This window comes from Microcoleus sp. Pol12B5, assembly GCF_036701335.1.
In the GTDB taxonomy this organism is placed as follows: domain Bacteria; phylum Cyanobacteriota; class Cyanobacteriia; order Cyanobacteriales; family Microcoleaceae; genus Microcoleus.
In genome coordinates this window covers 1-52,890 of record NZ_JAUBQQ010000035.1, presented here as the reverse complement: position 1 = coordinate 52,890, position 52,890 = coordinate 1, and the positions used below count along the sequence as shown (strand labels likewise).

At 47.0% G+C, this 52,890-nt stretch carries 41 protein-coding genes and 2 pseudogenes; 24 read left to right on the top strand and 19 right to left on the bottom strand.

What is annotated here, in order from left to right; all coding sequences use genetic code 11:
* The first annotated feature begins 241 nt into the window (after positions 1-241).
* The 3 genes from ccsB to tilS all read left to right on the top strand — a co-directional run bounded on the left by ccsB (position 242) and on the right by tilS (position 3,243).
* The gene (ccsB, locus tag QUA24_RS16320; RefSeq protein WP_333230760.1) at positions 242-1,312 is read left to right on the top strand and encodes a c-type cytochrome biogenesis protein CcsB; all 1,071 of its coding nucleotides are present in this window, start codon (positions 242-244) and stop codon (positions 1,310-1,312) included.
* 304 nt (positions 1,313-1,616) lie between these two features.
* On the top strand, positions 1,617-2,042 hold the full coding sequence (locus tag QUA24_RS16315) for a KGK domain-containing protein (protein WP_333230759.1): 426 nt from the start codon (positions 1,617-1,619) through the stop codon (positions 2,040-2,042).
* A 127-nt stretch (positions 2,043-2,169) separates the two neighbouring features.
* Positions 2,170-3,243: a tRNA lysidine(34) synthetase TilS gene (tilS, locus tag QUA24_RS16310; RefSeq protein WP_333230758.1), complete on the top strand. Its 1,074-nt coding sequence runs from the start codon at positions 2,170-2,172 to the stop codon at positions 3,241-3,243.
* On the opposite strand, the gene hmpF is transcribed toward tilS, so the two are convergent.
* The gene (gene hmpF, locus QUA24_RS16305; protein WP_333230757.1) at positions 3,240-4,985 is read right to left on the bottom strand and encodes a pilus motility taxis protein HmpF; all 1,746 of its coding nucleotides are present in this window, start codon (positions 4,983-4,985) and stop codon (positions 3,240-3,242) included. The genes tilS and hmpF overlap by 4 nt on opposite strands.
* 1,634 nt (positions 4,986-6,619) lie before the next feature.
* On the opposite strand from hmpF, the gene QUA24_RS16300 reads away from it, so the two are divergent.
* The 8 genes from QUA24_RS16300 (at position 6,620) to QUA24_RS16270 (ending at position 20,127) form a co-directional block, all read left to right on the top strand.
* Entirely contained in the window at positions 6,620-7,858 is a 1,239-nt protein-coding gene (locus QUA24_RS16300) for a response regulator (RefSeq protein ID WP_333210283.1), read from the top strand.
* A gap of 446 nt (positions 7,859-8,304) precedes the next feature.
* Positions 8,305-8,556 (top strand): hypothetical protein, encoded by a 252-nt coding sequence (locus tag QUA24_RS16295; RefSeq protein ID WP_333230756.1) that lies wholly within the window; start codon positions 8,305-8,307, stop codon positions 8,554-8,556.
* On the top strand, positions 8,556-9,089 hold the full coding sequence (locus tag QUA24_RS16290; RefSeq protein WP_039887356.1) for a chemotaxis protein CheW: 534 nt from the start codon (positions 8,556-8,558) through the stop codon (positions 9,087-9,089). Before QUA24_RS16295 ends, QUA24_RS16290 begins: the two co-directional genes overlap by 1 nt.
* A 147-nt stretch (positions 9,090-9,236) precedes the next feature.
* Positions 9,237-12,329: a methyl-accepting chemotaxis protein gene (locus QUA24_RS16285; RefSeq protein ID WP_333230755.1), complete on the top strand. Its 3,093-nt coding sequence runs from the start codon at positions 9,237-9,239 to the stop codon at positions 12,327-12,329.
* A 57-nt stretch (positions 12,330-12,386) separates the two neighbouring features.
* Positions 12,387-13,142 carry an HNH endonuclease signature motif containing protein gene (locus QUA24_RS16280; protein WP_333230754.1) on the top strand — a complete coding sequence of 252 codons (756 nt, stop codon included), beginning with the start codon at positions 12,387-12,389 and terminating at the stop codon, positions 13,140-13,142.
* Positions 13,090-13,290 (top strand): helix-turn-helix domain-containing protein, encoded by a 201-nt coding sequence (locus tag QUA24_RS27345; protein WP_445242622.1) that lies wholly within the window; start codon positions 13,090-13,092, stop codon positions 13,288-13,290. Before QUA24_RS16280 ends, QUA24_RS27345 begins: the two co-directional genes overlap by 53 nt.
* Before the next feature lie 51 nt (positions 13,291-13,341).
* Positions 13,342-18,651 (top strand): response regulator, encoded by a 5,310-nt coding sequence (locus QUA24_RS16275; RefSeq protein ID WP_333230753.1) that lies wholly within the window; start codon positions 13,342-13,344, stop codon positions 18,649-18,651.
* Between the two features lie 255 nt (positions 18,652-18,906).
* On the top strand, positions 18,907-20,127 hold the full coding sequence (locus QUA24_RS16270) for a Rid family detoxifying hydrolase (protein ID WP_333230752.1): 1,221 nt from the start codon (positions 18,907-18,909) through the stop codon (positions 20,125-20,127).
* Positions 20,128-20,486: 359 nt separating this feature from the next.
* On the opposite strand, the gene QUA24_RS16265 is transcribed toward QUA24_RS16270, so the two are convergent.
* Positions 20,487-22,640: a polyribonucleotide nucleotidyltransferase gene (locus QUA24_RS16265; RefSeq protein ID WP_333163904.1), complete on the bottom strand. Its 2,154-nt coding sequence runs from the start codon at positions 22,638-22,640 to the stop codon at positions 20,487-20,489.
* 456 nt (positions 22,641-23,096) lie between these two features.
* Here QUA24_RS16265 and QUA24_RS16260 point away from each other — a divergent pair, with 456 nt between their 5' ends.
* Together QUA24_RS16260 and QUA24_RS16255 are read left to right on the top strand one after the other, a co-directional pair.
* The gene (locus tag QUA24_RS16260; protein ID WP_333230751.1) at positions 23,097-26,498 is read left to right on the top strand and encodes a DEAD/DEAH box helicase; all 3,402 of its coding nucleotides are present in this window, start codon (positions 23,097-23,099) and stop codon (positions 26,496-26,498) included.
* 220 nt (positions 26,499-26,718) lie between these two features.
* Complete coding sequence (locus QUA24_RS16255; RefSeq protein ID WP_333230750.1) at positions 26,719-27,546, top strand: SWIM zinc finger family protein; 828 nt, start codon at positions 26,719-26,721, stop codon at positions 27,544-27,546.
* A gap of 151 nt (positions 27,547-27,697) precedes the next feature.
* On the opposite strand, the gene QUA24_RS16250 is transcribed toward QUA24_RS16255, so the two are convergent.
* Together QUA24_RS16250 and queG are read right to left on the bottom strand one after the other, a co-directional pair.
* A complete protein-coding gene (locus QUA24_RS16250) occupies positions 27,698-28,336 on the bottom strand; it encodes an HAD-IA family hydrolase (RefSeq protein ID WP_333230749.1) in 639 nt (212 codons plus the stop codon).
* Between the two features lie 172 nt (positions 28,337-28,508).
* Positions 28,509-29,474, bottom strand: coding sequence for a tRNA epoxyqueuosine(34) reductase QueG (queG, locus tag QUA24_RS16245; protein ID WP_333230748.1), 966 nt, complete (start codon positions 29,472-29,474; stop codon positions 28,509-28,511).
* 278 nt (positions 29,475-29,752) lie between these two features.
* Between queG and QUA24_RS16240 the strand changes: the two genes are divergently transcribed.
* On the top strand, positions 29,753-30,715 hold the full coding sequence (locus QUA24_RS16240; RefSeq protein ID WP_333230747.1) for an orange carotenoid protein N-terminal domain-containing protein: 963 nt from the start codon (positions 29,753-29,755) through the stop codon (positions 30,713-30,715).
* Between the two features lie 347 nt (positions 30,716-31,062).
* Positions 31,063-31,488 carry a nuclear transport factor 2 family protein gene (locus tag QUA24_RS16235; protein WP_333230746.1) on the top strand — a complete coding sequence of 142 codons (426 nt, stop codon included), beginning with the start codon at positions 31,063-31,065 and terminating at the stop codon, positions 31,486-31,488.
* A gap of 355 nt (positions 31,489-31,843) precedes the next feature.
* Here the strand turns inward: QUA24_RS16235 and QUA24_RS16230 are convergent, their stop codons facing one another.
* The 3 genes from QUA24_RS16230 to rsmH form a co-directional block, all read right to left on the bottom strand.
* A complete protein-coding gene (locus QUA24_RS16230) occupies positions 31,844-32,266 on the bottom strand; it encodes an ATP-binding protein (protein ID WP_006633914.1) in 423 nt (140 codons plus the stop codon).
* Between the two features lie 509 nt (positions 32,267-32,775).
* Positions 32,776-34,449: a SpoIIE family protein phosphatase gene (locus QUA24_RS16225; protein ID WP_333230745.1), complete on the bottom strand. Its 1,674-nt coding sequence runs from the start codon at positions 34,447-34,449 to the stop codon at positions 32,776-32,778.
* A 562-nt stretch (positions 34,450-35,011) separates the two neighbouring features.
* Positions 35,012-35,914 carry a 16S rRNA (cytosine(1402)-N(4))-methyltransferase RsmH gene (rsmH, locus tag QUA24_RS16220; protein ID WP_333230744.1) on the bottom strand — a complete coding sequence of 301 codons (903 nt, stop codon included), beginning with the start codon at positions 35,912-35,914 and terminating at the stop codon, positions 35,012-35,014.
* A gap of 58 nt (positions 35,915-35,972) precedes the next feature.
* Here rsmH and QUA24_RS16215 point away from each other — a divergent pair, with 58 nt between their 5' ends.
* From QUA24_RS16215 to QUA24_RS16200, 4 genes and pseudogenes are all read left to right on the top strand, one after another.
* Positions 35,973-37,157: an NAD(P)H-quinone oxidoreductase subunit H gene (locus QUA24_RS16215; RefSeq protein WP_333210250.1), complete on the top strand. Its 1,185-nt coding sequence runs from the start codon at positions 35,973-35,975 to the stop codon at positions 37,155-37,157.
* A 241-nt stretch (positions 37,158-37,398) separates the two neighbouring features.
* The gene (locus QUA24_RS16210; RefSeq protein ID WP_333230743.1) at positions 37,399-38,613 is read left to right on the top strand and encodes a class I SAM-dependent methyltransferase; all 1,215 of its coding nucleotides are present in this window, start codon (positions 37,399-37,401) and stop codon (positions 38,611-38,613) included.
* A gap of 132 nt (positions 38,614-38,745) precedes the next feature.
* Positions 38,746-39,327 (top strand): annotated as a pseudogene (locus QUA24_RS16205) (DUF6766 family protein).
* Between the two features lie 237 nt (positions 39,328-39,564).
* On the top strand, positions 39,565-39,795 hold the full coding sequence (locus tag QUA24_RS16200) for a KGG domain-containing protein (protein ID WP_333230742.1): 231 nt from the start codon (positions 39,565-39,567) through the stop codon (positions 39,793-39,795).
* A 237-nt stretch (positions 39,796-40,032) separates the two neighbouring features.
* On the opposite strand, the gene QUA24_RS16195 is transcribed toward QUA24_RS16200, so the two are convergent.
* The 6 genes from QUA24_RS16195 to QUA24_RS16170 form a co-directional block, all read right to left on the bottom strand.
* Positions 40,033-40,680 (bottom strand): hypothetical protein, encoded by a 648-nt coding sequence (locus tag QUA24_RS16195; protein WP_333230741.1) that lies wholly within the window; start codon positions 40,678-40,680, stop codon positions 40,033-40,035.
* Between the two features lie 113 nt (positions 40,681-40,793).
* On the bottom strand, positions 40,794-41,894 hold the full coding sequence (locus QUA24_RS16190; protein ID WP_333230740.1) for a DNA cytosine methyltransferase: 1,101 nt from the start codon (positions 41,892-41,894) through the stop codon (positions 40,794-40,796).
* 96 nt (positions 41,895-41,990) lie between these two features.
* A complete protein-coding gene (locus tag QUA24_RS16185; RefSeq protein ID WP_333230739.1) occupies positions 41,991-42,761 on the bottom strand; it encodes a Uma2 family endonuclease in 771 nt (256 codons plus the stop codon).
* Positions 42,762-42,958: 197 nt separating this feature from the next.
* Complete coding sequence (gene hisS, locus QUA24_RS16180; protein WP_333230738.1) at positions 42,959-44,233, bottom strand: histidine--tRNA ligase; 1,275 nt, start codon at positions 44,231-44,233, stop codon at positions 42,959-42,961.
* A gap of 123 nt (positions 44,234-44,356) precedes the next feature.
* Positions 44,357-44,638: a hypothetical protein gene (locus QUA24_RS16175; protein ID WP_333083165.1), complete on the bottom strand. Its 282-nt coding sequence runs from the start codon at positions 44,636-44,638 to the stop codon at positions 44,357-44,359.
* A gap of 34 nt (positions 44,639-44,672) precedes the next feature.
* Entirely contained in the window at positions 44,673-44,948 is a 276-nt protein-coding gene (locus tag QUA24_RS16170) for a photosynthetic electron transport-dependent transcriptional regulator PedR (RefSeq protein WP_006633901.1), read from the bottom strand.
* Between the two features lie 60 nt (positions 44,949-45,008).
* On the opposite strand from QUA24_RS16170, the gene QUA24_RS16165 reads away from it, so the two are divergent.
* Together QUA24_RS16165 and QUA24_RS16160 are read left to right on the top strand one after the other, a co-directional pair.
* Positions 45,009-45,206 carry a hypothetical protein gene (locus tag QUA24_RS16165; RefSeq protein WP_333230737.1) on the top strand — a complete coding sequence of 66 codons (198 nt, stop codon included), beginning with the start codon at positions 45,009-45,011 and terminating at the stop codon, positions 45,204-45,206.
* 185 nt (positions 45,207-45,391) lie between these two features.
* On the top strand, positions 45,392-46,369 hold the full coding sequence (locus QUA24_RS16160) for a carbohydrate kinase (RefSeq protein ID WP_333230736.1): 978 nt from the start codon (positions 45,392-45,394) through the stop codon (positions 46,367-46,369).
* Positions 46,370-46,550: 181 nt separating this feature from the next.
* On the opposite strand, the gene QUA24_RS16155 is transcribed toward QUA24_RS16160, so the two are convergent.
* The 5 genes from QUA24_RS16155 to QUA24_RS16135 all read right to left on the bottom strand — a co-directional run bounded on the left by QUA24_RS16155 (position 46,551) and on the right by QUA24_RS16135 (position 51,276).
* The gene (locus QUA24_RS16155) at positions 46,551-47,039 is read right to left on the bottom strand and encodes a gluconokinase (RefSeq protein WP_333230735.1); all 489 of its coding nucleotides are present in this window, start codon (positions 47,037-47,039) and stop codon (positions 46,551-46,553) included.
* Between the two features lie 128 nt (positions 47,040-47,167).
* On the bottom strand, positions 47,168-47,866 hold the full coding sequence (gene aqpZ / locus QUA24_RS16150; RefSeq protein WP_333210231.1) for an aquaporin Z: 699 nt from the start codon (positions 47,864-47,866) through the stop codon (positions 47,168-47,170).
* A 348-nt stretch (positions 47,867-48,214) separates the two neighbouring features.
* Entirely contained in the window at positions 48,215-48,976 is a 762-nt protein-coding gene (locus QUA24_RS16145; RefSeq protein ID WP_333210229.1) for a DNA-binding protein, read from the bottom strand.
* A gap of 48 nt (positions 48,977-49,024) precedes the next feature.
* Positions 49,025-49,789 (bottom strand): hypothetical protein, encoded by a 765-nt coding sequence (locus QUA24_RS16140; protein WP_333210227.1) that lies wholly within the window; start codon positions 49,787-49,789, stop codon positions 49,025-49,027.
* 167 nt (positions 49,790-49,956) lie between these two features.
* Complete coding sequence (locus QUA24_RS16135; protein WP_333210226.1) at positions 49,957-51,276, bottom strand: 3-isopropylmalate dehydratase large subunit; 1,320 nt, start codon at positions 51,274-51,276, stop codon at positions 49,957-49,959.
* A 101-nt stretch (positions 51,277-51,377) separates the two neighbouring features.
* Here QUA24_RS16135 and QUA24_RS16130 point away from each other — a divergent pair, with 101 nt between their 5' ends.
* The gene (locus tag QUA24_RS16130; RefSeq protein WP_333230734.1) at positions 51,378-51,989 is read left to right on the top strand and encodes a Uma2 family endonuclease; all 612 of its coding nucleotides are present in this window, start codon (positions 51,378-51,380) and stop codon (positions 51,987-51,989) included.
* A 75-nt stretch (positions 51,990-52,064) separates the two neighbouring features.
* Positions 52,065-52,190, top strand: coding sequence for a PEP-CTERM sorting domain-containing protein (locus tag QUA24_RS16125; protein WP_333230733.1), 126 nt, complete (start codon positions 52,065-52,067; stop codon positions 52,188-52,190).
* A 76-nt stretch (positions 52,191-52,266) separates the two neighbouring features.
* On the opposite strand, the pseudogene QUA24_RS16120 reads toward QUA24_RS16125, so the two are convergent.
* A pseudogene (locus QUA24_RS16120) lies at positions 52,267-52,647 on the bottom strand (ATP-binding cassette domain-containing protein); the annotation flags it as partial.
* A 67-nt stretch (positions 52,648-52,714) separates the two neighbouring features.
* Between QUA24_RS16120 and QUA24_RS16115 the strand changes: the two are divergent.
* On the top strand, positions 52,715-52,890 hold a 176-nt coding region (locus QUA24_RS16115; RefSeq protein ID WP_333230761.1), incomplete at its 3' end, for an IS1/IS1595 family N-terminal zinc-binding domain-containing protein.

The following is a 52,890-nucleotide window of genomic DNA, read 5'->3' as shown; positions in this document are numbered from 1 at the left end:
TTCTAATTAACTCATAATTTTGCCTGGAATATCATTCTACTATGTATTTGTGTAATTAATTCTGTCTAACTACTTAGTAGCTTGTTTGATGCGTCCGCGCGATCGCCCACTCGCGCCTCAACAACCGCCAATCACTCATAATTGCCACAAAAATTCAAAATCCCAAACCCAAAACTGCCCAACGCCAGTACGATCGATCTAGTTAGCAAAAATAAGTAAAAACACTACCGGAGTAATTTTTATGGATCTGGTCGTACTCCAGAACTGGCTGGACAACATCTCCTTTGCCGTTTTGTTCTCCACAATGCTCATTTACTGGGTTGGCGCAGCATTCCCCGGCATTCCCTACCTATCCGCCCTAGGAACCGCAGGAATGGCCGTCGCCAACCTATCCATCGCCGCTTTACTCGGTTCTCGATGGATAGAAGCCGGCTACTTCCCCTTAAGCAATCTCTACGAATCCCTATTTTTCCTAGTTTGGGGAATCACCGCCATCCACCTAGTCGCGGAAAACATGAGCCGTTCCCGCTTAGTAGGAGTAGCCACATCCCCCGTAGCAATGGCAATATCCGCCTTTGCAGCCCTGACTCTGCCGGCAACCATGCAATCTGCAGAGCCCCTAGTACCCGCCCTCAAATCAAACTGGTTGATGATGCACGTTAGTGTCATGATGCTCAGTTACTCAACTTTAATGGTAGGAGCGTTACTGGCGATCGCCTTTTTAATCGTCACCCGCGGCCAAAAAATCGAACTCACCGGTAGTTCCTTCGGCACCAATAGCAACCGCAACGGCAACTACCGCCTCCAACGCCGTCAAAACCCCGAACCTCAAATTGCAGAAACCAGCGCCGACAGCGCATTAGTTTTCAGCGAACCCTCTTTCAACTCCAACAATAACGGTTTGGGAACCACAGCACTCCTCGAATTAGCAACCGTTCAAACCTCATCAACCGCCCCAACTCAAACCGCAGAACTTCTCTCGCCCCAGCGCTTGAATCTAGCAGAAACTCTTGATAACATTAGCTATCGCATCATCGGTTTAGGATTCCCTTTACTGACAGTTGGCATTATTGCCGGTGCGGTTTGGGCTAACGAAGCTTGGGGATCATACTGGAGTTGGGACCCGAAAGAAACTTGGGCGCTAATTACTTGGTTGGTATTTGCTGCCTACCTGCACGCCCGCATTACTCGTGGCTGGCAGGGAAGACGCCCAGCAATTTTAGCAGCCACAGGTTTTGTGGTAGTTTGGATTTGCTATCTAGGCGTAAATCTGTTAGGCAAAGGTTTACATTCCTACGGTTGGTTTTTCTAATTCCTGATCCACCAATGGGTCACAGGAGAACAGGATAAGTCAAAGCATCGGGATTAATATCATCTCCGGTTGTAGGGTGGGCAATTCCCACCTTACTCAACCAGCGATATTCTAATAATTAACTCCCTCTTCCTTCTTCCCTTTTTTTACCCGATCGCGAAGTCGAAGCGCCTTCTTTCCTCTTCTAATTTCTGCCTTACCTCTTCTAAATTCGGTCTTCCTAACCTCCGTCTTTACATCCGTTGCATCCCGTACATTGCTCGTTGCCGAACTTCCTTCATTCATTAAAATAAGGACAATTAATATGGACGAATTGCCAATATTTCCCAAACAAGATGATGTTGTGTCTGCCCCTACCAGCGCTTTGATGTATCAATGTACATTCAAAGTCAGCGAATTTATGGCAATTATGCAGGCGAAATTGGTAGACGAAAAATTATTTTCAGACGGTCTGGATTGCGAGCTATTAAGTGCTGGCAAAGACTGGACTAAAGGAAAACTTAGAATGCGTCTGGAGTTCATTCCGCTTGAACCGGAAATTAAAGAACAAAAAGCCCTTCCTGCCGCTGCAGAAAGATCAGACACCGTGCAAAACTACGCCGTAGATAGCTCAAATCAAACCGATATAGATGAGCCATTAAAGCAATGTGACTCAACAGAAATAAGTAATCATTTTCCTATTTCTAGGTATCCCGACCGCGACCCCCAAAGTATAGGAATGTGGAGCTAGGAAGGCAAAGACTGAGAGATTGGGAGAGGGGGATGTTTCCCCTTCTTTGCTCAAAATCCATCGGTTAAATCCCGGACACTGCTCGTTTTATAACTTCCTTATTTTTGCTTAATAAAAAACTGCTCTCATGGCTGAATCTTCCAATTGGACGCACCTGCACGCTCAAGTTCACAGGACGCTGCTGTACCGACAAATATTGCCATCGAATCAGCGGTTGCTAGTAGCAGTATCGGGCGGACAAGATTCTCTGTGTTTAATTAAATTACTGCTAGATTTGCAGCAAAAATGGGGGTGGAATCTAGGAATTGTTCACTGCGATCATCGTTGGCGTTCTGACTCGCAAGCGTCGGCGAATCATGTAGAACAATTAGCTAAAAACTGGGGAATATCCTACTATTTGGAAACAGCCTCGGAGATTTCCAAAACAGAAGCAGCGGCCAGACAGTGGCGATATCAAGCTTTAACCGAAATTGCGATCGCCCACAACTACCCCTACATTGTTACAGGCCACACAGCCAGCGATCGCGCCGAAACACTCCTCTACAACCTGATTCGCGGCAGTGGCGCCGATGGACTTTCCGCCCTCACTTGGAGGCGGCCCCTGCTCGATTTTCGATTGGAAGATCAGGATGAAAATTCCCAATCGAAAATCCAAAATCTAAAATCTAAAATCTATTTAGTTCGTCCCTTGCTGGAAATAACTCGATCGCAAACAGGTCAATTTTGTCAAGATCAAAAACTACCCATTTGGGAAGATTCCACAAATCAAGACTTGCAATATAGTCGCAACCGGATTCGATCGGAATTATTGCCTTATTTGGAAACTCATTTCAACCCAAAAGCCCAACAAGCCCTAGCTCAAACAGCCGAACTCCTCCGCGCCGATGTAGAATATCTCGAACTTGCAGCCAGCGACTTGCTACAGCGAGCAATGTCTCCAATTGCAGACAGTCCGCAGGTGAATTTTCAACTTCCCGTCAAGTTAAATCGCCCAATTTTGCGTGAAGCACCCCTGGCACTGCAGCGACGGGCAATGCGGCAACTACTGCAACAAATATTGCCATCGGCATCGAGTTTTGAAAGCGTAGAAAAACTAACCAGCTTAATCGTAGCGCCCAACCGATCGCAAACCGATCCATTTCCTGGAGGAGCGATCGGTCGAGTCGAACACCCTTCGATAATTTTAGATATTAAATTTTAAGCTGTGATCAAACCCGAAAGGACTTCTCGCAAATCGGAAACTACCCGATCTTGCTCCTCTCCTGTCTGCTGCACGCGATCAAGTTCCCCCGCCGCCGCTTCGAGCTTTTGGCGTAGCGCAGTCAAATTGTCCTGCACCGGCTGCAACATTTCTTGATAAACATTCACTCTGCCCCATAGTTGCGCCACTGCACCTTTCTGGTTGAACAAATTCTGCTCTAACTGCTTGAGTTCGTAGCGTTTCGCCTCACTTTCCCCATTTTGGCGGTTGACATTTGCCTCAATTTGAGATAAGGCTTCCCGCACCTGCTGAATTTCGTTTTCCAGTCTTTGCAATTCTTGGCTTTGCTGCTCCCGCTGAGTATTGAGCTGTGCGACAATAGGCCCCAAATCAATATCTCCTCGCTCTTGTTTTGGAGCATTAGCAGTACCCAGCCGCCGCCACAGCACCGCCTGATGCTGCTTTAAAACATCTTCCCGTTCCTGCAACCGGAGGCGCTGTCCCACCAGAGTTTCGTTTAACATCTGATAACTTTCGAGTTCATCTGCCATTTCATTTTCCAAAGCCATGCGATCGTACTCGCTAGCAGCTTGAATTTTCTCTTGCAGCTCCTCGATTGTCTCCCGCTGCAGAGTCAACTCCTCCTCTTGATCGTTAACAAACCGGAACACCTTTTCCAAATCCTGTTGCAGGTGTTGCACCAGCCCCTGTAACTCATCAACAGGCATCTTCTCCAAAGCTGACACATCTACTTTCTGCTCCGTACCCGCAGCACCCGAAGCAGATGCGAGCCTGGAAACTTGCTGGTAAAGATCCTCAACAGCCCGCACCTGCACAGACACCGACTGAGCCTGGTCCTGCTTAGCGCTGAGGGTACTTTGCTGCCCTTTAAGCTCCGCCCGAGCCCCGGCCAAAGCATCTTGAGATTGGTACCACTCTTGCCAGCGGTTTTGGAGGCTCTGATTTTGTCGATCGACCTCTTCTTGTTGCTGTTGAGCTATGCTTTGTTTTTGCTCCAACTGCTGCCAGTGCTGATCCAGAATTGCCTGCTGAGCGCCCACGGCACTAAAAGACTGATTCAGTTGTTCCCGCACCCCGTGGGCCGAAGCAATTGCCCCTCCCAGCTTCTGCATCAACTCCTGAATCCTCTGCGTCTGCTGCTCATCAACTACTGCCCCCTGCGGAACCTCAGACTGCTGCTGGGCCACCCGTTGCTGCTCGCCCCGTAACTGTTCCCAAGCCGTCTCAATTTCCACGCGACTGCGATCGACTTCTTCTCGCAGTCGGTTAGCTTCATCTCTAGTATTTTCAATTTCCGAGCGCTGAGCCTCCAGCCGCTCCAACTCCTCTTCCATTTGAGCCAACTGCTCTTCGCGGGCTTGCATTTCCATTTCCCGGCGATTGAGTTCCTGACTCGAAAACGTCAGAGAAGCCTTCCACTGTTCAATTTCCTCTTCCTTATCCTTAAACTTGTCCTGCAATCGCGAGAAATTTTGCAGAATGCTCACCAACTGGCGGGCCGCCTCCTGAATCCGCTGCACTTGCTTGCTAGCGCTCAACTCAACCAGCACCAGCGTGCCGTCGTTAAACTTATTAGCTTCCTCAACTGGGATCCCGTCATCGCCTGGTACGGCGCTCCAGTTATGTTCGCCCCGCTGACAAGCTAGCAGTTTCAGTTCAGCCTTACCGCCACCGAGACCAAAGCCGCTTTTCTGTTTTTGTACTTCCGCTAGATACAGCACACTAATAGTCCTCTGCTTCGTAAAACCTATCCCAACTTACTTTAAGTTACTTAAAGGCCTAAAAGATAAGTGGTGTTTACTTCCTACGCTGTTGGGTAGACGGCTAATTCCAACATAAGTAGGCTATCCCCCTTAAGCCAAAGGTTGTTGACTAAACATAACACTGCGTGTGATCATTAGTCAACTTACCTAAAGTAAACAAGTATAGGCAAGTAATGATAACTTTTTGCCACTTAAGTCTTACTTTTTGGTATCGTTTGCCCAATCGGGGGATAGCATTTTTTTCTAATTTTTCTTCAGCACTCACGCATAGCACGCCCTCACGGGAGAACTTCCAGAAAGTACGGCCGCCGCCAGTTGTCTGGAGGAATGAGAGAGCAGTACCAATGCCGCTTGATTAAAGACTAGCTCTCACTGCGGAGACTGCCATAGCCCAAACCTGAAAAAGGTCAGTCTTTGAACCTCCCCACCTCTAAAGCCGGGGGATTCTTGGCCACCTTCAAGACGACAACGGGACATTCAAATATCCCTCTACTCACTCAAAGAACTTTACTTCTCCAGGAGCGCAGACTTGCTGAGTTATTCATATTTTTAAGGTTGAACGTGACCTATGCTGCAATTATTTCCCCGTTAACTATTCCGAATTAATAGGATTAGTGCGTTGCCGGGGTTACTCGCCCTCTTGGATATTTCAATGGGTTGAAAGTTATTCTTACTCTGGCGAATGGCTCTGGGCCAATTATACCACTCTGGTTTTAGCAACACAATCGTTTCACGAGACTTAAAAGTCCCTACCGACTGATCCCCAAGTCTAAATCCCCATGTCGTTAGCCCAGGGCTTGCCTCTGGCGTTTCGATCCAAAACTTTCTATTGATTTGACAAAGCTTTAGTTAGGGGTCGATCGTGAGAAAAGCCGTTGCGGCCCCCAAGCCGGCGTCGGGGTTCGGCGGACTAGGGATTTGAACCGCGCTGCCTTAGAATAGGGTAATGACGCAAGCCTATGACGCTCGCCGCGGGCGAGCAAAAAGGTTGATCGGCACTGAGGGTTTTCCTGACAATTGCCAACAAAGGTTCATTTTGACTGCACCTGATTTTAGGGCTGTGGCAAACCCAAAAAAAACCTCGATCGCAACTCATCCAACCCAACAGACTAGCCTCAAGTTCCCATAGGGGATCGATCGGCACTTGCTGCTGGTAGCAGCGGTAGAACCAGAGAATCCTCGGTATTTTGAAGTTGACCTACGCCAAGATGTGCTGGAGAAACTGACGGCATACTCAGGCAAAAACTTCAAAACTTTGGCGATCGAAGACTTGAACCAGTCGGGAATGCCAGTGTTGCACACTCGAAGAACCCGTGCAATCGTGCAATGTGGATTCCACGAGTTTAGGCAATGCCGTGGGAATACAATGTGAAACTCTACACTTAGAGAATGCCGCGAGTTTCGCGGTTTCAGCTTGTGGACTGGTAGCGCGGCCGAGGAACGGCAGCAAGTATCGCCCTTTCGTCAATTCCCAATTGTGAGATCGGCATCAGCGCGTAAATTATTGACGGCAACTAAAGTCAATCTTTTCGCCAGCACACAGTCTTTCCGAGCTCAGACGCCAACGGTTTTAAGGAGGATACTTTAGCTGCATGCAGGGAAATTTGAGTGAAATAGACATCCGCAGCATCCTGCAATTGATTGAGTTAGGTCAGCGAACCGGAGAACTGTTCGTAGAGGCCTACACCTCCACCGGCAGCAGCACGGGTACTCAACCTACCCCGCGCTCCCTTGCAGGACAATCCTGGTATGTCTTCTGCTTCAACGGTCAGATTATTTACGCTACCCAGAGTGCGGGCAGTTTGTTTCGGTTGCGCGACTACCTGCGCCGCTACAAAGCAGATACCGCCCTCGACAAAATCCAAGTTCCCTATATGGCATCTACCAATGCCCCAGAATACGGCTACCTATGGGCCCTGCTAGAAAACCACATCCTCACCCCAGCTCAAGGGCGCAACATCATCCAGAGCATGATCCACGAAACCCTATTTGACTTGCTCAGTCTCCACCAGGGTTCCTTCACTTTTGAAATGGGCCCAGCTTTGGCTCCTCAACTGACCAGCTTAGAAATTAGCTCCCTGCTGGCCAAGATTGTCAAACAGGTGCAGCAGTGGAAGCAGTTTCACCCTCACATTCAGTCGCCCAACCAATGTCCGGTGATTTCAGACCCATCCGAGCTGCGAGTCGCGCTGCCTGTCAATACCTTTAATACTCTCCGACGCTGGGCCGATGGGCACACTTCGATCCGCCAAATGGCCCGCTACCTCAACCGAGACGTGCTCACTGTCGCTAAGGCGATTTACCCCTTTGTGCAGCAGGGATTGGTGCAAGTATTTTACGAACCCTCTGTTGCCCCGGCCAACAATAAAAAAGAATGGTCGTCCCCAGAAACCAAGGTTCCGAGAGTTGTCTGTATTGACGACGACAATACTATTCGCAAAACAGTCGAGTCAATTTTAAATGAACACGGTTACGAAGCTACTACGATCGGCAATCCCCTCCAAGCCCTGAGTTTGGTGTTTCCACTCAAACCCGATTTAATTCTGTGTGATATCGCCATGCCGGAACTCGACGGCTACGAAATTTGCGCTATGCTGCGTAGTTCGAGCGCTTTCCGGCAGACGCCGATCGTGATGCTGACGGGCATCGACGGATTTATCGACCGCGTTAAAGCCCGCATGGCCGGAGCTACAGACTTTTACACCAAACCTTTTGGTGAAAGCGAGTTATTGATGCTGGTAGAAAAATATGTGGGTCCGGGCTACCCTCGGGTCAATCTCTCAGAAAGATTATTAGACCGATCGCTAGAAGACCAATTAGAAGAAAAATAACTTTCGCACCGATGGCAGGATGGGAGCTTTTTTGTACCTGCGGTTAGCTCAAGTCTCGGTCACCACAAAGAGAAAGCTGGGGGTACTATTGGCGATCGCACCATAAACTAGAATGTATTAATCCGCGCGCTGGCATAAGGGCGTCGGTAAAACTCTGTTCAATTTCTAGACCCAAGTGGTCTAACACGCTCAAAGTGCAAATATAATATACTTGTTCTCCACTTGTAGCCGCTCCGAAAAACTGATGTACAGAGCTACTTATTGCTAGGTATTTCTGTACAAAGTCAGAGAGTGCAATTGTCAGTCTTAAGTGACTCCGTTCATGATTGTCGCGACACCAGCCATGTCAACAACTCCTCGCTAATCCGAGTATCGGTTTAGCATTCATCGCAGAAATTACCCAGAGTTTTACCAATGGAGACGGCGGTGGGATTACAAAGTGAAGCTTGAGGGGTTTCAAATTAATTGTTCGTACTCTATTTGAGCTAATTTGTAAACATTGGTCGCGCGAATTTATTGATGGCAGTCAATTATTGACGGAGCAAATTTATTGCCAAGTACCTCCGGCAGTAGCGCCATTCACCCCTTGGCTGTGTCAAGCTTGGCTGTGTCAAGTTTCGACTATCGAAGTTTCGATCAAGTTCTTCTTGGCGGGAAACCTCAACAATTTGCTAGAAATGCAGGTGTCAGAATTATGATTAGCGGTAGCCCAGACTTTATATTACCAGGACTAGGCGTAGATCCGGCTCCGGAATTCCAAGAACTAGAAACTCCCGAAGGCGAGCTGCACCTGCGGTTCTACGTTCCTTCGGGGAACGAGTTCGCTCTGCCGGCGACAGGGATTAGAGAGGTACTATCCCCTTCCCCAGACCGCATGACACCGATCCCCAACGTTTCCTCTTTGCTTTTAGGTACGCTAAATATGAGAGGACGAGTGATTTGGGTGGCGGACCTGGGTCAATTTCTGGGAGACCAAACACCTCTGAACACAGATAGACCGGAAATCCCGATCGTGGCTGTGGAAGACCAAGACACGATTTTGGGGCTGGCAGTCGATCGAATTGTGGGGATGGACTGGCTCGACGTAGAGCAACTGCACTCTCAGAACAATGCACCAGACGGCATGATTCCATTTCTGAGGGGAGAATGGATGTTAGGTGCACCAGCTCAGAAAGTGCTCCGACTGCTAGATCAAGTGAAAATTCTGCGCTCGGCGCGGTGGGCAGCGTGAAATCGATTTTAGATTTGCGATTTGCGATTTTCGATTGAGGTCTAAACATCAACAGTCACACGACTTGAGGCGCGCATCTAAACATTCAATTCAAGATAAAAATCAAAAATCTCAAATCTAAAATCTAAAATCCAAAGAGGGCGGCAAATGGCAACAAGTACCAACTTTCAGCAGGACTACCAACGGGCAGAAGCGGCCTACATGGATGGCAATTATTCAGAAGCCGCAGCCCTAGTTTATCAATTAGTAGAAGATTTTCCCGAAGACCCCAGCGCTCGCCTGCTGTGCGGACACATTTACTGCTACGGACTGCAACAGTATGAGGTGGCGCGGGAACAGTACACGGTTGTGCTAGGCCTGAGTGATGACCAGAGTTTGGTGGAACACGCTCACAGCGGAATTACCTACACTGACCAATTTTTATCTGGAGAGCTGCAAACGGAAAATTTCGAGGCTTTGTCTGCTGAAACGGAATTAGAATTTTATCCAGACTTATCTCTTGATGAAGGTTTAGAAGACCCGGATTTAGGACTTTTCCAAGGAAATTCACCATCCCTTTCCTATAGAAGTCAATCCCCAGACGACATGGAAAACGAGGACTTGGCAGACTTGGGGATGAGTGGCTTGGGGTGGGAACCAGAAGACGACGATGGCGCAGGCTCAGTCCCAGATTTAGCCTCACATTCTAACCCCTTTGGTGGCGACAGCGGCGGAATGGCAGCTTATGCTGAGAACTCCGGCTCTCTAGAGATAGACGAATTTGCCGACTCGGACTTTGGAGACCCTTTTGCCTTAGATGATGGAGGGTTTGATGCTGCTGACTTGTCTAGCAGCAAAGTGTCTGGTTCAAGCGCACCTTACTCAGGAGATTCGTTTTCCGAAGCTCCGACTCAGATGCTCAACGGTCAAAGTTTTGCCTCTTCAGAAGTCGGGAATTCCTTCGACTCGAACCCACTAGACTCCCCCATCGCGCCCTCGGACAATTTGGGCGAACCTTTTGCTGCGCTCGATTTGCCAGACGAATTCGACGATAACTCCGACTACGACTACCAATCCCCGCCCCAGAGTGGTCAAAATTACGGTCATAACGCACCTGGGGCCGAAGAGGAAGACCCTTTTGCCGAGGCGATGCCCTCGTCGGGTTTGGGGTCTTCTCGATCTCAAAACAAACAGCCGAATAACGGGTCGGACTACTCGTCAAACTATTCGCTGGCGGAAGACGAAACGCTGTTGATGGGAGGTGCTGTCCCCAACTCTCAAAGTCAAAGGTCGAGCCGGGGACAATTTAATTCAGTCGATCGAGCTTCCGCCAACAGCAACGGTTACAGCGACTCGGAACCCCCGGCCTTTAGCTCTAGAGACAACTTCGAGTTAGATGCTTTTGAAGACGACGCTTTTAGCGATTCTTTCTCTTTCGACGAAAACGAACAAGCGACAGCTTTCGGGGCGTCCGACAAGAACAACAGCGCCTGGTCGTCAAAAACTGGGAACGCTCAAGAACACAGCGACTTTTTAGACGAATTTGACGAATTTGACGATTTGGGCAATTTGCCTGACTTTGATATCTCAGAAGATGCCAGCAGTTCGATATTGACTAGAGGTAACACCAATTTCGGCAACTCGACCAGCGGCATGATGGGAACGACAGGCAGCAGCCTGGACTTTGACAACAGCGATGGCTCAGCAATTCGGGATGACGAAATATTTAGCATAAGCGGCCCGGCTGATGCGTCTGTGTCGAGTTTTTCTCCCACCGAAACAGAAGCAGTCGATACTTCGGTAACAGTAGAACAGGGGGGACTGGCTTTCTTGGAAAATGCCCCTTTGTTTACAAAACAGTTGTACACGGCAATCGGGGCGGGACTGGTTTCTCTGGTAGCTGTGGCTTTCGTCACCAACATTGCCTCCTATCAAGCTCTGCGGCAAGACAAACCGGAGGCGATCGTTTACCTGCGCCAAACAGGCTGGGTAATGACCGCAGCCGCAGGCTTTACCAGCTTTTTAACTTCTTGGGGCATCGGCCAGTTGATCGCCAAGCAGGTACGCAAGTCGTCGGATAATTTGCAAGCTCAGTTCGATGCCGTATCTCAAGGAACTTTGGACGCTCGCGCTACGGTTTACTCGGAAGATGAATTTGGCAAAATGGCTGCTAAATTCAACCACATGGCGAAGGTAATCCAAACCACGATTAGCGATACCAGGCGCAAGTCTGACGAGCAGGAACAGGCAAAAGAAGACTTGCAGCGCCAAGTGATTCGCTTGCTAGACGACGTGGAAGGAGCGGCCCGGGGTGACTTGACGGTGACGGCAGAAGTGACTGCAGACGTTTTGGGTGCTGTTGCTGACTCGTTTAACTTGACAATTCAAAATCTGCGCGAAATTGTCCATCAGGTGAAGCAGGCGGCTCGGGAGGTCAGCAAAGGCGCTACGGATAGTGCCAAGTTTGCGGGCGATTTGTCTTCCGACGCGCTGCGACAAGCTGAGGAACTGGCGGCAACGCTGAATTCCGTGCAAGTCCTCACCGATGCGATTCAGCGGGTCGCAGAGAGCGCTAGAGAGGCGGAAGAAGTGGCCCGGGGCGCGGCGGCAACGGCTCTGAAAGGGGGCGAGGCTGTGGAGCGGACGGTGGCGGGGATTTTGGAAATTCGAGAAACAGTAGCAGAAACAACCAGAAAAGTCAAGAGGTTGGCGGAAGCTTCTCAAGAAATTTCTAAGATTGTGGCTTTAATTGCGACGATCGCCTCCAGGACGAATTTGTTGGCCCTCAACGCCAGTATTGAGGCGGCGAGAGCTGGGGAAGCGGGCAGGGGTTTCGCGATCGTGGCAGACGAGGTGCGACAATTGGCAGATCGATCGGCTAAGTCTTTGAAAGAAATCGAACAGATCGTGATGCAAATTCAAAGCGAAACCGGCGCGGTAATGACGGCGATGGAAGAAGGGACCCAGCAGGTTATTGAGGGGACAAGATTGGCAGAACAGGCGAAGCGATCGCTTGAAGATATCATTCAAGTAACTAACCGAATTGACGTGTTAGTGCGATCGATTACTGCCGACACTGTAGAGCAAAACGAAACAGCTCGCGCCGTGGCCAGTGTGATGCAAGCTGTCGAATTAACTGCTCAGGAAACGTCCCAAGAAGCGCAGCGAGTTTCGGGTGCTTTGCAAAATTTGGTGGGCGTTGCTCGCGACCTTTTGACATCGGTGGAAAGATTCCGAGTAGAAACAGCAGAAAGGCAGTAATCAATTGTCTAATGCTAGTTTTGCTGGCTGATTTACAAGCACGTTAGTGTGGAAACAATGGCAGAAAAAAAGCAACCTCGCAGTCTTGAAACCGCTGCGAGGATGCCAATCCAACACCTAAAGGAAGTAGGAGTTGCACAGATGGACGACAACATAGTAGAGGTGATTCCTGGTATATTTAGTGAAATACAGCCGACGGGCTGTATTATCTGTACCCTATCAAAAAACAGCAGGGGCTATGCCAACAAAAGAATTCGCATTAATGGTGAATGGAAAACGCTGAATGTTCACAGTTTAGTATTAGAAAATATCTTAGATCGTCCGATTAGATCGGAATACTTTGCTTGCCACACTTGCGATGTCCGCAACTGCATTAATTCCAACCATTTATGGGAAGGTTATCGGCTGGAAAATTCTCAAGATAGGTTTAAGAAAGGACGTATTAAAGATGTCGGAAGTACATCCGCTCCTCAACCTCAAAAAAAACTGCGAGGGATAGAAATAATTCCCGGTATTCGAGCCCAAATACAGCCGAACGGCTGCATGATTTGTACGTTGGCTAAAAGAAGTGATGGTTACTCGGTGCAAACTATTAAGATTAACGGGAAAAATCAAAGTTTCTATCCCCACAGACTTGTACTAGAACACAAACTGGGAAGACCTGTTAAACCCGGTTATTTTGCGTGTCACAGTTGCGACGATCGCGGTTGTATCAATCCCGACCATTTGTGGGAAGGAACCCCCGCCGATAACTCCCGCGATGCCAAGCGAAAAAAACCGCTTTCCTTTCGTTCCAGGCAAGATATGTCCTAACCGCAAACTCAAACCCGAACAAGTGCAGCAGATTCGCTATCTTTTAAGTGAGGGCATATCGAAAGCAAAAATAGCCAGTACATTTGCCATATCTCGCAGTCAGATTATTCTCTTGGCAAAGGGCGAGATCTACAAAGACCTTCTCTAGAACTACTAACATAGACCCAATACAATAACGCTTAAAATCAGGAATAAAACTATGCTACCGGAGCAACAACAGAGGATAATGGGCTACTTTATTGAGGAGGCAAAAGACCACCTCAATACGATCGAGCAAGGCTTGCTGAATCTGCAAACCACGATCGAAGACCCAGAACTGGTCAACGAAGTATTTAGGGCTGCTCACTCTGTCAAAGGAGGAGCAGCAATGCTGGGGCTGACCAGCATTCAGCAAACAGCTCACCGACTAGAAGATAGTTTTAAAGTATTAAAAGAGTGCAGCGTTAAAGTAGACCAACAGCTAGAGTCCCTGTTTCTGCGAATTTTTGACACATTGCAAGGGCTGTTAGAGCAACTGTCGGGGCCTTTTGGACTGACAGAAGAATTGGGAGAACAGATGGTTCGAGAATTAGAACCAGTATTTGAAGAACTTAATGGGCACTTGGGGGGACTCGTTGGACACGGAGAATACCATTCATACCAGAGCAGCGCTCTGGCCGTACCCGAACCAGTTATGGCGGGGATGGGAGTCGGGGCGTTGGCCTCATCAAGGAGTATTCAGGATTCGCGGTCAGTTTATGCACCTGATGCCAGAGCAACAGAAGACAGCGCGCTGCAGCTAGTATTTGACTCGGACGTGCCGGCGAGGATGCGGGAACTCCTGCAAGAGTTTAAACAGCCGGAGGGGCCAGAAAGCAGGCGGCAACTCAAGAACATTTGTCGGAACTTGCTCAGGGCCGGGGAAGAATTTGAACTGCCCTGCTGGATAGAATTGATCCAAGCTGTATCCAAGGCGATCGCCAACCCAGAAAATACCTACCGCACCTTAGCGCCAACGGTGATCAAAGACATCAAACAAGCGCAAGAACTGGTAATTTCTGGTCTAGAATCGTCGATCGCACCAAGTGCAAAACTTCTGGCGCTGCAGCCGGCTGTTCTGGTTCCAGAAACAGATTTTGAAGATTTGCTGGCCTTCGCTCAACCGAGTAAATCCGGGAAAAATGTGGTTTCTGTTGAGGATGAGGCCTGGGATCTGGTGGGATCGGGCGATGCCCCGGATGGATTGAACAAGTTGCTGCCGACTATTTCGGGGCTGAGTATAGACGAGCTGTTCGACCAACTCGACAGTGGCAACAGCAACGATGACAGTGGCATTCGATCGTCCCAGTTCGACGCGGATTCCGCCTTCGCAGAATCGGATATAGAGACGGGTGCTTTTAGAGGCTCGACCCGCACCGGCCCGGAAGTGGGCGCGGCAGAACTCAACACTTTAGCTGACTTGTTTGACGGCGAGTCCCCGGATCTCGATGGCGCTTGGGAAGAAGAAGAAGACCTCGACTATGCACAGTCTTCTGGGATATCGGCAGGAATGCTGGGGTCAGACGATGACAATTCCGGCGATTTTACTGATTTGTTGTTTGACGAATACGATGCGGAAAGTTCCGAAACGAACACGAAGCCTCCGATTGATGACCTGACGAGTTTGTTTGGGGAGGATTTGCTGTTTGGAGAGGAGGCAGAGGGCTCGGCAGTAGCTGCCGGTCAGAAAAATGCGGGTTCGAGCCAGCGGTTAACTCGCAAACAGGTTAAAACGGGTAACGGTAAGGGCGGTTTGGAGCGGCGAGACGAGACGGTGGCCCCAGCCAGGGGACAAGCTGACGAAGATGCTCTCGGTACGCTTTTGGACGAAGTGGCGGCCCAAACTTCTGCAGGTGGTACGGACAATGCTGATTTCGAGAACTTGTTCGGCGATTTAGGCTTATCTGAGGCAACAGGTGGGCTGGCAGTATCTTCGGAGTATTCCCTGAAGTCTGAGGCTTTAGACGGAGAATCGAAGAAGCCTGCAGCAGGGGGGGGCAATGATTCAGCGGAGGCCGAAGCGGTTGGTCTGCCTGAAATCGATGATTTCGAGTTGTTCTCTGAGCTTGGCGAGGATTCGGATTTGAGCGAGTTGTTGGGGATTACTTCTAATTTCCTTTCTTCAGAAGACGAAGGTGGGGAGAACGGGGGCGATCGATCTCAAGCTGCAGGCACCGCACAAAATGAGGAAATGGGCAACGTTCTTAACATGACATCAAATTCTGATTTAGATATCTCTGCGGATGAAAACTGGCTAGAAGATGCTTTCGGCATGGAAGACGAGTCTGTGCAATCGCTCAACCTGGAAGTGGACGATACGGATTTAGATGCGCTGTTTGGGGATATGACCTCGGACGCGATTTCTGAGGATGAACAGACTGTGCGGGATCGGCAAGGAGCTGCTACTTCCCGAGAAGCGGCGGATTTGGCTGAGCTGTTCGGTTCTGTACCTACGGGTACTGAGTATGACGGAGAAGCTTCGGGGCAAGCCCGTGGGAGTTGGTCCAATGATGGGCATTCAGAATTGCTGAGTGCGGATGTGGGAGTTGATGAGGGCGACTTGGGGAGTTTGTTCGAGAACAATGGTGCGGCTGTTTCCGACCAAGGCTTGGCAAATTCGGCAGAGCTTGAACTTGGGGCTTTGTCCGACGATCGTCCTGAGCCGGAAATTTCAAATGTCGAATCTGATGAGGGCGCAGCTTTCGATTTCTTGGAGGATATGTTTGGGGAGGGCATGATGCAGCAGGGCGATGCTGGAGCGGTGCCAGATGACGGCGCTGCTGTGGCTCAAGAGGAGTTGTCTGCCCAACCTCCCGATGGTTTGTTCGACGAGGCGAGTGCGGATTTGTTCGATCGAGCCGAAACAGATGCCGCCGGGGAGTTTGAGGGCGAAGATGATTTGTTTGATGCCCTGGAAACGGATTTTTCGAGTGTGGATTTAGAGGCACTGCCTGCAGAATCTCTCGATGGTATGTTTGATGGGGATGCTGACTTGCTCTCGGCGATGGAAACCGGGGCTACTCTCAACAACCAAGAGTTGGAGGGTTTTGACGATTTGTTGGATTCGATCGATGCTGAGGTTCTGGTGACTTCGGAACTGACGACGGGCTTTTGGGACGCTGAGGACGAGTCGGCCGAGGCAGATTCCTCGGAGTTGGAAGAGGGATCGCTGGCAGACTTTTTTGCCGAGGGCGAATCAGGCGATGAGGATGATGCCGAAGGCAATTTTGACGATTTAGAAGCTCTGTTAATTGCAGGGGGTGCGGGAGCTGTAATAGCAGCTTCTGGGAACACAAATCAGAGTCCGGTAAATACAGAAGTTTTTTCGGATCTCGAAGAACTCCTCAGCGAGAGCGCAACTATGCCGGAAATTTCTGCACCGGCGACAACTGCCAGTAAAGCTTCGCGCGCTGCTGCCGAAGAGAGCGACGACGAATTTGGCGATTTGGAAAAACTGCTGGAAGATCCCAAGGACAGCGGCCGCCAAGGGGAAGGCAATATGGGGCCGTCGGCGATCAACAGACCCAGGCGGAATGCCCGCGCGGGCGGGTTCGGCGACCAGACGATGCGGGTGCCGGTCAAGCAACTGGACAACCTCAGCAATTTGATGGGGGAACTGGTTGTGAACCGCAACAGTTTGGAGCAAGACCAAGAACGGATGCGGCAGTTTTTGGACAATTTGCTGCACCAGGTAACGCTGCTGAGCGATGTGAGCCAGCGGACTCAGGATTTCTACGAGCGGAGTCTTTTGGAGATTGCTTTGCTGGCAAACCGGCAGGGACACCGATCGGCCTGGCGCTCTGAGGATTCGGCGCACACCAGGGAAAGTGCCTGGAGACCGGAGGAAATGGACAGGTTTACTCCTTTCCACAGTTTGGCTCAGGAGATTATCGAGCTGATCGTGCGGGTACGGGAGTCGGCGGCGGACATTGAGTTTTTGGTGGATGAGGCGGATCAGGTGACTCGCCAACTGCGGCAAGTCACGACTCAACTGCAAGAAGGTTTAACTCGCGCCCGGATGAAGCCGTTTGCGGAGACAACGGACAGGCTGTTCCGGGCGGTGCGGGAAATTGCGATTAAGTGCGGCAAGCAGGCTCAATTGCAGGTTGAGGGTAAGGATATTTTGATCGACAAGATGATTGTGGATCAACTATATGACCCGATGACTCATTTGGTGAACAATGCGATTACTCACGGGATCGAAGCGCCGGAGGTGCGTCTGGCGGCTGGGAAGCCTGCAGTCGGCAGGATTACGATTCGCGCTTTCCACCAAGGGAACCAAACCGTGGTTTCGGTTTCTGATGACGGAGCCGGAATTGACCCGCAAAGGGTGAAGGCGAAGGCGATTAAGCAGGGTATGCTGACGGCGGCTCAGGCTCAGAGGATGTCTCGCTCGGAAGTTTACGATTTGCTGTTTATGCCAGGTTTCAGCACTCAGGAACAGGCGACGGAGTACGCCGGTCGGGGGGTCGGTATGAATGTGGTGCAGACTTCGTTGCAGGAAATTCGGGGCACTGTGTCGATCGATTCAACCATTGGCAAGGGGACTGTGTTTACGATCCGTTTACCTCTGGTGTTGAGCATTTCTAAGGCTCTGACTTGCATTAGCGATCGAGCTCGCATTGCTTTCCCGATGGATGGGGTCGAGGATATGATCGATGTCCCTCGCGATCAGGTGACGACGGGGGCGGATGGTTTGCCTTGCATTGAGTGGCGGGGTCAAAGCTTGCCGTTCCGGCCACTGCGGGATCTGCTGGCTTACAGCCGCCATTTGGGTCGGGGCAGTGTTTACGGGTTTAATACTGACGATGACATGATTTCGGTGATTGTGCTGCGCTCTGCTGGCAATTTCTTGGCGGTGCAGGTGGATCAGGTTTCGACGGAACAGGAAATTGTGATCAAGCCGTTGGAAGGGCCGGTGCCGAAGCCGATCGGGATTGCTGGGGCCACGGTGCTCGGAGACGGTCGGATCGTGGCAATTGCGGATGTTCTGGAGCTGATCGATTTGGCTACCGGCAGGCTGCGGAAGGATACTGGCGGTACGCTTTGGGATGAGGGCGATCGGGCTGCTGCCGAGGCGGAACTCGAGAAGACTGAGCCGACTGTGCTGATTGTAGATGACTCGATTACCGTGCGATCGCTATTGTCGATTACTTTTGAGAAGTCTGGCTATCGTGTGGAAGAAGCTCGCGACGGTAAGGAAGCTTGGGAAAAGATGAAATCTGGTCTGCCTTGCGATATCGTTTTCTGCGATATTGAAATGCCGAGAATGGACGGTTTGGAACTACTTTCTCGGATGCAGAAGGATGCGGTTTTGTGTGAATTGCCGATCGCGATGCTAACTTCTCGCGGTGCTGACAGACACCGCCAAATGGCTTACAGTTTGGGCGCGAAGGGCTATTTCACTAAGCCTTATTTGGAGGAGCAATTGCTTGATGCTGCTTCTCGGATGTTGAAAGGTGAGGTTGTTGGTGCTCCGGTTGGTGTGTAATGTGTAAATCGGCATTTATCTGCGGTTGAAAAAGGTAATTTCTTAACCGCAGATGAAAATGGATTAAGGCGGATTGACGCAGATAATCTCTAATTTATCTGCGTTTATCTGTGTTTATCTGCCTCTATCTGCAGTTGAAAAAGAAAATGTATTAACCGCAGATGAAAATGGATTGACGCAGATTTAGATCGCGCTTTGGGTTTTGGTGGTAGGCTGGGAAAGCGGGGTGTAGCGAAAGGGCGATCGAGGTTATTTATGGATGCTAAAGAACTTTTAGAAAAATACGCAGCAGGACAGCGCAACTTTCAAAAAGCACAGTTAAGTGGGGTAGACCTCAAAGGTGCATACCTGAGTGGAATAGACCTAAACAGTGCTGATTTATCAGAAGCTCAGTTGAGTGACGCAATTTTGACCAAGGCAAGCCTTCACAATACAAATCTCAGTAAGGCCAACCTGACAGGAACAAATTTGAGTGGGGCGCAGGGAAATTCACAAAATATGATTTCGGCAAACCTTAGCGGTGCTAATTTAAGCGGATCGTGCTTCAATCATTCCAAGTTCTGGGATGCTAACTTAAATCAGGCAAACCTTAGCGGTGCTAACTTGAGTAGTGCAAATTTAACTAGAACCTCCTTGATTGAGGCCAACCTAAGTAAAGCCACATTAAGTAGTGCAATCTTGACCCAAGCAGACTTGACTAAAGCTGATTTAAGTCGGGCAGACCTAACTGGTGTGACGCTTCAAAGTGCAAATTTACAGGGAGCTAAACTTCAGTTAACTAAGCTATCTAAATCTAACTTATCATGGGTGAATTTGGATGAAGCTTATCTGGTTGGAGCTGATATTCAAGGGACAAATCTCAAAAAATCCAGCCTGCAAGGTGCAAGTTTGGAAGCAGCCAATCTGCAAGGGGCAAACTTGATTAAAGCAAACCTGGATGGAGCAAACCTGAAACAAGCAGAATTGACAGATGCAAATATTTATGCAGTAAGTATTGAGGATGCAGACTTCACTGGTGCTATCATGCCTGATGGAGAAATCTACAATCAAGAAACTTCGGAAAAATTATCCCAAAAAGTGACATCTATGACGCGCAAAATTATTCGTACTGACAAAGCACCGGCACCAGTGGGCCCTTACAATCAAGCGATCGCCGCTACGGGCACTATGCTGTTTGTAGCTGGTCAAATTGCGATCGACATTAGACTAAACGATATTGTCTACACCGACGACGTGGCAAAACAAACCGAACAAGTTATGGCAAATCTCGAAGCCATTCTCACAGAAGCGGGCGCTACTTGGTTGGATGTGGTAAAAACTACGGTTTTCCTCAAAGATATGAATGATTTTGCCGCCGTGAATGCGGTTTATGCGAAATATTTTGATGCGGAAACTGCACCGGCGCGCGCTTGTGTGGAGGTTTCGCGTTTGCCGAAAGATGTGTTAGTTGAAATTGACTGTATTGCTGTGATTTGATTTGAGCTTCTTTTAGATGCCAGACTTTTTCAAGAAGTCTGGTTTCTGGATATTTTGTTTTTTTTAATATTTATGAGCGATTTAACCGCAGAGGGCGCAGAGGGCGCAGAGGAAGAGGGGAGAAAGTTGAATAATTCCAAGGTTTACTTATAGCAACCGCCGAGGGTAAAGTGCGCGACTGTATTAACTTCTACAGCCGATCGCACTCTTGTCGATCTGTCGCTGTCGCGCACCTACTCTCAAATCAATCTGAAACAATCAGATTTCATCTCAACTAGCAATTAGCAATTACCAATCACCAGTTACCAATTAGCAATTAGCAATTACTCTATAAGTAATTACCAATTACCAACCGTAAACTATTTATTCAGCGCTTCGCGGGCGGCTACCGCTTCGTCGGGATGAATATTCAAGCGGGTCAAATTAATTCGACCTTTATTGTCAATTTCTCGCACTTTGACAATCACTTCATCGTTCACAGCTAACTCGTCTTCCACTTTCCCAACGCGGTAGTCCGCTAACTGGGAAATGTGAATCATTCCTTCTTTTCCTGGCAAAATTTCCACAAAAGCGCCGATCGGAATAATTCGAGTTACGCGGCCGACATAAACGTCTCCTGCATTCAACTTGCGCGTCATGCCTTGGACAATGTTGTAAGCCCGTTGAGCTTTTTCGCTGTCGTTGCCAGCAATTGTCACGGTTCCGTCGTCTTCGATGTCTATTTTGACACCGGTTTCTTCGGTGATGGCTTTGATCGTTTTGCCACCAGGTCCAATTACCAAACCGATAAATTCTGGATCGATTTTCAGGGTTAGCAAACGCGGTGCAAACGGCGACATTTCCTTGCGGGGAGTGTCGATGGTTGCCAGCATTCTTTCTAAAATGTGCAGTCTGGCTGGTTTGGCTTGGCGGATGGCGGTGGCAATCACATCTAAGGGTAAACCTTTGATTTTCATGTCCATCTGCAAGGCAGTAATTCCGGTGTCGGTACCGGCTACTTTGAAGTCCATGTCGCCTAAAAAGTCTTCAATTGCCTGAATGTCAGTCAAAATTCGGACTTCATCGCCTTCTTTAATTAAGCCCATTGCCGCGCCGCTGACGGGTTGGGAAAGGGGAACGCCTGCATCCATTAATGCTAGCGTTGAGGCGCAAACTGAACCCATTGAGGTCGAACCGTCGGAAGAAAGGATTTCTGAAACTACGCGAATCACGTAGGGGAAATCTTCTTTGGATGGCAAAACGGGCAGTAAAGCGCGTTCTGCGAGGGCTCCGTGACCGATTTCTCGGCGTCCGGGCGATCGCATCGGCTTGGTTTCTCCCACGGAAAACGGCGGGAAATTGTAGTGATGTAGGTAGCGTTTGTCTTGCTGCGGGTGCAAGTCGTCTCCTAAGTCTTGGGCGTCGCCTGGGGTTCCCAGGGTAGCTGCGGACAACACTTGAGTCAAGCCCCGATTAAACAACGCACAGCCGTGTACTCGCGACGGCAGCACGCCTACGCGACAAGAAACGGGTCGCACCTCGTCTAGCTTGCGACCGTCTACACGGATGCCATCTTCGAGGATCTGCTTCCGCATCATTTTTTTGGTAACGTCTTTGAAAACGTTGCCGATCGCCTTGCTGTTGGCGGTGGCGGCTAGTTTTACCGGATCGTCTTCCGAGAGTTCGGCGATCGCAGATTCGACTGCATTTGCCTTAACTTCGTCCAATGCTGCATTCCGTATTGTTTTGTCTTTTTCAAATCTTGACAAAATGATGCGGATGGGTTCTTGGGCGCGATCGCGAATGAAGGTTTCCAGGGCCGAATCTTGCGATGGCCGTTCTTCTACCACCAAATCGATGCCCAATTCCGCCATAATTTCGCGCTGGGCTTGAATCAAGTCACAGGCTGCTTCATAGCCGAAGTCGATCGCCTCGATGATATCCTGTTCCGGCAATTGGTTGGCGCCGGCTTCTACCATGATTACTCCGTCAGGAGAACCAGCTACCACGAGATCCAACTCGCCTTCTCTGATTTCGCTGTAGGTTGGGTTGATGATGAAATCGTCCCCTACCAAACCGACTCGCACTGCCGCCATCGGCCCGTAAAACGGCATTTTCGCCAGCAGTATCGCCACCGAAGCCCCCGTCACGGCCAAAACGTCCGGCGGCACTTGTTCGTCCATCGAAACCGTTGTGGCTACAACTTGGATGTCATCTCGCAGCCAGCTTGGAAATAGCGGACGCAGCGGTCGATCGATCAAACGGCCAGTCAAAGTCACTTTTTCCGGGGGACGCCCTTCCCTTCGCAAAAATCCACCGGGAATTTTACCGCCAGCGTAAAGTCTCTCTTCGTAATCCACCAACAGGGGCAGGAAATCAATTCCTTCTCTCCCCTGCGATCGAGTCGCTGTCACCAAAACTGCCGTGTCACCCGACTGAATCAAAACTGCACCGCCTGCTTGAGGCGCTAGTAAACCAATCTTCAGTCTAATATCCCGTCCATCGAAGGATATTGACTTGTCTATCTCTACCATGTAGCACTGCTTCCTTATCTACCACATTCTTTCTCTGTCGGGATCGTAACATTACCACAGGATGTTTGAGAGTCCGACGCCAAAAGACAGGGATAATCGCCTCGCGATCCACTGTCTGCGTCTGGCTTATAAGCATTTATACTCTAAAATTATTTTTGGCAGTCTGGGGTCGGTTCTCCGGTCGATCGCCCGCTAAACGCCTGAAATAGATGGTAGGATGAGTTTTCATTTGGGAATTGGGACGTTGAAGAAAGATGGAAGGAGGAAGAGGGATTTAGTTATTTAGGCTAGGGAATAAGCGGTAAGGTGTGCCATAAGTACCTAAATATACAGGTTCTACCTAATTCCTATCAGGCTCAAATTTTCCTCGGTTTGTTTTAAATAAAATTTTCATAAATTCTATATAAATGCTGTAGTCAACTTCGCACTTAAATACAAATATCAGGGTAAAAAAATATGGCTATCTTACACGGCAGTTGGCTCGTAGAGAATGAAAAAAGTTACTTATTTATTTGGGGAGAAACTTGGCGAAAAATTGAAGCCATTGAAACCATAGAATCGGGGATAAATTTACCACATCCCTTAGCAATGACCGAATCGGAATTTAGGATTTTCCTAAATTCGTTGCAGCAGTCGGGAAAACTGGATTGGCAATTACCGGAAACCGCAGAAAATCCATCGGAAAAAAGCAAAAAAACTAGGCGATCGCCCAAAACTACCAAGGAAGGAATCAGCGCACCCAACTCCTCAATTAAAAGGGAAATTCGGGCGATCGCACTTCCCACCCAAATCTCAGAATCGAACGCAAACCTGATGCCGCAGCACTCAGCAGCAACACTTGAGGAACCAGCTAAAACAGACGAAATTTACCTTTATCCCTGGCAAGTAGAGGGTTTTTGTCTCAACCCTCAAGCAGCTTTTGTTTTCTTGCAATCACTACCGCTTAACAGCACGGAACCAGACTCTTTTGTTGGCTCAGATTTGCGTTTTTGGTCTCATATTGCTAGGTGGAGTTTGGATTTGTTGGCAAGATGCAAATTTTTGCCTGGATTGGAGAAACAGCCCGACGGTTCTGCTATTGCCAAATGGCAACCGCTGTTAGATAGTTCTACAGATACACTCCGCCTCGCCACTTTTGTCAAGCAAATGCCGACGGCTTGCAGAACATATCAATCGAAGGAAGAAGGAAGTTCGGCAACGGATTTTGTAACGGATGTCAGGAAGAAGGAAGAAGGAAGTTCGGCAACGGATTCTGTAACGGATATAACGGATGTCAGGAAGAAGGAAGAAGGAAGAAGGAAGAAGGAAGAAGGAAGAGGGGAAAAAGAAGAAGAATCTAGTCAATTGCCTTTAGCGGTGGATTTGCCGATGGGGGCGGAGGAATTGGTGTTAGGCTTTTTGAGCAGTATAGTAGATAGTCAAGTGCGATCGGCTGGTAGCTCTACTTTAGACATCAAAACAGTTTCTCCTGTGCGTGAGTGGCTGCAAGCTTTGCAGCAAGAATCTGGGATAGTTCAAGTAGAAACAGCAGCATTGGAAAACTTGGCAACCAAGCTGAGTGCTTGGACTGCACCGCTGCAAAACCAATTATCTCAACAAAGTCAATTTCGCACTTGCTTTCAACTCATACCGCCGTCTCCTGGTAAAGCCAACTGGAGTTTAAATTATTGCTTGCAAGCAGCAGATGAAGAGGAATTTTTGGTAGACGCGACAACTATTTGGAACAACTCAGTCGAGCGTTTGGCTTATGCGGGGCGGACAATAGAATTGCCTCAAGAAACTTTGCTCAGCGGCTTGGGTTTAGCATCGAAACTTTATCCGTTAATTGAACCGAGTTTGCAAGCACAGCGGCCTCAATCTTGCCAATTAAATCCGCTGCAAGCTTACGAGTTTATTAAGTCTGTGGCTTGGCGGTTTGCTGATAGCGGGTTGGGCGTAGTTTTGCCACCGAGTTTGACAAAGACAGATGGTTGGGCGAGTCGTTTGGGTTTGAGCATTCAAGCGGAAACTCCGAAAGTGACTCCGGCGAAAGGCGGGTTGGGATTGCAAAGTCTGCTAAATTTTAAGTGGGAATTGACGATCGGCGGACAGCGCATTTCTAAGGCAGAATTTGACAGATTGATTGCGTTGAATTCGCCTTTGGTGGAAATTAACGGCGAGTGGGTGGAGTTGCGCGCGCCGGATGTGAAAGCGGCTCAAACTTTTTTTGTCAGTCGCAAAGAGCAAATGACTCTTTCTTTGGAGGATGCTTTGCGTTTGGCGTCGGGCGATTCTCAGATGATCGAGAAATTGCCTGTGGTGAATTTTGAGGCTACGGGTCAACTTCAGGAATTGTTAAATACTTTGAGCGATAATCAAGCGGTAAGCGCGATCGCAACTCCGGCTAGTTTTCGAGGACAATTGCGGCCTTATCAAGCCCTAGGAGCAGGCTGGTTAGCATTCTTAGAACGCTGGGGTTTAGGTGCTTGTCTCGCGGACGATATGGGATTAGGGAAGACGATCGAGCTAATTGCTTTCCTCGTGCACTTACAGGAAAAAGATTCTCTAGAAGCGCCAACATTACTGGTTTGTCCGACATCAGTATTGGGCAATTGGGAGCGCGAAGTCAAGAAATTTGGTCCGACGCTGAAAGTATTAGTTCACCACGGAGACAAACGCGCTAAAGGCAAAGGATTTGCGGCTGAAATTAAGGGAAAGGATTTAATAATTACCAGTTACGCCCTGGTGTTTCGCGATGCGAAGGAATTTCAAGGCATTAAGTGGCAAGGATTGGTTTTAGATGAAGCGCAAAATATTAAAAATTCCGAGGCGAAGCAGTCGCAAGCGGTGCGGCAAATCCAGGCATCTTTTAAAATTGCGCTGACGGGAACTCCGGTGGAAAATCGACTGCAAGAATTGTGGTCAATTTTGGAGTTTCTCAATCCTGGCTATTTGGGACCGCGCAATTTCTTTCAGCGCCGATTTGCAATTCCGATCGAGAAATACGGCGATCGAGAATCATTGCAGACTTTGCGATCGCTCGTTCGGCCTTTCATCCTCCGCCGCCTAAAAACTGACAAAGAAATCATCCAAGATTTGCCCGAAAAACAGGAGATGACTGTATTTTGTGGTCTGGCGGCTCAGCAGGCGGGATTATATCAGAAAATAGTCGAAGAGTCAATAGCTGAATTAGAGTCAGCCGAAGGTATTCAGCGCCGGGGAATGATTCTGGCTTTGCTGGTAAAACTCAAGCAACTTTGCAACCATCCGGCTCTTGTGAAAGCAGAAGCTAAGCCGAAAGAATTGGAGATTAAGAGTCAGGAATCGGGGAAATTGCAGCGGTTGGTGGAAATGTTAGAAGAGGTGATCGCTGAGGGCGATCGGGCTTTAATTTTTACTCAATTTGCAGAATGGGGAAAACTCCTGAAACCGCATCTAGAACAGCATTTAGGGCGAGAAGTTTTGTTCTTGTACGGAGGAATTCGGCAACAGCAGCGGGAAGAAATGATCGATCGCTTCCAGCACGACCCCCAAGGCCCGCCGATTATGATTTTATCCTTAAAAGCTGGGGGTACAGGTTTGAACTTAACCAGAGCAACCCACGTTTTCCACTATGACAGATGGTGGAATCCCGCAGTAGAAAATCAGGCAACTGATCGCGTATTTCGCATCGGTCAAACTCGCAATGTGCAAGTCCACAAATTTGTCTGCACTGGTACGTTAGAGGAGAAAATACACGATATGATCGAAAGTAAGAAAGCTCTAGCCGAACAAGTAGTCAGCGCCGGCGAAAACTGGCTCACCGAGCTAGATACAGACCAACTTCGCAATTTACTAATTCTCGATCGCAATGCTATCATAGAAACGGAAGAAGAGTAATGTGTTTAATTTTCTTTGGTTTCTAGTTAGGACTTTAGTTCTCAACCATCAGAGGAATTACGCACTCTGACCAAAGAAACCGGGTTTTCTAACAGGATTAAAGGTTACAGTCAAGTTTTTTGGTAAAAAACCCGGTTTCTGACTCTCCTAGATAACTAAAGCTTTCTTTCTCCTTCCTTCTTCCTTCTTCCTTCTTCCTTCTTCCTTCTTCCTTCGGCTTATGATTGACAGAGAATGGTGGACACAACAGTGGTTAGATTTAATAAATACCTACCGCTTCAAAAAGCGCTTAGAACGTGGCTGGCAATACGCGCGCGAAGGTAAAGTTCTCAGCATTAAATTCCCTAACCAAGAAGTAATTGCCGTAGTTCAAGGAACTGATCCAAAACCCTATCAAGTTTCTTTAGGCCTCGACACATTGAGCGATGAAGATTGGGATTATGTGATTGAAAATATGTCGCAAAGAGCCGTTTTTTCAGCTAAATTACTAGCAGGAGAAATGCCGCACAATATTGAAGATGTATTTGCAGCGGCGGGCAAAACGCTATTTCCGTTAAGTTTATCTGATATTCGATCGCGCTGTAGCTGTCCTGACCCCAAAAACCCTTGCAAACACATCAGTGCAGTATACTACTTATTGGGCGATCGCTTCAGCGAAGATCCCTTCGTACTCTTTCAACTGCGGGGGAGAACCAAAGAGCAAATTTTGACAGCACTTCGTCAAAGACGAGGTACGCAAGGAGAGGAAAATTCCCAACTCAACTCCGGCGAAAATGCCCCCACTACGAATTCTAAATTGCCAAAGGTCGATCGCTTTTGGGAATACAATCAGCAGCTAGAATCATCTTTAGTAGTCATTGTACCGCCACCCAGCAGCGAAACAGTATTAGATATCTTAGGCCCAATTCCCATCGCAACCGACGGAAAAGGAAGCGCTAGTAAATCCTCGCCCGCATCTGACGCACTCAAGCAACATTTTAGCAAAATCTACCAAGCAGTTAGCCAGCAAGCAGTTTTAGCAGCACTGAAACGCGGCGAAGGAGATTAACCTAACTTCCGCCCAGAGAGAATAATAGAGACTATGGCTGATAACAAATCAGGCTTTAATACCTATTTTATTCTTTAGTCCCTCTCTGCAGGAACGAGAGTTTGTGTAAAATTGATTTCAACGGAGGAGTCTTACTTTTGGCAATTTCAGTTTACACTTCCCGCAAATTACTCATAATCTCTATCAATTCTTGGGGGCGTTTAATCAAAAAATCGGGATTGTGTGCAGCCAAAGCCTCCTGAGAATTAAAACCCCAAGCTACAGCCATTACCTTAATTCCTGTTTTTCGAGCAGCTTCTATATCTCTAATCTCATCTCCCACATAAACAACTGCTTTAGCATTTATATTTTCTCTTTTTAGCCAGCTATTAATAACTTTATGTTTGCCAAAAGTTGAGCCAGAGTAAATAAATGTGAAAGTGTCTTGCAAACCGTTTTTTTCCATCGATGCCAAGACGTTTTCTCTGGAATTAGATGTGATAATGCCCAGTTGAAATCCCAGTTTTTTTAACTCCAGTAAAACTTCTTTAATTCCCGGAAATAATTGAATGTTGGGAATTTCGCTGCGTAACTCTGCTTTCAACATTCTAATCAACAGCGGGAATTTGAAGATAGAAATGCCAGAATACTGAAGGAGTTGCCAAGAAGTTAAATTGCTCAGTTGAGCGATTTGCTCCTTGGTCGCAGATTTAAAGCCTAATTCTACTGACAAACGGTTGGTGATGCTTAGAAGAATATCGATTGTATCTGCTAAAGTACCGTCAAAATCAAAAATAATTACTTTGGTCATGGGACAATAGCAAATAAGGAACGGGGAAGCATACAATTTTAGATTTTAGATTTTAGATTGGGAATGACTTACTGCATAATGTATTGACTATTGGCGATCTGTACATACACTAGGGTTATTATCTATAGGGTAAGGTGTCCCCTAAGCACCCTGAGTGCGAACATCTCAACTTTTAATCGTTAATTTGATTGGCTTTCGCATTTCGCCGCAGCATTTCGGGTTTAATGCGCCGCAGCGCCGAAGCTGTAAATCTGCGGTTCCATTCCTCGTCGGAAATGTCGGCTAATTCTGCAAGTGTCGGCGCTATGTTTTCAGGATAAGGCTCAAAGTCGGCAACATCAGTTGGTTTAGCAAATCGCTGATTCCAAGGACAAACATCCTGACAAATGTCGCAGCCTGCTACCCAACCTTGTAAATTAGATGCAATTTCGTCGGGCAATTTTTCGGCTCGATTCTCGATCGTGTGATAGGCTATACATCGATCGGCATTTACCACAAAAGGCTCAGTAATTGCTCCCGTCGGGCAGGCCTCAATACAGCGAGTGCAAGTACCGCAATGTTCCGTATGAGACTCATCCGACGCTAACTCCAAATTAGTCAAGATTTCGCCCAAAAACACCCAAGAACCGTATTCGCGCGAAATTACATTACCATTTTTAGCAATCCAACCAATCCCGGCACGCTGCGCCCACATTTTATCCTGAACTGGCCCGGTATCAGCATAATACCGTGCTTCAATTCCCTCGCCTTGCGATCGCAGCCAATTTGCCAATATTTTCAGTTTTTTGTGCAAAATTTTGTGGTAATCCCTTCCCCAACCGTAGCGAGAGATTTTAGCATATTCGACCCCTGCCTCGCCCCCCTCCTCACAAGGGGGATTTGAGGGGCGTTGGTGAGGTGTGTAGTAGTTGATGGCGACACATATTAATGACTTCACCTCTGGCATGACTAATCGAATATCCTGCCGTTTCGGGTTTGCCATCCATGCCATATCCGCCTGATAACCCTTGTCCAGCCAAGCTTGCAATCTTTGTTTTTCTAGATCGAAATCCGTGTCTGTGGAGGCAATCCCGACTTTGTGAAATCCCAACTCAAGGGCTTTTTGCTTAACCAAATTGCTGCTAATTGGCGCTTTCATTTGACACCAGGCAAATATTTACCTTTCGTATTGACTATTTTAACTTTATATGATACATAAAGCGACTTTAATGATTGGTTGCCTAAATAAACTAATTCGGCGCACAGTCTAGTGATGGCGATCGCATTTGACCAAACTATCGATTATAGTTTGGTAACTCAGCTATATGTAATTTATATTTGCAAAAATTCACAAAACGTTACATGATGTTAATCAAGGGAGCTAGAGGTTTCCTAACTCAAGTACCTCACTAAAACCACAAATCCCACAGCATACACATGGCAGTTAGCATTCAATCCGCTCAATCTATCTTCTCAAACACCGAGATTGCTAGCGTTGTTCCGGCTACCACCGAAGCCTTCTACAAACTCAGCGTTGAAGACCAACTCGCCTTGCTCTGGTATGCCTACACCGAAATGGGCGTTTCCATTACCGCAGCAGCACCGGGAGTAGCCAGCATGGCGCTTGTCGAAGGCATTCTGAGCGAAATCAAGCAAATGTCGCCGGCTGCTCAAAGCAAAACCATGTTTGACCTAGCCAGCAACGCCGACACAACAATTGGCCGGATTTACACTTCTTTGCGCGTCAACACCAAACTCGGTTTCTGGTACGAGTTGGGACAGTTGATGAAACAGGGCCTTGTGGCTCCGATCCCCGCTGGCTATCAAATGTCTCCCGAAGCCACCCAAGTCCTTGAAACCATCAAGCAACTAGATCCGGGTCAGCAAATTACCGTACTTCGGAATACCGTAGTTAACATGGGCTATGACCCTGCTTTTAACCAAGAGTACGGCAAACGCTCAGCCCCCCGCAGCACTCCCACCGCTCCAGAAGAGCGGGTGAAAACCCAAATTGAGGGTATCAGCGAGCAGACAGTGCTCAGCTACATTGACTACATGAACGCCTTTGACTTCACCCCAGCCGTCGGTTTATTTGCTGAAGAAGGTGCCCTGCAACCGCCTTTCCAAAAGCCGATCGTTGGTCGCGACGCTATCCTCAACTATATGCGCGAAGAGTGCATCGGACTGAAAATGATGCCGGAGCGAGGCGTATCGGAACCCGCAGAAGATGGCTACCGCCAAGTGAAAGTCACTGGCAAAGTCGAAACTCCCTGGTTCGGCGCGAATGTGGGAATGAACATTGCGTGGCGGTTTTTGCTCGATCCCCAAGGTCAAATTTTCTTTGTGGCGATCGACTTGTTGGCATCTCCTAAAGAATTGCTCAATTTGATCCGCAAATAGAATATTCTTGTTGGCTCTGTTAAACAGACTTGCCCAGAAACCCAGATGCCATTAGGTGTCTGGGTTTCTATCATTTTAGATTTTAGATGTTAAATTTTAGATTCAAGAATTGAAGGATGAAAAATGAGTGATTGTATCAGGGTTTACAGCTTGGCTACACTTGTATTTTTTGAAAGTAGGATTGATATTGGTCGATCGCTCTGAAATCTGCGATCGACGCTCTGCGCTTCCCGATTCCTCCTTTTTTCGGAGAATTATTTCCCTACCCCTACTTATATCTTTTGAGGGATTTGCTGCGACAAAGAGAATGATTACAGTATAATCATTCATTTGAAATCACTTGTTTTATGACCGCAACAACTCGACCTATTTTAACTAACTCTATAAAGATTGCAGGCATCACAATGCCAGGGATACTGCAATATTTTGAAACTTTAAACGCGGGGGATTTTGAAGCGACGGCTAATTTATTTGCCGATAATGGGGTTCTGCACGCGCCGTTTGAAGATCCAATTATCGGCAGGATTGCGATCGCCACTTATCTAAAAAAAGAAGCACGAGGAATGCAGCTAGAACCCCAGAAAGGTGTCAGCCAAATTTTAGAAGATGGCAATGTGGAAGTTCAGGTCAGCGGCCGGGTGCAAACTTCCGCATTTGGTGTTAATGTCGGATGGCTGTTCTTGCTCAATTCTGACCAAAAAATCCTTTCTGTTACGGTCAAACTGTTAGCTTCTCCCCAAGAATTGCTAAATCTGCGGTCACATAAGAAATAAGCTGTTTGATAATCTGTTTCAGATTTAAATTGCCTATTGCGGTTTGACCTGTCGATCGCACGTAATAGCTAAAGTCGTGCGATCGCCAGGTTAATCGGCTCTTTATCGCCAGAATCAGGCAGAAACCGGGTTTTTTCCAAATCTTTGGTAAAGTGCCACTCACGGTATAAAAATCCCGTTTCTGCGGTATTTGTGCGATCGGGACTTTACCCCTACAATCTTACAGTCTCGCCTTTGGCTGACGCTACTGCACGGAAAATTGGCTGTCACCGCAGCGCGTGCGACAGACAGCCAAAGCGAGTCTAAAAGTGCATTGCCAATCATTAATGACTAATGACTAATGACTAACGACTAATTAAGATTTTTCCGGCAAACTCGCTTCTAACTTTAGACAGTTGCGACCGTCTATTTGCAAAGTGTAGTCCACCCGATCCATAAGTCTGCTCATAATCAGCCAGCCGTAGCCGCTTTCCTGTTTAGCTTCCGGCCTCGGGGGATTGTAAGTATCCATTTCGTAACCTTTACCGTAATCCCAAATTTCTAAACCAATATCCCTATTTTTTAAATTCAAGCGAATTAACACGGGCAAATTGGGTTGATCTTTGTGAGCATGGCGGATCACGTTAGAATAGGCTTCTGCTAACACCAAGCGCAAACGATTCGACTGACGTGGCCAATCGACGTGCTCTCCTAGCTCTACTTCCAAACTGCTCAGCAACCAATTTTCAACAATTGTTAAAAACCGCAAGTCGCTTGGCACATGAAGCTCAGTATTCATAAAAAAATCCCGTAAGTTTGAAAACCCCTGTGTCTTCACACCAGGTATGAAACACGACGCGCCGAATGGATTCGGCCTCAATACTTGTCGCTACTTGGAGGATACTAGCCTTTTCTGTTTAAAAATCAGGCATTCGTCATTCGGTAGAAGGCAGAAGTTAAGAGTATAGTTGAAAAATTTTGTTAGGGGCTTAAAGCCCATTAACAATTGATAATTATACCGAGACTGCAAGCAGCGAAGTATAAAAATCTGTGTTTCAATCCTTTGCTTTTAAGCGTTGGTTTTTTCTGACAAATGCCTTCTACCTTAACCCTTGACAGGTATTTAATCCCCCAGTAAAGCGATTCAGGAAACTAGCTGCGTCATCGCCGGCTAGGTTTTTTACTGTGGTTTGTGACTGTTGACGATAACGCCGTCCTTTGCAGGACTACTCTATGGGCCGTCAACAAGCAGGACTTAAGTTTTTTCGGCTCTCACCCCCGACTATGCGTCGGGAGTCGCTGACAGATTCAAAGAACCTCCAGAGAGAGTATGGTTTGGTCGTCTTCCTGAACGGGATTATCGGCTCGGATGTGAGCCAACAAATTGTCCAAGTTGAAAGAACCAGGTTCCTGAATCAAGAGTTGCCAAAGCCCTTCTTGTTGTAGCATAGAACGGGTTGGTACACCCCCTGCTACCGCTTGACTTGTCACGCTAGCTTCAGTAATTCCGTCACTCGTCAGCAGAAATACATCTCCTGACTTTAGTTCGATCGCACCTGCTTTGCCTCTCCAAACTGGTAGTATCCCCAAGGGAATGCCACGAGCTTTCAGGAAATTCGGCTCGGCTGGCGTTTTACCGCTAGCAGCTTGAGCTTTGACCTCCGAGTGAGACCAAACAATCGGGTAAATGTGACCGGCATTAGCAAAGGCTAGGTGTCCGGTTGACGGAGTGTAACGAGCTACAACCATTGTAATAAAATGGTTGTTGCCGATCAGGTCGTCAGACATAGTGCTATTCATGTTCTGCATAACTTGATCGGGCTCTGGAGAAACTTCTTGGGAAAGTTCCCGCCGCATCACCGAAATCGCGCTGGCCATAAATAGAGCAGCCGGAACTCCCTTACCCGAAACATCTCCCACCGCTATCCAAATATCCCCCTGAGAGTGGACGTAGACTTCAAAAAAGTCGCCGCCAACTTCCCGCGCGGGATAACAGCAAGCTTGCACCCTGACTGTTTCAAAATCCGGCCAACTTTGGCGCAACAAGTTTGTTTGGATTTGGCGAGCCACTTCCAACTCGTTTTGCATCTGCTTGGCTAAATCCAGAGTCCGCTGGTAGAGCTTAGCTTGAGACAGGGCAAGAGCAGCTTGAGCTGCTACACCTTCTATTAACTCTATATCTTCTGCCGACCAAGGGTTAGCGCCGCCAATCTGGCACAAAGCCAGTACCGCCAGCAATTCTTGCTGGTAAGTCAGGGGCACGGCAATCTCAACCGAGTTACCATCCCCCCCACTGTTTGGGTTCACTTGAGTTTGGCGGCTGGCTACGGCTTGAACCAGCAAATTTTCATCAAAAGAAAAGCTACTGGCTTCAGAGGTTTGGGATTGGTAGGGGAAGGTACTCGGCAATAGTCGATCGGCTTCTACCGGCCGCAGCATACAATAGTTGGCCTCAAAAGTTTGACCTACGGTTTGAACAATAGTTTGTACCATACTAGAGTAATCAAGCGACCCGCGAATCACGCTCATTACCTCATTGAACAGAGATTCCTTGCGTAAAGCGCGGCGCAATGCAACGCTGCGCTGCTTGTAGTATTTGTAAGTATCTGAGGCTTGATTGATCACCAATTTGAGTTCTTCTGGATTCCACGGTTTGGTGATGTATTTGAAAACTTGACCTGAGTTGATGGCCTCAACCAAATCTTCAACATCGGTGTATCCCGTTAGCAGAATCCGAATCGTATCGGGAAATCGCTCGACTGTTTTCCCCAAAAACTCGGTGCCATTCATTTCTGGCATCCGCTGGTCAGATATAATCACCGCCATCTCACCCTGTTCGTCTAGAACTTCCAGGGCGCTGAGGGCGCTATCTGCTTTGTAAACCTGAAAGTCGCGTCGAAACGTCCGGTACAATAAATCCAAGTTGTCGGGTTCGTCATCGACTACCATCAGTTTCAGCTTGCTTCCATCTCCCCGACTCATCTTTCTTCCCCCTTGAGAACCCCCACCATAGCTGTAATCAGCAAGGTGGCGGGAGGAAAAGGGGGGCTGGATATATGCAACATATCAGTTACGTCAAGTTGAGTTAAAGAAACCCGTTTTACCTCAAGGTGAGCATTCCTTTCGCACCATCTGTTCGCACAGATGAGAGGCTTTCGATACTGTAACCCGCCTCGGTAGGCCGCTTCAATAGGGAAAATTCCCGAGTCAGCTTTCACGCTGTGATACGAGCAATGACCTTGTTAGCAGTTGGTACTTTTCTAAACACACCAGCATTCAAAACGGCTAATTAATGCTCTGATTGCAGAGTTCTTAACTAGCTGGGTACTGTCCTCGGTGTGAATTTTAACACTTACTACTAACGCAGGTATTGCTACCTAAGTCTGGTCAACACCGGCTGTATTTCAAGCCCCACTGTACCCGGAGGGTTAGTGGTGGGTTGTTGGCGCTATTCCCTACATCTTTGCCGAATCGTACTTGATTGCTGCATGCAAGTCTCCCTAATCTCTGAACTTTTTGCAGCAAGCATATTACTACTGCCGAATCAAGTTATTCTTTCTGCCAGTCTGAGCTTAGCAGAACGAGAGCGGGGATTTCTAGCTACTTCTTCGGATTGCGGCCCGATCGGCTTTTTTGTCAGTACCTGCAAATTGGGTGTTCCTCTGAGTTGGTGCTTGACTGGTCGGTCTTCCAGACTGTGAAATGTAATGATTCCGATTCTCCCACCTGGTTTTAACCACCTTGGCGCTTGGTGGAGGAAAGTATCTAAAGAAGCGAGTTCGGAGTTGACGGCTATCCTTAAAGCTTGGAAAGTACGGGTAGCCGGATGGATTCTGCCGTTGCGCTGCTTGGGGGGGAAGCTGGAGGCGATCGCGCCTGCAAGTTCTGTTGTAGTTTGAAAAGGACGGCTTTGCACAATCCGCCTCGCGATCCGCCGCGACAGTCGCTCCTCGCCGTACTTGTAAATAATATCTGCTAGTTTAACTTCTTCCCAGTGGTTGATAATCTCTTCTGCCGTCAAAGATTGCTGCTGGTTCATACGCATATCTAGTTGAGCTGGGTGGCGAAAACTAAATCCTCGTTCCGGTGTATCGAACTGAGCAGAGCTGACGCCCAAGTCTGCTATGATACCATCAAATTCGGCCTCTGAGGACTGATATTCAGCAAAGTTACCGTGCCAAAACTCAACGGGCGAGTTGGCAAATCTGGCTTGGCAAAAACGGATGGCTTGTTCATCGCGGTCGATCGCCACCACTGAAACATCTGGCGCCGCAGCTAAAATCAAACTCGTATGTCCGCCGCCCCCAAGCGTAGCGTCCAAATAGCGGCAGCCTGGACGCACAGCCAAACCCGCAATTAATTCTTGACCCAAAACAGGAACGTGATAGGTGTCAATACTGACATCCGATCCAGGGGTGTCCTTCTCACAGAGCTCGATATCCTTCATAATCTATAACAGCCAAACAAAAATCAACAATAGCCAGTAATCATTAATTCATTTAATTATGTCAAGAATTGAGACTAGAACCGAACCGATGGTGCTCAACATGGGGCCGCACCACCCATCCATGCACGGGGTACTCCGGCTAATCGTCACCCTAGACGGGGAAGATGTGGTTGACTGCGAGCCTGTTTTGGGCTATTTGCACCGCGGGATGGAAAAAATTGCCGAAAATCGCACCAACGTGATGTACGTGCCCTACGTGAGCCGCTGGGACTATGCGGAGGGGATGTTTAACGAAGCGGTGACAGTCAATGCACCGGAAAAGTTGGCGAATATTGCTGTCCCCAAACGGGCGAGTTACATTCGGGTAATCATGCTGGAGTTGAACCGGATTGCTAACCATTTGTTGTGGTTGGGGCCGTTTTTGGCGGACGTGGGGGCGCAAACTCCTTTTTTCTATACTATGCGCGATCGCGAGATGATTCTAGACTTGTGGGAAGCAGCCACAGGTTATCGCATGGTGAATAATAACTATTTCCGCATTGGCGGAGTTGCCGCCGATTTGCCTTACGGTTGGGTAGATAAGTGCGAAGATTACTGCGATTATTTCGTTCCCAAAATTGACGAGTACGAACGTTTAATTACCAACAATCCAATCTTCCGCCGCCGGATTGAAGGCCTGGGTACTATTTCTCGCGAAGAAGCGATTAACTGGGGACTTTCCGGTCCGATGTTGCGCGCTTCCGGCGTTAAGTGGGATTTGCGGAAAGTTGACCATTACGAATGTTATGACGACTTCGACTGGGAAGTTTGTACCGAAGCTGCTGGCGATTGTTTGGCCCGGTATGTGGTGCGGGTTCGGGAGATGCGCGAGTCGGTTAAGATTATCTATCAAGCCTTGAAAGGACTCCCCGGTGGCTCTTACGAGAATTTGGAAGCGAAGCGACTCGAAAGCGGGCCAAAATCTGAATGGAATGGTTTTGACTATCAGTTTATTGGCAAAAAAGTAGCGCCGACTTTTAAGATTCCCAAGGGCGAACATTATGTCCGCGTTGAAAGCGGCAAAGGTGAGTTGGGGATTTATATTATCGGGGATGATAGTGTCTTTCCTTGGCGCTGGAAGATTCGGACTGGGGACTTTAATAATTTGCAGATTTTGCCTCACATTGTGCGCGGCGTGAAGATTGCGGATTTGGTGGCGATTTTGGGGAGTATCGACATTATTATGGGCTCGGTTGACAGGTAGGTTTGGTCGGTTTTAATCTGAGAGTTTAACCCGGTTTTTTTGTGGAAACCGGGTTGATTTTTTTGACCGCAGATGAACGCGGATAAATGCGGATGGATATCGATTAATATTGCTATTAACGTCGCTAAAATGTACCTTATTTCTCTCTTCTCTCTTTCTCTGTGCCCTCTGCGCCCTCTGCGGTTAATAAAAAAATCTCTCCTTCACAAAGGAAATAACATCAACTTTGATTCGATAAATTATGAAAGTTCAGCAATCAGATATCAATGACAGCAACCCGGAGCTCTGCGCTTTAATCTGCGAAAGAATTGCGGCAACTCCGCAGCAGCGAATTACTTTTGCTGAATATATGGATTTGGCATTATATCATCCGCAGCACGGATATTATAATAGCGATCGACTGTCGATCGGCAAACAAGGCGATTTTATCACGTCGTCTCATTGGGGTGCTGATTTTGCGGAGGTTTTGGCACAGCAGTTTGTGGAAATGTGGGAATTGCTCGATCGCCCTTTCAATTTCGCGATCGTAGAAATGGGCGCTGGGCGGGGAACTTTTGCCGAAAATGTGCTGCAATATCTGCAACGGCAACATCCCGACTTATTTAAAAATTTAACATACATAATCATTGAAATTTCGCCAAAACTTCAAGCGGAACAACGCCAAAGATTAAGTGAGATAACGTGCGTCAAGTGGTGCAATTGGGAGGAGATAGTTAATAACTCAATAGTCGGTTGTTTCTTTTCTAACGAGTTAGTGGATGCTTTGCCCGTGCATCAATTCATTCTGGAAAAATGGCAAGTTATGGAAATTTACGTTACCGCAGAAACCCCAAAAAATGAACAAGAAGAGATAAAATTTATTGAAGTAATTGGCGAGGTTGCCACGCCTAAAATTGCCGAATATTTGGATTTTGTAAGCATCGATTTGTCGGCGAGTGTGTACGGGGATGGTTATCGCAGTGAGGTGAATTTGGCGGCTTTGGACTGGATGAGTACAGTTGCTCAAAAGTTGCAGCGGGGATATTTGTTAACTATTGATTACGGTTATCCGGCGCACCGCTATTACAATCCGAGGCGCAGGGAAGGAACGCTACAGTGTTATTATCTGCACCGATATCACAATAATCCTTATATTAATGTGGGGCGGCAGGATTTAACGGCTCATGTTAATTTTACGGCGCTGGAAAGGCAGGGTGAATTGTGCGGTTTGGATGTGGTAGGGTTTACTCAGCAGGCTTTGTTTTTGATGGCGTTGGGTTTGGGCGATCGCATTGCTTCTTTATCAACAAATAATGCAGAAGTATTGGATTTGGCAACGTTTTTGCGCCGACGGGAGGCTTTGCATCAGTTGATCGATCCGATGGGTTTGGGGGGTTTTGGGGTTTTGGTGCAGTCGAAGGGGCTGAGGGAGGAGGAGAAAAGGAGAATATTGAAGGGTTTGATGGTGCCTGATTAATTATTTTGTGGAAATGTACGTGCTCTGATCTTGAGGAACGATATAGGCTTCGCCAATGAGAGCGTCGTCCTCCTCTGGCTAGGTGATGACCTACAAGTTCTCCCCATAACATCACGTTAGTTCGAGCAGGCGTTGAGTAGAAGGAAGGGTCAAGAATTAAAAGATCGCAAGCAGCCCCAGATTTGTGTTGTTAAGTATCTTGGAAGCGGTCACTTTATCGAAGCGCTCTTTGAAAACTGGGAGAGCGAGTTTCTTTAGATGGGGATGTACGTTCTGCTGACCGCCTTCCTGTGTCAGAAGGGTTCCCCGCAGTCGAAAAAGCTTGAGGAAGAAGAAGCAGTTGATGCTGAGCCTGGAAATCAAGAGCTGAATCCGAAAACTCCCTGGCCGGTTCGTCAGGGAGGCTTGAGTCTCAAAGTTTACGAAAACTCTTTGACTCTTGCACTTTTTCTGCTCTTTTTTCTCTCCTTTGCGCTTCATGCGGTGGGAGGGGCGAAGGAGTACAGTCAAGAGCAGATACAACACGGCGAAAAGCCTGTCTCAGCTATAGAATACCTTGGCACTTCACGCTTTTGGTTCGAGTCGTTTCAAAACTGGCAGAGTGAGTTTTTGTCGATCGGCACACTGGCGGTTTTGTCTGTCTTCTTGCGCCAGAAGGGTTCGCTCGAATCCAAACCAGTCGATCACCCGAATGACGAAACTGGAAAAGATTGACAAAGCCTTTTGGGGTGTTTAACTGCTACCTGAATTAGTAGAGCTAGGTAAAACAAATCGGTTTTGACAGCGACATCATCATTATTTCAAAACTACTCTTTTAGATAGAGGTTTCCATATTTTTACTTTTTTACAATTACCTATAACTTGCAAGTAATTACTATCAATCAAACAGGTTTTGCAAGTTTTTTAACCTGTAAACCCAAACGAAAAAGTTGAGTATAAAGGAGTTGCATCATGACAGATACAAGCAACCGTGGATTCGCTTCAATGGATGAGGATAAACAGCGGGAAATTGCCAGCCAAGGCGGAAAAGCTGCCCACGAAAAAGGAACAGCACATGAGTTTACTTCCGAGGAAGCGAGAGAGGCTGGTCGCAAGGGTGGTGAAGCAGTCAGCCAAGATCGGGAGCATATGTCAGAGATCGGTCGCGAAGGCGGCAAGAATTCTCACAAAAACGATAAATAGCTCTTGAGTCCGTCCCCTTATTATTGTCCAAACGAGTCTAGAAGTTTCAATCCGTATTGGAACTTTTAGACTCGTTTCGGGGGTGTTGGGGTTTTGGTGCAGTGTAAAGGGTTGAGGGAGGAGGAAAAGTCCGCGCGAGCGAAGCTATCCCGTAGGGAATCGCTCAAAGGTTTCAGGGTGCCTTAAGTTAACTACAATCAGCAACACGCACTATTTTCCAATTACTTTTGTCATCACTTAAGCGCACTGAGTCAGTGGCGGAAATTCCCATTTTCCTGAATATAAAGTAGATGGCAAATTTAAACAATAGGCAGCAGGAATCACATCAATTAACCACCAATTAAACATATCTCGTTTGGCCACAGCAAAACCAGAAATAGCATCGCCGGTAATGGCATCATACAGAATATCTAAGATGGCATTATAGGCTGTTTTTGTATTGAGTGTTTGCAGCAAGCCATAGAAGATATTATAAGCTTCGTCAGTAGCTTGATATTTTCCAATTTTGTTGATATCAGGAAACAATGTATCTGCCCAAGTTTCTGGGATTTCACAACCCTCCTTCAGCCAATAAGATACAATTCCTTCAACGATATCAACCTTATGTTTTTCAGTAAAGTAATGTTTAATGGTCGGTTTAGCTGCTAATGCTATTCCATAAGCCAAGTAGACATATCGCTGATGGGATATTGCATCATTAGGCATTCCAAAAGCTGTCATTACTGCTACAAAAGCTTCTTCTACATTGCATTTTCCACCCGTTTCGTATAAATCACGATACTTTCTGTCCCAAACCGTGTGAAGTGTTTGCTGTAATTGGTGTGGAATATCTGAGTGGCTGGGCAACTTAAAATCGGTGTAATGACCTATATCAAACTCGATCATTGACTTTCCATCCTGATGTATTTCATTTAATCATAAACCCAGATAAAGATAATCTTAAGCTTCCTATCTCTCACCCCATTTTAAATTAACGGCAAACTCTGCTCGTACCCCTCTTATTCAGCCCATTTTAATCGTTGTTGAATTGACATAGCCTGCAACTTTTTACTCATTTCATATAAATCAACTTGGGCATAATCCCCCTTCAATAGCGGAATTAAAGCCTCAACAACAGCAGCGATTCCCTGCGGTGGCACTGCATTGCCAATCTGCCGCCGTACTTCAGTCGTAGAACCTTCAAAAACAAAATCATCGGGAAATGTTTGTAATCTTGCTCTTTCACGATTTGTCAAAGAACGCGGTTCTAAATAATGATAACCCCAAGTTCCGCCACCGCCCCCCGCAATGATTGTCGATGATGGTTTATCTGGGTGAATTCGCCGATAAACGTGACTGATCATGCCTTTGACATAGTATGGACTATCCTTGGGAATATCAGAAAAATTGCCTCCCGGTTTAATTCGATTTAAAATTTCAACGGTGCGGGCTTGAATTTTATGATGTTGGTTATTGTCAAGAACTGCTTCCACATTTTTGAGTGCTTCGCCCGCAGTTCGATAAGGATTTTTGCGATTTTGACCGTATTCTGGCTGAGGATGCACAAAGTTAAATCCTGTATCCATCCGAATGCCAACTAATAACACTCTTTGGCGGAATTGCGGAACTCCATAATCGGCAAAGTTGTAGAGTTTAGGTTTAACTAAGTAGCCGGGAGCGATACTTTCAAAGTCAGAAATTATTTGTTTTATTGCTTGATAATTATTTGCACTTAATAAGCCTTTGACATTTTCTGCTACAAAAGCTTTGGGCTTTTTTTTATTGACAAAATCGAGAAAATATGTATATAAATTGCCTCTGGTTCCTTCAAGTCCGGGACGTTTCCAAATTAGGGAAAAATCTTGACAGGGGAACCCTCCTATACATATTTCAGCTTCGGGAACTTGTGCAATGTCTATATTTTCTATGCTGTCGTTGATGATGACATCGGCGATGTTTCTGCTGAATGTTTTGCAGGCGTATTTATTGGAGTCGATCGCCCAAACTACCTCAAACCCGGCTTGGTGGAATGGCAAATCCATGCCGCCGCAACCAGAAAATAAGGATATGAGTCGCGGTTTTTTTGTCCAGGCGATCGGCTGGAGACGTTCTATTGACATAGGAGTGCAAAGTTTGCCAAGGGCGGGCTGGATGCCGGCACCACAAGAGTGTCATCATACCAAAACACGATCGAACTCGGCTCATCAATTGATATTTCACTCTTCATCGTCTAACTCGATCCCCGCTTGACGCAATTTTTCGGCCAATTTCTCAGCGCGCAGTCTTTCGCGATCGCCCCGTTGGCGTTCTTGTTCTACTTGTTCTTCCGACCACAGCAACAACTGGCCTTCTGCATCCCACCACCTCAACCAACAGCCTGTCCTTCCTTCGTGCGTTCCTTCCCAAATACCTAAAAATAAGTCTAATTCCGGTATCCAATAACGTCCGTTTTCATCAGGTTTTTGCAAGTTGTAACGCTCTAATTCTAAAGCGTAAACTTCTAAATGAGCTGTTTTGGCTCGGAATATGACGTATCTGGGGACTTTGATTACTTGCTCGTAAAAAAACCACTTTCCCACCCGCGAGGTAAATTCAACGGAGTATTCTTCTCCATAGGTTTCTGAAAGAAATTCCATCACGATTTGGGGGATGGTTCCTTCTGTGTGCGGGGTGTAACTGCGGCGGACTTGCGAGACATTTTTTGGATTGACGGGTTTCACGTACATCCAATCTGGTGCTTTGCAGATAATACGCTGTTCGTCGCTGCTTGAACCTGGGAAACTTATGCCGGCACACAAGGCAAAGTTGGAAACAATTAAGGCCTCCTGCATTAATTCAGGAAATCCTGTTAGTGGCTGGCGCAAAGCGGCGGCTAATAATGGTTCGCTTTCGTCTTCCACTGGGTCGTCTGGTAGTTGAAAATCTTCTGGTAGTAGCGGCCAGGTGATTGTGAGTTGTGTTTCATAATTTTTAGTGGCTACAGACATAGTTTATCAGAGGTTAAATGTTTTAATGTTTAAATTATATCTCTTGGTTTTTGGGATTACTGTTAATGGCTTAATGACGAGGCAGAACCTCTGGATATGCGTTACCGGGCAGAGCCTGGTAAGGAGAGGATGGGAATTCAAAATCCCCCTGATTAAGGGGGATTTAGGGGGTCTAGACTGGGCTAAAACCGAGAGTTCTAAGGGTTGTTAATTTTCTGCTGTAGCTCGTTTGTCATTGCTAGTAGTTCAGATTGGGCGATCGCACTTTGTTCACCACTCGCCAACCACTTCAATTGTACCGTCTCGTTTTCAGCTTCCGCATCTCCCAAAACTAAACACGCAACTGCACCGCTTCTGTCGGCTCTTTTAAACTGTTTCCCGAAAGCACTAGCACTCAAATCTATCTCGACACTAAACCCCACACTTCGCAATTTTTGAGCTAACAATACCGATTGCTGTTCAGCTTTTTCGCCCCTGGATACCAAATAAAAATCCAACTTGGGCGCGGGCAAAGGTTGCAACTTTTGCAGCAGGATAATCAACCTTTCGATACCCATTGCCCAACCGACTGCCGCCGTATCAGGGCCGCCCAATTCCTTGACTAAACCGTCGTAGCGGCCGCCTCCGCAAACTGTGGCTTGCGCTCCCAAATCGTCGGAAATAATTTCAAATGCGGTGTAGGTATAGTAATCTAAACCGCGCACTAATCTGGGATTTAACTGATAGCTAATTCCTAAATTTGTGAGCATAAGCTGCACTTGCTCGAAGTGTGATCGCGATTCCTCTCCCAAATATTCTAAAATACTCGGCGCACCAGCTACAATTTCTTGAGTACGCTGATTTTTGCTGTCCAAAATCCGCAGCGGGTTTCGAGTCAAGCGGTCTTGGGAATCGGCGTCTAATTCGGATTTGTACGGTATAAAATAATCTATTAATGCTTGTCGATAATTTTGTCGGTCTTCCTTATTTCCGACAGAGTTAATATCGAGGCGCAAATTTTTTAAACCGAGAGTTTGCAGGATATCACAGGCGATCGCAATTACTTCGACATCCGCACGAGGATTCGCACTCCCCAAGACTTCCACGCCAATTTGATTAAACTGCCGCTGTCTTCCCTCTTGCGCGCGTTCGTAGCGAAACATCGGCCCCGCATACCACAAACGCTGCACGTCTCCCGCCGCGTACAAACTGTTTTGAATAAAAGCTCGAACTACTCCGGCTGTGCCTTCTGGTCGCAAAGTAGTCGATCGATCGCCCTTATCCTTAAAAGTGTACATTTCTTTGCCCACAACATCGGTAGCTTCGCCGATGCCGCGTTCAAATAAAGATGTCTGTTCAAAAATTGGCGTCCGAATTTCTCGATAAGCCGCTTTTTTTAAAATGGTTCTAGCGACTTCTTCTATATTTTGCCAATATTGAATTTCAGCGGGCAAAATATCCCGCGTTCCCGGTAAAGTTTTAATTGCACTCATTTTGTTAGTCAGTAGTCATTAGTCAGTAGTCATTAGTCAGTAGTCATTAGTCATTAGTCATTAGTCATTAGTCATTAGTCATTAGTTAACAGTCAACAGTTAGCAGTCAACAATTACCAATAACTAATGACTTAATAATTCCCACGCTCCGTAACGATCGCCATAATAAGCCAAAATGCGATCGACCCGCTCGCGACCTGCCAAATCGAACCCTTCAGGATACTGTATCCACAAACCCCCAACTTGGCTGTCGTAGTAATCAAACCGCTGCGACTGCTGCGGAATTAAACCGGTTTGCACCCCTTCAACTTGACGCAAATGGGTCGCCACTTCGCGATACACCGCCAGCGGCAATCCAGGGCTTTGAATTTGATAGCGGAGTTGTTTTTCTTGTGCCGTTTGCATCATTTCTTTGCCTGTCTCCAACCAAAATCCCTACTTAAGATACTTCTTTATCGATCGGCCGCGGTAGAGGACAGCAGTTAATATTGTCCAAACATACCTTTCCCCACTGCAACGCCCAGCGTACAAGCGTAACTCGATTGTCAGCCCGCGTCTTGTTCAAGATATTGCTAATGTGGTTGTCAACTGTACGCTTGCTAATCTCTAACTTTTCGGCGATTTTCTCATTAGTCAATCCCGCTGCTACTAACTCTACCACTTGCAATTCTCTGTCCGACAGGGTGACAGGGGTTCCAGAGACAATCCCACTCATAAATTTTTCCTATGTCTGCATATTTACCTATCTACAATTCTAAAGGATGAGGGATCAAGTATGAAGAGAAAATTAAATTTGCTGTGCTACTTTTTCGGGCCAGAAGCACCAACTCGCTTGCAGAATCGCCACGAGTGCAAACCCAGCGCGCACAAGGCAAGACGGGCAGCCACCACTCCTTGTGCGTCGGGTGGCGGATGCTGCCTTTACCTACCTCCATCTGACATCCGGGCCCAACCTGCAGATGTTGGCGCGTAAAACAACTAACCGATACCCCCGCACTATATTTGAGCCTTTAGGGAGTAACTGCCAATATCAGTAAGTCTGATATTATAGGAGCAGCCATAAAAAAATAGCTTGCAATTTTCCTGGGATGGGTTAAAAATCATTATTAACCTGTCTACTGCTGGTCTAAAATCTCCAATCTCAAATCTCAAATTTCTATGACTTATCCTCGCGTTCTGTGTCTGGGTGAAGTTTTATTTGATTGTTTAGCAGACAAACCAGGAGTATCTCTCGAAGAGGTAGAATCTTGGACTGCATATCCCGGCGGTGCTCCTGCTAATGTTGCCTGTGCTTTGGTTAAATTGGGGACGGCGGCGGGATTTATCGGTGCTGTAGGTGGGGATGAATTGGGGAATTCCCTAGTGCAGGTGTTGCAAGAAGTAGGGGTTGATCTTGCTGGATTGCAGCGACATCCAAGTGCGCCGACGCGACAAGTTTATGTCTTGCGAAATGAAGTGGGCGATCGATCTTTTGCCGGTTTTGGCAAATTTGATACTGCGGATTTTGCTGACACCCGCCTCCTCGCTGCACAACTACCCGAAGTGCTGTTTGAAAATGCCGAATATTTAGTGCTAGGCACTTTAGAATTAGCTTATCCTGAAAGTCGAGAGGCGATCGTCCGAGCGATCGAACTAGCAGAACAGTACGACGTTAAAATTATACTTGACATCAATTGGCGTCCCGTGTTTTGGCCAAATCCAGACGAAGCAAAAGCGCGCATTAGAAAAATATTAAAAAAAGTCGATTTTGTCAAGTTATCTGAGGAAGAAGCCGAATGGTTGTTTGACACTACCGACGCTGGAGCTATTACCTACCGTCTCGATTCTGTAGAAGGCGTTTTGGTGACAGCAGGCGAGAAAGGTTGCGCTTATTGTATCTCGGAAAATGAAGGAAAAATCCCCGCATTTACAGTAGATGTTGAGGATACAACAGGTGCAGGCGACGCATTTCTGGCTGGTTTTGTGCGACAGTTGTGCAAGCAGGGAATTAAGAATTTAGCCGATCCAAAAATAGCCCAAACAATTGTAACTTATGCCAGTGCGGTAGGTGCGATGACAGCAATGAAACCCGGGGCAATTAGATCTCAACCTACTGGGGCTGAAGTAGAAGCTTTCTTGTATTTGTACAAAAATTAGGGCCGCAAACCTATCAGCCTGGAAACGCAGAGGGGGCTAAATTTGGTTCATAAACTAGGTTTTTCATGAAAAAATAACTTTTATACTAAATCCGCCTTAAAAACCTCTCCTAGCGGAGAGAAACTAAGAAATTAAGGGGTATTGAAGCTAGATTTGGTATTAGAGGTTTTATTGTGGGCAATTAACCGCACATCAGATGAATTCTAATTTGGCGCAAAATTAACTCTAACGGCTGCGAAGCATCTATGATAATTGCATCTTCAGGTTCTTCGAGACTGTCTAACTGACTTAACAGCAAATCTGCTTTCATGTAGTGATTTTCGCGATTTTTTAACCTTGTGGCTAATAGCTGAAGAGAACATTTGAGATAAACTATCTTCATTCGCTTGTGGTCTCGGTAGAGCATTTCGCGATAAGATGTTTTTAAAGCAGAACAAGCCAAAACCACATTTTTATTTTCTAACAGCCACCTGTCTATTGTAGCTTGCAATTGTAATAGCCAAGGAAGGCGATCCACATCTTGTAAAGGAATGCCCCGACTCATTTTATCGATATTAGCTGATGGGTGAAAATCGTCGGCATCGCTGAAATCCCAATTGAGAGATTGCGCCAGCAACTTGCCAACAGTTGTTTTCCCAGAACCTGAGACTCCCATCACGATCGTAATCATGGCATCTATTTACCGAATACTTGCAATTTTATCAAGTTGTGCGATCGACAAACCGGGTTTCTTAAGTTGCCGGATGAATTCTACCACCCTAAAAAAATCAATAAACCCGGTTTATTTTTGATTCTCGATCAAATTTCTTCCATAGTGGGTTTAATGAGATTATAAGCCAAAACGCCGATAATTCCACCAATCACTGGGAATACAATAAACGCCCACAACTGTTGGATTGCCCATCCGCCTTGAAAAAGTGCAACACCGATACTTCTAGCTGGGTTAACTGAAGTATTAGTTATGGGAATTCCGACTAAGTGAATCAACACCAGCATCAAGCCGATGGGAATTCCACCAAAACCGACTGGATATTTGGGATGGGTAGTACCCATGATTGTAAATAACAGAAAAGCAGTCAGTACAATTTCCGTCAAAGCTGCTGCCAAAAGTCCGTAACCAGTGGGAGAATGTTCTCCAAAACCGTTAGATGCAAATCCCGAAGCTGCCGCATCAAAACCTGGTTTTCCTGATGCTATCATATACAAAACAAGACCGCCTAGAATTCCCCCTACAATCTGACCTCCTATATAATAAGGAAGCAAAACAGCATCGATCAGTTTGGCAACTACTAAACCGATGCTTACCGCCGGATTAATGTGGCATCCAGAGATAGGGCCGATGGTATAAGCCATGATTAAGAGGGATAGACCAAAGGCGATCGAAACTCCCAAAAAACCGATTTTGTCTCCAGCTAAAACCGCACTGCCACATCCACCTAATACCAACACAAAAGTACCAAAAGCTTCAGCAACCCCAATCTTTATTTTTTTGTTCATACTTACAATTTGCGGAAGTTTCTAATCGGTCAATTTCGCACTCATACGAGTTCTAAGTATAAAAATTAAAACTCGTATTTGTTTCATTTAGCACAAAAATACTAATGAAAATTATTAGCAGCGTATAGCTCTAATAATTTTCATAAATTGTATGGGCTTGACTGAGAATGCGGAATTTGGAATCGATAAATTAGCTCAAAGATACTCTATTATGTAAAAAATGTCAACAGCTAGCTAATTATTCGTCTAAATTGTGCAATTTTCTGTATTCAATCTGTATTCAATTCACAATAATTAACTTGACTTTTTTCCTAATTCTGCGATCGTAATTTTACTTATTGTTGCTGATTATCCGATCGCACTTGCAGCTAAAACATCACTGCTAACCGGCTGGTACATCGGGCCTTTGAAGGGTCGAAAGCCTTGCTGGCAATCGGCAGTAATCTTGCACAGCAAGCGGAACTTTAGGGGTGTTGGGGGTTGATTCAGACGATCGACTTCTACGCGAACCAATTCTGGATGCTGCGAAATAATTTCAAAAATATCATCCACCAGATAGCGCTGACAATAGCCGACAATCCAGTGATCTTTAGTACACAGAAGCAGACGGGAAGGGCGCGGATGTTGAAATTCGTGGGCTAAATACAAAAGTTCGCCCACTTGAAGCCGATTAATCCGTTCAATTGCCGACTTGGAAAGGTATCGCAGTCCATCTGCAAAAAAATGGATACAGTAACGTCCATTTTCATCTGGTTCGGGACAAGGGAACACCTCAAATTTATCAGTTGCCCGTTTGCCTCCGCTGCGCGCCAATAAAGCAATTGGGTCATGTTCGTGTTCAGGGATATTCAACCATTGTACAAATTCAGGGTAGTCAGGGCGCGATCGCGCCATCACTCGATTAGAAAACAACGAAAACAGTTTCTGTGAAGTGTAAACATTATTGAAATTCGGGAAAGATGGCAAAGGCAGAAACCCGCACTTAAGTTTAGCTTCTAGAACACCATTTGTATAATTGAACTGGTATTCTTTGCCGTTAAATGTCAACCGACCAATCGGAAACCAAGAACCGCTGTCCGGGGTTTGCCAAGCCAAAAATAGTGTTTTCAAAGCAAATCTCCTGTCACTTAAACTAGGTAATGCACCTTATCTTTACTCTTAATTAATAAGAATTTTTTGCAATTTTTGCCGAGTTTTACCGTCGATTATCTCTTTGCCAACATTGGGTTGGCTGACATTCACTCGGACAAAATCAATACCGTCTTTTTCGGTAAACTTCCGATCGCCATCCGAGTCTTTTCTAATAGTGAGAAAAATTCCGCCGCTCTTTTCATCAAATACCCAACTCATTAACTGGGTATCGGGCGGAGTTATTGCCTGAAGCGATTTGCCTCCCAAGTTAGATAAATATCCAATAATTGCGTCCGCCCTGTCAAGTTTGCCATCAGCATTTGTATCGCTATCTATGATGTGAAATAACAGCAACTGATTCTGAGGCTTGCTGGATGCTTTGTTGGATCGATTTTGCTTTGGTTGATTTGTTTGTACATTTTCCTGGCTTGGATTTTCTGGTTCTTGTTTACCTAACAAATATTCAAATTTGGAGATTAACGCTGGTCTGTTTAATAAAATATTAGACTCTCCGCTACTTTTGTTATAAAAAATCATATTATAACCAACTATTCCGCTACCCCTAGACTCTTCATAAGAATCGTATAGTGGTGAGACAGTGGGAAATCCCGCTTGTTTTTCATCGCCAGATAAAGTAACGGGAATCATCATATATTCTGATTCATAGTCAAATATCAAATCGCCGTAACCAACCTGCAATTTTGGCTTTTCTTCAACCTTTTCTGCTTGAGTTATTGCCGTAGTTGAGCTGCATGATAGAGCAACCGCTAAGAGGAGAAATGCGGCAGACATCTTGCGTAAGATCTGATGAGTCACCATAATTTTTCACATTTGATATAGATAGTTATTTTGATTTTATTCTAGTTATCGCGTCTACATCATTCATACAGATTTGTAGGGGTAGTGCCAAGAGTGCCTACCCCCGATATGGGCGCAACCACGGGGGGATTGCCCCTACCTTATAGGAATTCGCGCGGATCTGTGACGTGCCCAGTCAGCGCCGAAGCGGCGGCCGTGTAAGGCGAAGCTAGATAAACTTGCGCTTCTTTATTTCCCATCCGACCGGGGAAATTGCGGTTAGTTGTAGATACACAAATTTCGGGTTCATTCATCCGCCCAAAAGTATCTTTCGGGCCGCCCAAACAAGCGGCGCAAGAAGGGGCAGCAGGTTCGATGCAACCGGCAGCTAAGAAGATTTCCGAAAGCGTTTGACCATCGTATTTTGTGACAAACAAATCTTCGTAAACTTTCTGAGTTGCTGGTACTAAATAAGTCGGAACTTTGACTTGATTTCCTTTGAGAATGCGGGCGGCATTCAGGAAGTCGGAGGTTTTGCCACCGGTGCAGGAACCGATGTAAACTCGATCGATCTTGACATCGCGGCAGTTGCGGGCTAAGTCGCGGTTGTCGGGAGAGTGGGGTTTGGCGACGACTGGTTCTAATTTGCTGACATCGTAGGTGCGATCGCTATAAAATTTAGCATCCCCATCGCTGTAAAATGAATCGAAGGGTTTGTCAGTCCGCGAAGTAACGTAATCAAACGTAGTTTTGTCTGGCGCAACCGTGCCGTTTTTACCACCAGCTTCAATCACCATATTGCACAGCGTCATCCGTTCTTCCATCGTCAAACGCTCAACTGTATCGCCCGCAAATTCCATCGTCCGGTAGTTAGCACCGGCCACGCTAATATCACCAATAATCTGCAAAATTAGGTCTTTTGCTAACAAATAATCCGGCAGTTCGCCGTTGAACACAAAGCGCATGGTTGCGGGAACTTTGATTAACAGTTTGCCGGTTCCCATGATAAAAGCCGCGTCTGTATTCCCGATACCGGTGGCAAATTGTCCGAAAGCGCCGGCATTGCAGGTGTGGGAATCGGTGCCGAACAGCACTTCGCCCGGTCTGGTGTGGCCTTCTTGTGCTAAGGCGATGTGGCAAACTCCTTTGTAGTCGGGATTTGCTTTGAAGTCCGATCGATCCGTGATGTCGTAAAAGTATTTTATCCCTTGTTCGGCGGCAAAATCGCGGAGAATATCGACGTTGCGGTTAGCGCGTTCGTCGTTGGTGAAAATGTAGTGGTCGGGAATGAGGACGATTTTGTCTGGGTTCCAGACTTTAGCATTCTCACCGAATTCGCGTTTGAAAACGCCGATGGTGCCGGGCCCGCAGACATCGTGGGTCATCAACACGTCTGTTTCTACCCAGATATTTTCTCCGGGCTCGACTTTAGTGCGGCCTGATGCTTTGGCTAATATTTTTTCGGTCAGAGTCATTCCCATAGTGCGATCGCTGTTTTTTATTAGATGCTACAAGTGTATTGTAAGCGAAACATTCTATTAAAATTGAAATTATCAGGTCTCAAAAATCGGGAGTAATGACGATGACCTTGCTGACGTTACCCCTAAAAGTTAATCTCGATCGCGTTCAATTTACCGATGAGCAGTTTTATCAACTCTGTCTCAGCAATCCTGAATTGACGATCGAGCGCGATGCTGAAGGAAGATTAATTGTTATGTCTCCAGTTGGCGGCGATAGCGGTAGTCGCGAGATGGATCTCGGCGGTGAGGTTTATATTTGGAATCGCCAAACCCAACTAGGTAAGGTGTTTAGTTCTTCCACGCTATTCAAATTGCCCGGTGGAGGATCTCGCTCTCCTGATGTAGCATGGGTGGAATTGTCTCGCTGGGGAGCACTCACTCCAGAACAACGACAGAAATTTCCCCCCATAGCGCCGGATTTTGTCATTGAACTGCGTGAAGCGAAGCTATCCCGTAGGGAATCGCGATCGGACAATCTGCAAACCTTGCAAGATAAAATGATGGAATACCTACAAAGTGGGGTGCGGTTGGGTTGGTTGTTTAATCCACAAAATCAGCAGGTAGAAATTTATCGACAGGGACAACCAAAAGAGGTTCGCTCTTTACCAACACAACTTTCTGGAGAAGATGTTTTACCTGGATTTATGCTGGAAGTTCCATTATTTGCCGATTGAACTATAAGAGGCGATCGCAGTGATGTTGCCAACATTTGGCGGCTTGTCTATAGCAGTGCTGAGGGAGATCACGCTTTGGCAATCAATTCGCTCAGTATTGCCGAACCAGTGGCAGAACCCAGCAGCATTTCTGCCATGATTGTTGCAGGATTGGGATTGTTGGTCGTCAAAATTAAGAGGCGATCGCTCTTGATTAAATAATAGTTTTACCCGACCCGGTTATCGCTCGGATCGGGTGTTATCACGAACCGCGAAGACGCGAAGTCGGATGCTATAATTATGGATGCAAAAAATCTAAATGTTCTCCTGGAATTTGGCTCAACTTTTCGGGAGTTCCTGTTAGTTTTAGTTCACCCCGATCGAGCAGTACAATCAAATCGGCGCGCTGAACGACTCGGGGACGGTGGCTGATTAAAATTGTCGTTTTGCCCTGACGATCGGCTAATAATCGATCGAGCGCTTCAGTTTCAGTTGCCGGATCGAGAGCTCCAGTAGATTCATCTAAAATCAAGACGGGCGGGTCGGTAACAAGGGCGCGGGCGATCGCCAATCTTTGCCTTTGTCCGCCAGAAAGATTCGCGCCAAACTCGCCCAAAACAGTCTGATACGTGTCGGGAAGTCCGCTGACAAAATCGTCGGCACCGGCAATTTGGCAAGCTGGTAGTGCCCTGAAGGAAAGGATCGAGTAAGTTACTATTAGAGAGAAGTGTTTATCATAGCGTGATATGACAGTAGAGATTCCCTATTGTCCTAATTGTAGCTCAAAAGAAGTTAGTCGGAACGGTCAAAGTCGGCATGGCAAACAAAACTATAAATGTCGAGAGTGTGGTCGTCAATTTGTTTTAAATCCGGCATGGAAACCTATTACAAAAGAACAAAGGGAGTTAATGTCACGGATGCT

Bases quoted from the DNA above. Each gene is read 5' to 3' on its own strand.
- rsmH (WP_333230744.1), bottom strand. From the start codon at position 35,914: ATGAAGGATATCGAGCTCTGTGAGAAGGACACCCCTGGATCGGATGTC.
- QUA24_RS16280 (WP_333230754.1), top strand. From the start codon at position 12,387: ATGGCAGAAAAAAAGCAACCTCGCAGTCTTGAAACCGCTGCGAGGATG.
- tilS (WP_333230758.1), top strand. From the start codon at position 2,170: ATGGCTGAATCTTCCAATTGGACGCACCTGCACGCTCAAGTTCACAGG.
- QUA24_RS16185 (WP_333230739.1), bottom strand. From the start codon at position 42,761: ATGTCTGTAGCCACTAAAAATTATGAAACACAACTCACAATCACCTGG.
- QUA24_RS16240 (WP_333230747.1), top strand. From the start codon at position 29,753: ATGGCAGTTAGCATTCAATCCGCTCAATCTATCTTCTCAAACACCGAG.
- queG (WP_333230748.1), bottom strand. From the start codon at position 29,474: ATGAAAGCGCCAATTAGCAGCAATTTGGTTAAGCAAAAAGCCCTTGAG.
- QUA24_RS16175 (WP_333083165.1), bottom strand. From the start codon at position 44,638: ATGCAAACGGCACAAGAAAAACAACTCCGCTATCAAATTCAAAGCCCT.
- QUA24_RS16160 (WP_333230736.1), top strand. From the start codon at position 45,392: ATGACTTATCCTCGCGTTCTGTGTCTGGGTGAAGTTTTATTTGATTGT.
- QUA24_RS16215 (WP_333210250.1), top strand. From the start codon at position 35,973: ATGTCAAGAATTGAGACTAGAACCGAACCGATGGTGCTCAACATGGGG.
- QUA24_RS16225 (WP_333230745.1), bottom strand. From the start codon at position 34,449: ATGAGTCGGGGAGATGGAAGCAAGCTGAAACTGATGGTAGTCGATGAC.
- QUA24_RS16170 (WP_006633901.1), bottom strand. From the start codon at position 44,948: ATGAGTGGGATTGTCTCTGGAACCCCTGTCACCCTGTCGGACAGAGAA.
- QUA24_RS16265 (WP_333163904.1), bottom strand. From the start codon at position 22,640: ATGGTAGAGATAGACAAGTCAATATCCTTCGATGGACGGGATATTAGA.
- hisS (WP_333230738.1), bottom strand. From the start codon at position 44,233: ATGAGTGCAATTAAAACTTTACCGGGAACGCGGGATATTTTGCCCGCT.
- QUA24_RS16285 (WP_333230755.1), top strand. From the start codon at position 9,237: ATGGCAACAAGTACCAACTTTCAGCAGGACTACCAACGGGCAGAAGCG.
- QUA24_RS16275 (WP_333230753.1), top strand. From the start codon at position 13,342: ATGCTACCGGAGCAACAACAGAGGATAATGGGCTACTTTATTGAGGAG.
- QUA24_RS16140 (WP_333210227.1), bottom strand. From the start codon at position 49,789: ATGTCTGCCGCATTTCTCCTCTTAGCGGTTGCTCTATCATGCAGCTCA.
- QUA24_RS16135 (WP_333210226.1), bottom strand. From the start codon at position 51,276: ATGGGAATGACTCTGACCGAAAAAATATTAGCCAAAGCATCAGGCCGC.
- QUA24_RS16165 (WP_333230737.1), top strand. From the start codon at position 45,009: ATGAAGAGAAAATTAAATTTGCTGTGCTACTTTTTCGGGCCAGAAGCA.
- QUA24_RS16195 (WP_333230741.1), bottom strand. From the start codon at position 40,680: ATGATCGAGTTTGATATAGGTCATTACACCGATTTTAAGTTGCCCAGC.
- QUA24_RS16210 (WP_333230743.1), top strand. From the start codon at position 37,399: ATGAAAGTTCAGCAATCAGATATCAATGACAGCAACCCGGAGCTCTGC.
- QUA24_RS16230 (WP_006633914.1), bottom strand. From the start codon at position 32,266: ATGAATACTGAGCTTCATGTGCCAAGCGACTTGCGGTTTTTAACAATT.
- aqpZ (WP_333210231.1), bottom strand. From the start codon at position 47,866: ATGAACAAAAAAATAAAGATTGGGGTTGCTGAAGCTTTTGGTACTTTT.
- QUA24_RS16315 (WP_333230759.1), top strand. From the start codon at position 1,617: ATGGACGAATTGCCAATATTTCCCAAACAAGATGATGTTGTGTCTGCC.
- QUA24_RS16260 (WP_333230751.1), top strand. From the start codon at position 23,097: ATGGCTATCTTACACGGCAGTTGGCTCGTAGAGAATGAAAAAAGTTAC.
- QUA24_RS16235 (WP_333230746.1), top strand. From the start codon at position 31,063: ATGACCGCAACAACTCGACCTATTTTAACTAACTCTATAAAGATTGCA.
- ccsB (WP_333230760.1), top strand. From the start codon at position 242: ATGGATCTGGTCGTACTCCAGAACTGGCTGGACAACATCTCCTTTGCC.
- QUA24_RS16270 (WP_333230752.1), top strand. From the start codon at position 18,907: ATGGATGCTAAAGAACTTTTAGAAAAATACGCAGCAGGACAGCGCAAC.
- QUA24_RS16130 (WP_333230734.1), top strand. From the start codon at position 51,378: ATGACCTTGCTGACGTTACCCCTAAAAGTTAATCTCGATCGCGTTCAA.
- QUA24_RS16200 (WP_333230742.1), top strand. From the start codon at position 39,565: ATGACAGATACAAGCAACCGTGGATTCGCTTCAATGGATGAGGATAAA.
- QUA24_RS16250 (WP_333230749.1), bottom strand. From the start codon at position 28,336: ATGACCAAAGTAATTATTTTTGATTTTGACGGTACTTTAGCAGATACA.
- QUA24_RS16155 (WP_333230735.1), bottom strand. From the start codon at position 47,039: ATGATTACGATCGTGATGGGAGTCTCAGGTTCTGGGAAAACAACTGTT.
- QUA24_RS16300 (WP_333210283.1), top strand. From the start codon at position 6,620: ATGCAGGGAAATTTGAGTGAAATAGACATCCGCAGCATCCTGCAATTG.
- QUA24_RS16255 (WP_333230750.1), top strand. From the start codon at position 26,719: ATGATTGACAGAGAATGGTGGACACAACAGTGGTTAGATTTAATAAAT.
- QUA24_RS16190 (WP_333230740.1), bottom strand. From the start codon at position 41,894: ATGTCAATAGAACGTCTCCAGCCGATCGCCTGGACAAAAAAACCGCGA.
- QUA24_RS27345 (WP_445242622.1), top strand. From the start codon at position 13,090: ATGCCAAGCGAAAAAAACCGCTTTCCTTTCGTTCCAGGCAAGATATGT.